The organism is Roseateles sp. GW821-FHT02E12, assembly GCF_059421665.1.
The window spans coordinates 278,294-335,964 of the sequence record NZ_JBWKVK010000004.1 but is presented as its reverse complement, the minus strand read 5'-3'; the positions used below and the strand labels follow the sequence as shown (position 1 = coordinate 335,964).

The 57,671-nt window shown below is 68.2% G+C and carries 42 protein-coding genes (2 of these 42 running past the window's edge); 24 read left to right on the top strand and 18 right to left on the bottom strand.

Going from position 1 to position 57,671, the window contains the following annotated elements:
• Positions 1-881 carry the 5' portion of a pullulanase-type alpha-1,6-glucosidase gene (pulA, locus tag AC07V5_RS24335; protein WP_495118307.1) on the bottom strand. Its footprint begins 1,825 nt before the window's first position, so only the first 881 of its 2,706 coding nucleotides appear in the window; the start codon lies at positions 879-881; its stop codon lies beyond the left edge, outside the window.
• Positions 882-997: 116 nt separating this feature from the next.
• Between pulA and AC07V5_RS24330 the strand changes: the two genes are divergently transcribed.
• From AC07V5_RS24330 to AC07V5_RS24315, 4 genes are read left to right on the top strand one after another with little or no spacing between them, the layout of a single operon-like run.
• Complete coding sequence (locus AC07V5_RS24330) at positions 998-2,665, top strand: alpha-amylase family glycosyl hydrolase (RefSeq protein ID WP_495118306.1); 1,668 nt, start codon at positions 998-1,000, stop codon at positions 2,663-2,665.
• The gene (locus AC07V5_RS24325; protein WP_495118305.1) at positions 2,662-4,296 is read left to right on the top strand and encodes an alpha-amylase family glycosyl hydrolase; all 1,635 of its coding nucleotides are present in this window, start codon (positions 2,662-2,664) and stop codon (positions 4,294-4,296) included. The genes AC07V5_RS24330 and AC07V5_RS24325 overlap by 4 nt, the downstream gene beginning before the upstream one ends.
• Positions 4,293-6,170 carry a glycoside hydrolase family 13 protein gene (locus AC07V5_RS24320; protein ID WP_495118304.1) on the top strand — a complete coding sequence of 626 codons (1,878 nt, stop codon included), beginning with the start codon at positions 4,293-4,295 and terminating at the stop codon, positions 6,168-6,170. Before AC07V5_RS24325 ends, AC07V5_RS24320 begins: the two co-directional genes overlap by 4 nt.
• Before the next feature lie 42 nt (positions 6,171-6,212).
• Positions 6,213-8,045: a glycoside hydrolase family 13 protein gene (locus AC07V5_RS24315; protein WP_495118303.1), complete on the top strand. Its 1,833-nt coding sequence runs from the start codon at positions 6,213-6,215 to the stop codon at positions 8,043-8,045.
• 46 nt (positions 8,046-8,091) lie between these two features.
• Here AC07V5_RS24315 and AC07V5_RS24310 read toward each other — a convergent pair whose 3' ends face one another.
• The 5 genes from AC07V5_RS24310 to AC07V5_RS24290 all read right to left on the bottom strand — a co-directional run bounded on the left by AC07V5_RS24310 (position 8,092) and on the right by AC07V5_RS24290 (position 17,301).
• Positions 8,092-8,772 carry a PEP-CTERM sorting domain-containing protein gene (locus AC07V5_RS24310; protein ID WP_495118302.1) on the bottom strand — a complete coding sequence of 227 codons (681 nt, stop codon included), beginning with the start codon at positions 8,770-8,772 and terminating at the stop codon, positions 8,092-8,094.
• A gap of 167 nt (positions 8,773-8,939) precedes the next feature.
• A complete protein-coding gene (malQ, locus tag AC07V5_RS24305; RefSeq protein WP_495118301.1) occupies positions 8,940-10,451 on the bottom strand; it encodes a 4-alpha-glucanotransferase in 1,512 nt (503 codons plus the stop codon).
• Complete coding sequence (glgX, locus tag AC07V5_RS24300; protein ID WP_495118300.1) at positions 10,448-12,526, bottom strand: glycogen debranching protein GlgX; 2,079 nt, start codon at positions 12,524-12,526, stop codon at positions 10,448-10,450. The genes malQ and glgX overlap by 4 nt, the downstream gene beginning before the upstream one ends.
• A gap of 43 nt (positions 12,527-12,569) precedes the next feature.
• Positions 12,570-14,762 carry a 1,4-alpha-glucan branching protein GlgB gene (gene glgB, locus AC07V5_RS24295; protein WP_495118299.1) on the bottom strand — a complete coding sequence of 731 codons (2,193 nt, stop codon included), beginning with the start codon at positions 14,760-14,762 and terminating at the stop codon, positions 12,570-12,572.
• Between the two features lie 4 nt (positions 14,763-14,766).
• Entirely contained in the window at positions 14,767-17,301 is a 2,535-nt protein-coding gene (locus AC07V5_RS24290) for a glycogen/starch/alpha-glucan phosphorylase (RefSeq protein WP_495118298.1), read from the bottom strand.
• A gap of 291 nt (positions 17,302-17,592) precedes the next feature.
• Between AC07V5_RS24290 and AC07V5_RS24285 the strand changes: the two genes are divergently transcribed.
• The 10 genes from AC07V5_RS24285 to AC07V5_RS24240 all read left to right on the top strand — a co-directional run bounded on the left by AC07V5_RS24285 (position 17,593) and on the right by AC07V5_RS24240 (position 30,182).
• Entirely contained in the window at positions 17,593-18,720 is a 1,128-nt protein-coding gene (locus AC07V5_RS24285; RefSeq protein ID WP_495118297.1) for an ABC transporter ATP-binding protein, read from the top strand.
• Positions 18,717-19,886, top strand: a complete 1,170-nt coding sequence (gene malE / locus AC07V5_RS24280; RefSeq protein ID WP_495118296.1) for a maltose/maltodextrin ABC transporter substrate-binding protein MalE — start codon at positions 18,717-18,719, stop codon at positions 19,884-19,886. Before AC07V5_RS24285 ends, malE begins: the two co-directional genes overlap by 4 nt.
• Complete coding sequence (malF, locus tag AC07V5_RS24275; RefSeq protein ID WP_495118295.1) at positions 19,883-21,478, top strand: maltose ABC transporter permease MalF; 1,596 nt, start codon at positions 19,883-19,885, stop codon at positions 21,476-21,478. The genes malE and malF overlap by 4 nt, the downstream gene beginning before the upstream one ends.
• Before the next feature lie 2 nt (positions 21,479-21,480).
• Entirely contained in the window at positions 21,481-22,371 is an 891-nt protein-coding gene (malG, locus tag AC07V5_RS24270) for a maltose ABC transporter permease MalG (RefSeq protein WP_495118294.1), read from the top strand.
• Positions 22,368-23,933, top strand: coding sequence for an alpha-amylase family glycosyl hydrolase (locus AC07V5_RS24265; RefSeq protein ID WP_495118293.1), 1,566 nt, complete (start codon positions 22,368-22,370; stop codon positions 23,931-23,933). The genes malG and AC07V5_RS24265 overlap by 4 nt, the downstream gene beginning before the upstream one ends.
• Before the next feature lie 26 nt (positions 23,934-23,959).
• Positions 23,960-26,350 carry an alpha-amylase family glycosyl hydrolase gene (locus tag AC07V5_RS24260; protein ID WP_495118292.1) on the top strand — a complete coding sequence of 797 codons (2,391 nt, stop codon included), beginning with the start codon at positions 23,960-23,962 and terminating at the stop codon, positions 26,348-26,350.
• Entirely contained in the window at positions 26,347-27,225 is an 879-nt protein-coding gene (locus tag AC07V5_RS24255; protein ID WP_495118291.1) for an aldo/keto reductase, read from the top strand. The genes AC07V5_RS24260 and AC07V5_RS24255 overlap by 4 nt, the downstream gene beginning before the upstream one ends.
• Positions 27,207-28,289 (top strand): hypothetical protein, encoded by a 1,083-nt coding sequence (locus AC07V5_RS24250; protein ID WP_495118290.1) that lies wholly within the window; start codon positions 27,207-27,209, stop codon positions 28,287-28,289. Before AC07V5_RS24255 ends, AC07V5_RS24250 begins: the two co-directional genes overlap by 19 nt.
• Before the next feature lie 64 nt (positions 28,290-28,353).
• A complete protein-coding gene (locus AC07V5_RS24245) occupies positions 28,354-29,244 on the top strand; it encodes a hypothetical protein (protein WP_495118289.1) in 891 nt (296 codons plus the stop codon).
• A 62-nt stretch (positions 29,245-29,306) separates the two neighbouring features.
• Entirely contained in the window at positions 29,307-30,182 is an 876-nt protein-coding gene (locus tag AC07V5_RS24240; RefSeq protein ID WP_495118288.1) for a hypothetical protein, read from the top strand.
• Here AC07V5_RS24240 and AC07V5_RS24235 read toward each other — a convergent pair.
• The 10 genes from AC07V5_RS24235 to glk form a co-directional block, all read right to left on the bottom strand.
• The gene (locus AC07V5_RS24235) at positions 30,179-31,018 is read right to left on the bottom strand and encodes a PA4780 family RIO1-like protein kinase (protein WP_495118287.1); all 840 of its coding nucleotides are present in this window, start codon (positions 31,016-31,018) and stop codon (positions 30,179-30,181) included. The genes AC07V5_RS24240 and AC07V5_RS24235 overlap by 4 nt on opposite strands.
• Complete coding sequence (locus tag AC07V5_RS24230) at positions 30,984-31,415, bottom strand: Rid family hydrolase (protein WP_495118286.1); 432 nt, start codon at positions 31,413-31,415, stop codon at positions 30,984-30,986. The genes AC07V5_RS24235 and AC07V5_RS24230 overlap by 35 nt, the downstream gene beginning before the upstream one ends.
• Positions 31,408-32,154: a sugar nucleotide-binding protein gene (locus tag AC07V5_RS24225; RefSeq protein ID WP_495118285.1), complete on the bottom strand. Its 747-nt coding sequence runs from the start codon at positions 32,152-32,154 to the stop codon at positions 31,408-31,410. Before AC07V5_RS24225 ends, AC07V5_RS24230 begins: the two co-directional genes overlap by 8 nt.
• The gene (locus AC07V5_RS24220; RefSeq protein ID WP_495118284.1) at positions 32,151-33,539 is read right to left on the bottom strand and encodes a glycoside hydrolase family 32 protein; all 1,389 of its coding nucleotides are present in this window, start codon (positions 33,537-33,539) and stop codon (positions 32,151-32,153) included. Before AC07V5_RS24220 ends, AC07V5_RS24225 begins: the two co-directional genes overlap by 4 nt.
• Positions 33,536-34,837 (bottom strand): alpha-amylase family glycosyl hydrolase, encoded by a 1,302-nt coding sequence (locus AC07V5_RS24215; RefSeq protein WP_495118283.1) that lies wholly within the window; start codon positions 34,835-34,837, stop codon positions 33,536-33,538. The genes AC07V5_RS24220 and AC07V5_RS24215 overlap by 4 nt, the downstream gene beginning before the upstream one ends.
• 15 nt (positions 34,838-34,852) lie before the next feature.
• Positions 34,853-36,358 carry a tryptophan halogenase family protein gene (locus AC07V5_RS24210; protein WP_495118282.1) on the bottom strand — a complete coding sequence of 502 codons (1,506 nt, stop codon included), beginning with the start codon at positions 36,356-36,358 and terminating at the stop codon, positions 34,853-34,855.
• Positions 36,359-36,373: 15 nt separating this feature from the next.
• A complete protein-coding gene (locus AC07V5_RS24205) occupies positions 36,374-37,894 on the bottom strand; it encodes a tryptophan halogenase family protein (protein WP_495118281.1) in 1,521 nt (506 codons plus the stop codon).
• A 16-nt stretch (positions 37,895-37,910) separates the two neighbouring features.
• Positions 37,911-39,428, bottom strand: a complete 1,518-nt coding sequence (locus AC07V5_RS24200) for a tryptophan halogenase family protein (RefSeq protein WP_495118280.1) — start codon at positions 39,426-39,428, stop codon at positions 37,911-37,913.
• Positions 39,429-39,509: 81 nt separating this feature from the next.
• On the bottom strand, positions 39,510-42,248 hold the full coding sequence (locus AC07V5_RS24195; RefSeq protein WP_495118279.1) for a TonB-dependent receptor: 2,739 nt from the start codon (positions 42,246-42,248) through the stop codon (positions 39,510-39,512).
• A gap of 450 nt (positions 42,249-42,698) precedes the next feature.
• On the bottom strand, positions 42,699-43,691 hold the full coding sequence (gene glk / locus AC07V5_RS24190) for a glucokinase (RefSeq protein WP_495118278.1): 993 nt from the start codon (positions 43,689-43,691) through the stop codon (positions 42,699-42,701).
• Between the two features lie 350 nt (positions 43,692-44,041).
• On the opposite strand from glk, the gene AC07V5_RS24185 reads away from it, so the two are divergent.
• The 6 genes from AC07V5_RS24185 to AC07V5_RS24160 all read left to right on the top strand — a co-directional run bounded on the left by AC07V5_RS24185 (position 44,042) and on the right by AC07V5_RS24160 (position 51,846).
• The gene (locus tag AC07V5_RS24185) at positions 44,042-45,949 is read left to right on the top strand and encodes a glucokinase (protein WP_495118277.1); all 1,908 of its coding nucleotides are present in this window, start codon (positions 44,042-44,044) and stop codon (positions 45,947-45,949) included.
• Positions 45,950-46,164: 215 nt separating this feature from the next.
• Positions 46,165-47,316, top strand: coding sequence for an efflux RND transporter periplasmic adaptor subunit (locus AC07V5_RS24180; RefSeq protein WP_495118276.1), 1,152 nt, complete (start codon positions 46,165-46,167; stop codon positions 47,314-47,316).
• Position 47,317: 1 nt separating this feature from the next.
• Positions 47,318-49,333 (top strand): ATP-binding cassette domain-containing protein, encoded by a 2,016-nt coding sequence (locus tag AC07V5_RS24175; protein ID WP_495118275.1) that lies wholly within the window; start codon positions 47,318-47,320, stop codon positions 49,331-49,333.
• Positions 49,334-49,338: 5 nt separating this feature from the next.
• Complete coding sequence (locus AC07V5_RS24170) at positions 49,339-50,721, top strand: TolC family protein (protein WP_495118274.1); 1,383 nt, start codon at positions 49,339-49,341, stop codon at positions 50,719-50,721.
• Complete coding sequence (locus AC07V5_RS24165) at positions 50,718-51,059, top strand: low molecular weight protein tyrosine phosphatase family protein (protein ID WP_495118273.1); 342 nt, start codon at positions 50,718-50,720, stop codon at positions 51,057-51,059. The genes AC07V5_RS24170 and AC07V5_RS24165 overlap by 4 nt, the downstream gene beginning before the upstream one ends.
• Positions 51,060-51,063: 4 nt before the next feature.
• A complete protein-coding gene (locus AC07V5_RS24160; RefSeq protein ID WP_495118272.1) occupies positions 51,064-51,846 on the top strand; it encodes a glutaminyl-peptide cyclotransferase in 783 nt (260 codons plus the stop codon).
• A gap of 9 nt (positions 51,847-51,855) precedes the next feature.
• Here the strand turns inward: AC07V5_RS24160 and AC07V5_RS24155 are convergent, their stop codons facing one another.
• Together AC07V5_RS24155 and AC07V5_RS24150 are read right to left on the bottom strand one after the other, a co-directional pair.
• Positions 51,856-52,317, bottom strand: coding sequence for a YybH family protein (locus tag AC07V5_RS24155; RefSeq protein ID WP_495118271.1), 462 nt, complete (start codon positions 52,315-52,317; stop codon positions 51,856-51,858).
• A 63-nt stretch (positions 52,318-52,380) separates the two neighbouring features.
• On the bottom strand, positions 52,381-53,559 hold the full coding sequence (locus AC07V5_RS24150; protein WP_495118270.1) for an acyl-CoA dehydrogenase: 1,179 nt from the start codon (positions 53,557-53,559) through the stop codon (positions 52,381-52,383).
• Between the two features lie 145 nt (positions 53,560-53,704).
• Here AC07V5_RS24150 and AC07V5_RS24145 point away from each other — a divergent pair, with 145 nt between their 5' ends.
• The 4 genes from AC07V5_RS24145 to AC07V5_RS24130 form a co-directional block, all read left to right on the top strand.
• Positions 53,705-54,580: a LysR family transcriptional regulator gene (locus AC07V5_RS24145; RefSeq protein WP_495118792.1), complete on the top strand. Its 876-nt coding sequence runs from the start codon at positions 53,705-53,707 to the stop codon at positions 54,578-54,580.
• A gap of 117 nt (positions 54,581-54,697) precedes the next feature.
• Positions 54,698-56,332, top strand: a complete 1,635-nt coding sequence (locus AC07V5_RS24140) for an alpha/beta hydrolase family protein (protein ID WP_495118269.1) — start codon at positions 54,698-54,700, stop codon at positions 56,330-56,332.
• Between the two features lie 193 nt (positions 56,333-56,525).
• Positions 56,526-57,302 carry a GH12 family glycosyl hydrolase domain-containing protein gene (locus tag AC07V5_RS24135; RefSeq protein ID WP_495118268.1) on the top strand — a complete coding sequence of 259 codons (777 nt, stop codon included), beginning with the start codon at positions 56,526-56,528 and terminating at the stop codon, positions 57,300-57,302.
• 166 nt (positions 57,303-57,468) lie between these two features.
• A protein-coding gene (locus AC07V5_RS24130) for a hypothetical protein (RefSeq protein ID WP_495118267.1) crosses the window boundary here: on the top strand, positions 57,469-57,671 show its beginning. 1,048 nt of this gene lie beyond the right edge of the window; only the first 203 of its 1,251 coding nucleotides appear in the window; the start codon lies at positions 57,469-57,471; its stop codon lies beyond the right edge, outside the window.

Sequence of the window (57,671 nt, the reverse complement as noted above, 5' to 3'; positions counted from 1 at the left end):
TGCAGCTCGTAGATGACCTGGTCGGTCGCGGACTTGACACGGTTCGGTCTCGGCGAGGCGTCCCAGCCTTTGGGCTTGAGGGCGGCCGACGCGAGGTCGGCCACGACGCTGCGCTGCGAGTCGGCCGTCAGCGCAACCGAGTAGGGATCGGTGACGAGGTTGCGCACGCGGCCATGCGTGGGCGTGACGACGTCCACGAGGTAGCGGTAGGCCTGGCCGCTCAAGCTCCCGGGCAGCTCGGCGCGCCAGACACCGGTGGCGGCGTCCAGGCGCATCGCGTCCACAGCGATGGCGGGCGACTCCGGGCCGCCGTAGCGGCACAGCAGCAGGCGCTGGGCGGTGGGTGCCCAGACGGCAAAGCGGGTCTGCGCGCGGGAGGGATGCGCACCCAGATCAGAGACCTTTTCGGCCGCGGCGTAGAGCTCGTCCAGCGCGCCGGGCAACTGCAGCCCGGTCGACGCGATGACGCGACCGTCCGCCGCCTCGTGCACCAGCAGCAGTTGCTCGCGCAGCAGCGCGGCCACGTCAACGCCCGCAACGGTAAAGCGCGGCCCGTCGGCGATGAAGCGGAATCGCGCCGGCAGCGCCGCCGCGCTGGGCTGCAGATCGATGGCGCCATCGGCACCCGTCACCGCCTCGCCAGCCACGGCACGCCCACCGGCCGCCTTCGCGTGATGCAGGCGCACCCGCTCGCCCGATTGCAGCTTCAACCCGGGCCATTGCAGCGTGCGCGCGTCCAGCCAGTACGCCTCGGCCAAGGGCCGTGCGGCGGGTGCAGGCACCGGCACATCGGCATTGCAGTCGTCGAGGTCAGCGGCCTGCGCGGCGGTGGCGGCCAGCGCCAATCCCAGCAGCGCGGACAGCAGGGAAGTCTTGGGCATCCTTGTCTCCTTCGTTATTTCCAAATAGTAGCAAAACTACATCAATAGAAATCCCTCTGGTGCGTAGCGGGGTGAACTCGCTATGCTCGGCGCGAACTGATACGTAGTTTGATTACATGATTCGTTTCATAGACCGAACTTCGCTGGCCGCCGTCACCCTGTCTGTGCTGGCCCTGGCTGCATGCGGCGGTGGCGGCGCGGGCAGCCCGGCACCCTCCCCCGCGCCTGCTCCAACGCCCGCTCCGGCCCCGGCGCCCGCTCCGCCGCCTGCACCCGATGTCAGCGCCGTTGCCGCAGCCGACCCCGGCAGCGCCCTGCCCGAGGGCTGGCAACGCGGCGCCTTCATGCAGATCTTCGTGCGCAGCTACCAGGACAGCGACGGCGACGGCATCGGCGACCTGCGCGGCCTCATCAGCCGGCTGGACTACCTGAAGGATCTCGGCGTCAGCGGCCTGTGGCTGATGCCCATCACCAAGAGCCAAGACGGCGACCACGGCTATGCCGTGACCGACTACCGCGACATCGAGCCCGCCTACGGCAAGCTGGCCGACCTGGACGAACTGCTCAAGCAAGCCCACGCGCGCGGCATCGGCGTCATCCTCGACCACGTCATCAACCACAGCGCCGCCCAGCACCCGCTGTTCGTCAATGCCAAGGACTCGGCCACCAACCCCTGGCGCGACTGGTACGTCTGGCAGAACCCGGCGCCCACGGGCTGGAGCATCTACGGCGGCAACCCCTGGCGCAGCACGGCCAACGGCGCCTACTTCGCGCCGTTCTGGGATCAGATGCCCGACTTCAACCTGCTGAAAACCGAGGTTGTCGACTTCCACAAGAACGCGCTGCGCTTCTGGCTGAACCGGGGCGTGGATGGCTTCCGCTTCGACGCCGTGGGCAACCTCGTCGAGAACGGCCCCGCCGCCTGGGAGAACCAGCCGCGCAACTACACGCTGATGAACGAGGTGCGCGTGCTGCTCAACGGCTACGCGCGCCGCACCATGGTCTGCGAAGGCCCGGCGGACCCTCAAGGCTTCGGTGCCAGCACGGCCTGCGGCGGCGCCTTCGCCTTCGACCTGCGCACCGCCTTGCTGGACGCCGCACGCGGCCAGGCCGCCTCGGTGACGGCGGTGGCCAACTACTTCAAGACCGCCCCGGCCGGCATGGCGCCCATGCTGTCCAACCACGACGGCTTTGCCGGCCAGCGCCCGGCCGATCAGTTCAACGCCAACCTCGCCCAGCTCAAGCTCGCGGCCAGCGCCTACCTGCTGCTGCCGGGCACGCCCTTCATCTACTACGGCGAAGAGGTCGGCCTGCGCGGCGCCGCCTCGCTGAGCGGCGACGCGGCCTTGCGCACGCCCATGGCCTGGAGCACCGGGGCGACCGCCGGCTTCACCACCGGCACGCCTTACCGCGCGCTGGCCGCCAACGCGGCAACCCACCACGTTGCCGCCCAACTGGCCGACACCGACTCCCTGCTCAACCACTACCGCGCGCTGCTGGCCCTGCGCAAGGGCACGCCGGCGCTGCACGACGGCGACTACGCGAACGCAGGCGCCAGCGGTGCGCTGCTGAGCTACCAGCGCCGCACGGCCACACAAACGGCAGTCGTCGTCATCAACTTCGGCAGCACGGCGCTCGAGGCCAGCTTGACGAGCCTGCCGGCGAACGCGACGCTGCAAGCTGCCTACCCCGCCGGCGGCGCCAACGCATCCAGCGACGCAGCCGGCCAGGCCCGCCTGAACATTCCCGCGCAATCGCTGCGCGTCTACACCACGACACGATGAACGCCTGCCCCAAGCGACTGCTGCTCACCCTGGCGCTGGCCAGCGCCACCACCGCAGCCCAAGCCCAGATCGACACCCGCCCCGTGCCCGCTGAAGCGCGCGCCAGCGCCCTGCCGGCGAACTGGCAGCACGGCGTCTTCATGGAAGTCTTCGTACGCGGCTACCAGGACAGCGACGGCGACGGCATCGGCGACCTGCGCGGCCTGACCCGCCGGCTGGACTACCTGAAGAAGCTCGGTGTCAGCGGCCTGTGGCTGATGCCCATCACCGCCAGCTCCGACCACGACCACGGCTACGCCACGACCGACTTCCGCGCAATTGAGCCGCAGTACGGCACGCTGGCCGACTTCGACGAGCTGATCCGCGAGGCGCACAAGCGCGGCATCGGCATCGTCATGGACTACGTCATCAACCACGCGTCCTGGCAGTTCCCGCCCTTCCAGCAAGCCGCGGCCGACCGCAACAGCCCGTGGCGCAGCTGGTTCGTCTGGAACCCCAACCCCGGCCCGGGCTGGGACATCTGGGGCAAATATCCCTGGTACGACGCCGCGGCCAAACCCTGGACCTGGACCGGTGAATGGAAGGACCTGCCGCCCATCCAGCCCGGCTCGCCCGACATCTTCTTCGGCACCTTCGGGCCGCACATGCCCGACTTCAACATGCGCAACCCCGCCGTGGTGCAGTACCACGAGGACTCGATGCGCTTCTGGCTCAACCGTGGCCTGGACGGCTACCGGCTGGACGCCGTGCCCCACCTGATCGAGAACAACGCCAAGGACTGGAACGACCAGCCCGAAAGCCGTGTGCTGACCAAGCAGTTCCAGGACCTCATCAAGAGCTATCCCGGCCGCTACGTCGTCTGCGAGGCCACGGCCGAGCCCATCGCCTACGGCGACCCCAAGCTCTGCGGCGGCGCCTTCGCGTTCAACCAGAACTACGAGATCGTCAAGGCTGCCAAGGGCGACGCCCAAGCCCTGCAGAAGATGGCCGACTACTACCGGAGCATGTCGCCCACGATGGCGACCTTCCTGCACAACCACGACATCTTTACCGGCCGCCGCCTGTGGGACCAGCTGCATGGCGACGAAGCCCGCTACCGGCTGGCGGCCGCGAGCTACCTGCTGCTGCCCGGCACGCCTTTCGTGTACTACGGCGAGGAGATCGGCCAGGCTGGCATCGATAGCAAGGACGCCCAGGACGACGCCCCGCTGCGCGCGCCGATGAGCTGGACGCCCGCCGGTGGCTTCTCCACCAGCGCCCAGCCCTTCCGCCCCTTGTCGCTGAACCGCAGCCGCAACAACGCCGAGACTCAAGCGCGCGAGGCCGGGTCGCTGTTCAACTTCTACCGCGAGCTGATCGCGCTGCGCCGCGCCTCCCCCGCGCTGACGCTGGGCCGCTACGAGGCCGACAAGGTCGAAGGCGCCGTGTGGACCTTCCAGCGCGTGCATGGCAAGGAGCGCAGCCTCGTCGCCATCAACTACGGCGACCAGCCCGCCACCGTCGCCGTGGCCGGCACGCGCGCCAAGGCTGCGTATCCGCGCAAAGCCGAAGCCTTGAAGGCTGATTCCAACGGCCAACTCCGCATCACGCTGCCGCCGCTGTCTGTGCGCGTCTACACGCTCAACTCATGACCCGATTCCTGACCCGTAGCCTGCTGGCTGCCCTGCTGATTGCGTCCGCCCCGGCGTGGAGCCAGGCCACACCCATCGAGCGCATTGAACCGCCGCACTGGTGGGTGGGCATGCGCAACACCCAGCTCGAACTGATGGTGCACGCGCCCGGCATCGCCAAGGCCCGCGCCCGGCTGCGCACCACGCCAGCCGGCGTGCGCCTCAAGGGCAGCAGCCGCCTGGACAGCGACAACTACCTCTTCATCGCCCTCGACATCGGCGCCTCTGCCAAGCCCGGCACGCTCAACATCGACTTCGTCGGCACCGACGGCAAGACCATCGCCAGCCAGGCCTACGCGCTGCGCGCCCGCACACCCGGCTCGGCCCAGCGCCAGGGCTTCGACGGCCGCGACGCGATCTACCTCGTCGTGCCCGATCGCTTTGCCAACGGCGACGCCAGCAACGACAACGCCGGCAGCCTGGGCGACCCGGTCAACCGCGCCAATGCCGACGGCCGCCATGGCGGCGACATCAAGGGCATTGCCGACCGGCTCGACTACATCGCCGGCATGGGCTTCACGCAGCTCTGGCCCACGCCCCTCGTCGAGAACCGCCAGCCGACGTACTCGTACCACGGCTACTCGCCCACCGACCTCTACAAGATCGACCCCCGCTTCGGCAGCAACGACGACTACCGCGCGCTGGTGGCCCAGGCTCGCGCCAAGGGCCTGGGTGTCATCCACGACATCGTGCCCAACCACATCGGCTCGGGCCACTGGTGGATGGCCGACCTGCCCTCGCGAGACTGGGTCAACCAGCACGGCACGTACACGGAAACGAACCACCGCCACGTCACCCAGCTCGACCCCTACACGGCGCCCAGCGACCGCGAACGCTTTGCCGGCGGGTGGTTCGTGCCGACCATGCCCGACCTCAACGGCCGCCAGCCCAAGATGGAGCGCTACCTGATCCAGAACGCGATCTGGTGGGTGGAGGACGCCGGCCTCAGCGGCCTGCGCGTGGACACCTATCCGTACTCGGACAAGACCTTCCTCGCGCACTGGTCCGGCGCCGTCATGCGCGAGTACCCCAGGCTGACGCTGGTGGGCGAAGAGATGACCACCAACCCGCTGCAGGTGAACTACTGGCTGGCGGGCAAACCCAAGCACGACGGCTATGTGTCGCACATGCCCAGCATGATGGACTTTCCGCTGCACTACTGGCTGCGTGAGGCCCTGGTCGAGCCCGACAACAAGGGCTACGGCACGGGTTGGGGCAAGCTGTATGAGGCGATGGTCAACGACGCCCTCTACCCCGAGCCGACGCGCATGGTGCTGTTCGAGGGCAACCACGACACCAACCGCATCTTCTCGGCGCTGGGCGAAGACCTCGGCCTGAACCGCATCGCCGCCACCTTCATCGCCACGACGGCGCGCACGCCGCAGTTCTTCTACGGCAGCGAGATCCTGATGACGAGCCCCGTCGAGCGTGCGGACGGCCCGACGCGAGCCGACTTTCCCGGCGGCTGGGCTGGCGACGCGGTTGACGCCGTCTCGGGCCGCGGCCTGAGCGACGCCCAGCGCGATGCCCAGGCCTATCTGCGCAAGCTGCTGACCTGGCGCAAGACCGCGCCGGCCATCCACCACGGCCGGCTGATGCACTTCGAACCGCTGGAAGGCGTGTACGTCTATTTCCGCTACACGGCGCAGCAGAAGGTCATGGTGGTGCTGAACAAGAACAAGGCGGCGACCGAGCTGGACACGCGCCGCTTCGCCGACATGCTGACGCCGCGCTCGGTTGGCAATGACGTCATCACTGGCCAGCGTCACGACCTCGGTCGCGCGCTCAGCCTGCCCCCACGCTCCGCCCTGGTGCTCGAGGTCATCGAGCGCTGACCAGCACTGAGCGCCCGCCGAATGCCGCCAAGGAGGCGCCGCATGAAAGTCCTGATCACCCTAGCTACTGCCCTGCTGATGAGTCTGCCCACGCTGGCCGCCGAGCCTTCCCATCGCGTCGAACCGCCCAACTGGTGGGTCGGCATGCGCGACACCTCCCTGCAGCTGATGCTGCACGGCACCGGCATTGCCGACGCGACGCCCACGCTCGCGCCCCACCCCGGCGTGACGCTGAAAGCCAGCCACCGTGCGACCAGCCCCAACTACCTGTTCGTCGACCTCGACATCGCGCCCGGCACCCAACCCGGAGAGCTGGTGCTGACGGTGGCCGGTCGCACGCTGCGCTATCCGCTGCTCGCCCGCGCACCCGGCTCGGCCGAGCGCCAGGGCTTCGGCCCCAAGGACGCGATCTACCTCGTGGTGCCTGACCGCTTCGCCAAGGGCGGCAGCGGCGCGCAGGGCGGCATGAAGGAAGGCGTCCATCGCGCCGAGCCCGGCGGCCGCCACGGTGGCGACCTGGCCGGCATGCGCCAGCACCTCGGCTACATCGCGGGCCTCGGGTTCACGCAGGTCTGGCCGACGCCGCTGGTGGAGAACAACAGCGCCAAGTACAGCTATCACGGCTACGCGGCGACGGACTTCTACAAGATCGATCCGCGCTTCGGTACGAACGACGACTTCCGCGCCTTGGCGGCCGAAGCGCGCGCCAAGGGCGTCGGCATCATCCAGGACGTCGTGCTCAACCACATCGGCGGCGGCCACTGGTGGATGGCCGACCTGCCCGCACCGGACTGGGTCAACGCCTGGCCGCAGTACACGGAGACGCATCACGCGCGCATGACGCTGCAAGACCCCTACGCCTCGCCGAGCGACCGCAAGCGCTTCACCGACGGCTGGTTCGTGCCCGGCATGCCCGACCTGAACCAACGTCGGCCCGAGCTGGCCACCTATCTGACGCAGATGACGCTGTGGTGGGTCGAGAGCTATAGCCTCTCGGGCCTGCGCACCGACACCTACTCCTACTCCGACCGCGAGTTCCTTTCGCGCTGGTCGGCCCGCGTCATGCAGGAGTACCCGCGCCTGAACATCGTTGGCGAGGAATGGAGCCCGCATCCGGCCGTCGTCGCCTACTGGCAGCGCGGCAAGAAGAACCACGACGGCTACGTGTCCTACGCACCCAGCCTGATGGACTTCCCGCTGCAAACCAACCTGCTCGCCGCGCTGACCGAGGACGACGGCCCCCATACCGGCCTGACCAAGCTCTACGAGGGCCTGGCCCACGACTTCGTCTACCCCGACCCGGCCAACCTCGTTCTCTTCGACGGCAACCACGACACGCCAAGGCTGTACTCCGTGCTCAAGCGCGACGCGGGCCTGACCAAGGTTGCCCTGGCCTACCTGGCGACGACGCGGCGCATCCCCCAACTCTTCTACGGCAGCGAGTTGCTGATGCAGAGCCCCGTCGAACGCGACGACGGGCTGGTGCGCGCCGACATGCCAGGCGGCTGGGCGGGCGACACGGTCAATGCCTTCACGGGCGCCGGCCTGAGCGCCGAGCAGCGTGACATGCAGGACTGGGTGCGCCGCCTCTTCACCTGGCGCAAGGGCGCCACCGTCGTTCACGACGGTGCACTGATGCAGTACGCACCGCTGGAAGGCTGCTATGTCTTCTTCCGCTACGACGCGGGGCGCACCGTCATGGTCGTCATGAACAAGAACGCCAAGCCGGTTGAGCTGGCGCTGGCGCGCTTCAGCGAGCGCCTGGCCACCGGCGACCGTGCCCGCGACGTGCTGAGCGGGCAGGAGTTCAAGCTGGGCGCAACGCTCACCGTTGCGGCGCGCAGCCCGCTGATTCTTGAAATCTCCCGCCCATGAAAAAGGCCCCTCGCGGGGCCTTTTGCGTACAAACGGCTAGTGCCGATCAGCGCGACTGGCGGCGGCGGGCAACCAGGCCGACGATGCCCAGGCCGGCAAGCAGCAAGGCATAGGTCTCGGGCTCGGGCACGGCATTGGCCGTGAATTCGAACTTCAGCTTGTTCTGCGTCTGGGCGCCGATGGCGGCAAAGCTGCCACCCGCAGCATTCAGCGTGATCGAAGCGCCGGTCACCGCAAAACTGTTGAAACCACCGAGCGGGACGGTGGTGGAGCCCGAGAAAAAGCCGAGGGACGGCGAACTCGGGGTCTGCGTCAGGGCACCAGCGGGCAGCACAACGACCGGGCCGCCATCAATCGACATATTGCCAGCCGCCGTGATCGACGTCGTCGCGCCGGCACCGCTCTGGAAGTAGACGATGTTGCCCAGGCTGGACGTGAGCGCGCCGCTCAGCGAGTAGCCCGGGTTCACCCAGATCGTGAAGTCGGGAATGGCGAAGGTGGCCGAAACGGCTGCGCCGCCCACGCTGGTGACGTTCACCGACGGGTCGACCGACCATTCGAAGCCAGTCGCACCGCCGGGACCGGAAAACCAGCTGGTGATCCAGCCGAAGCCGGGGGTGGTTTCGTCATAGATGACCGAAAAGGCACCGGCGTTGAACGTCGTGGTGGCACTCGCCAGGCCCGAAACAAGCAGGGCTGCTGCGGCGGCGATGGTCTTGATTTGCATGATTGGACTTCCCTCAATACGACCGAGGCGAATGCCCCGTGAAAACCCGGCAATGCTATCGAAGACAGCTTTGTGAAGGGCAGCCGGTTCGGCCAAAACAGCGGTGTTAGGGGGGCGAAAGCACCCCCTGATTCGTGGGGGAACCGGCCGTTGCAAGGTGGCGAGCGTCAGGCCGGCAGCTTCAACAACTCGAAAGGCCCGCGACCGGCAGCCGCGGTGATCAACCCGAGCACGCGCGAGGGCTCGCTGCCCAGCATGCCCCAGTGGAAGCGCCAGCCCCAGTTGCCGCCCAGCACGCCGGGCACGTTCATGCGGTGGGCGCTGCCCAGGCCCAGCACGTCCTGCAGCGGGTAGACGGCCATGTTGGCCACCGAGTTGGCGCAGGCGCGGATCATGGCCCAGTGAATGTCGTGCTCACCGCAGGCGAGATAGGAGCCAGCGAAGGCGCGCTCGCGGGGCTTGGCCTGATCCCACCAGCCGCGCACGGTGTCGTTGTCATGCGTGCCGGTGTAGGCCACCGAGGTGGTGGGCCACATGTGCGGCAGGAACTCGTGGTCGCCCTCGGCACCGAAGGCGAACTGCAGGATCTTCATGCCGGGGAAGCCGCAGCCGTCGCGCAGGGCGTGCACGTCGTCGGTGATGAAGCCCAGGTCTTCGGCCACGATGGGCAGCGGGCCCAGCGCCTTCTTGATGGCGTCGAACAGCGCCATGCCGGGGCCGGTCAGCCATTGGCCCTGCTTGGCGTCGGGGCTGCTCGCCGGGATCTCGTAGTAGCCGGCGAAGCCGCGGAAGTGGTCGATGCGGAACACGTCGGCCTGGGTCAGCGCACGCTGGATGCGGGCCGTCCACCAGGCGTAGTCCTCGTCGGCCATCTTGTCCCAGCGGTACAGCGGGTTGCCCCAGCGCTGGCCCAGCGGCCCCAGGTCATCGGGCGGCACGCCGGCCACGACGGTGGTCTGGAAGTCGTCGTCGAGGTAGTAGAGGTCGGGGCGCGACCAGCAGTCGGCGCTGTCATGCGCGACGAAGATGGGCAGGTCGCCCATGATGTGCACGCCACGCTCGTTGGCATAGCTCTTGAGCGCACCGATCTGCACGTCGAACTGCCACTGCACGAACTGCCAGAAGGCGATCTCGTCGGCGTAGCTCTTGCGCGCTTCGGCCAGGGCCGCGGGCTCGCGCTTCTTCAGGCCTTCGCTCCATTCCCACCAGGGCTGGCCGTTCAGCGGCGAACGGATGGCCATGAAGAGGACGTAGTCGTCCAGCCAGCTCTGCGCCTCCAGGCACCACTTGGCGAAAGCGATGCGGTCGGCATCCGCCGCGTTGGCGAAGAAGCCCTTGGCGGCCGCGCGCAGCTGCTGCTCGCGCCAGGGCGTGACCGACCCGTAGTTGATCAGTTCGCCGCTGAAGGCCGGCACTGCCGGCTTGGCCAGCCAGCCTTTGGCCACCAGCGGTTCCAGCGCCACCATCCACTGGCTGCCGGCAAAGGCCGACACCCCCTGGTAGGGGCTGTCGCCGGGGCCGATGGGCGTGGTGGGCAGCAGCTGCCAGACGGACTGACCGGCGGACTCCAGCCAGTCGACGAAGCGGTAGGCGTCGGGGCCGAAGTCGCCCATGCCGTGCGGGCCGGGCAGCGAGGTGATGTGCAGCAGCACACCGGAGGAGCGTTGATTCAGGTTCATACGTGGCGCAGAACGATGAGGGAACGGGCCGGCACATTCAGTGGTGCGCCGGCTGGGATGAGGGGAGCAGCGGACTCGCCGCTGCTGTCGAGCAGGAGCTGCCAGGGGCCGTTGCACAGCAGGAAGGGCAGCGGCGCCGGGTCGGGGTTGAAGACGATCATCAGCCGCGGCGCGCTCGCACCGGCCGCGCGCAGCTGGGCGCCGAAGGCCCGCTGGCCGGCGTCGTGCCAGTCGTGCGGGCTCATCTCGTGGCCGCTGGGGGCGTACCAGGCGATGCTGGCTTCGCCTGGGCCGCTGGCAAACCAGCGCGGGTGGCGCAGCAGCGGCTCGGCGGCGCGCAGGGCCAGCAGTTCGGCGACCAACTCGGTCATGCGGCCATCGGCCTGCTCCCAGTTCAGCCAGGTCGTGGCGTTGTCCTGGCAGTAGGCGTTGTTGTTGCCGCCCTGGCTGTTGGCAATCTCGTCACCGCCGCAGAGCATCGGCGTGCCCTGGGCCAGCAGGGTTGTTGCCAGCAGCGCGCGGCGCACGCGCTCGCGGGTGGCGTTGATGTCGGAGTCCGTCGTCGGCCCCTCGGCGCCGAAGCTGGCGCACAGCTCGCCGTCGCGGCCGTCGCGGTTTTCTTCACCGTTGGCCTGGTTGTGCTTGGTGCTGTAGCTCGTCAGGTCGGCCAGCGTGAAGCCGTCGTGAACCGCGACGAAGTTGACCGACGCGGTCGGCAAGCGCTGGCCGTGGTGGAAGACGTCGCTGGACGCCATGAAGCGCCGCGCGAACTCGCCGCGGCCAACGCCCTGCCCCGCCTTCAACCAGTAGCCCCGCACCGCGTCGCGGAACTTGTCGTTCCACTCCAGGAAACGGCCGGGGAAGCGCCCGACCTGGTAGCCGTCGTAGGCCGCGTCCCAGGGCTCGGCGATGAGGTGCACGCCGGCCAGCACCGGGTCTTGGCGCAGCGCGGTGAAGAAGGCGGCGTTGGCGTCATAGCCGTGGTTGGTGCGGCCCAGCACGGGGGCCAGATCGAAGCGGAAGCCGTCGACGCCCATCTCGCCCACCCAGTAGCGCAGCGAATCCAGCACGAACTGCGTCACGCGCGGGTGGGCGCAGTTGACGGTGTTGCCACAGCCGGTCAGGTTTTCGTTGCGGCTCTTGTCGTCGGCTGAAAGCCGGTACCAGGTCTTGTTGTCCAGGCCGCGGAAAGACAGCGTGGGCCCGAACTCGTTGCCCTCGGGCGTGTGGTTGTAGACGACGTCCAGCACGACCTCCAGGCCAGCCGCGTGCAGCGCGTCGACCATCTGGCGGAACTCGGCCGTCACGGCCGTCGGGTCCTGCCGGTGAGCCACGTTGGCCCAGCGCGGGTCGGGGCAGAAGAAGCCCAGCGTGTTGTAGCCCCAGTAGTTGTGCAGGCCGCGCTCGGCGAGGTGGGGTTCGTCGATGCAGTACTGCACCGGCAGCAGCGACAGCGTCGTCACGCCCAGGCGCTTGAAGTGGGCGACAGCCGCTGGGTGGGCCAGCCCGGCATAGGTGCCGCGCAAGGCCTCGGGCACGCCGGGCAGCAGCTTGGAGAAGCCCTTGACGTGCACTTCGTACAGCACGACGTCGGCCGGCGCGCGGCGCGGGTGGTGGGCGCGCACGTGAGCAACCGGCGGCGGGGCCACGCGGGCCTTCAGCGCCTGCGTCGCGTTGTCGCGCACATCCAGCGAGCGCGGGCCGTCCGGGTGGCCCAGCTCGTAGCCATGGTGCTCGGCGCGCCAGCCGAAGTGGCCGACGATCTCGCGGGCATGCGGGTCCAGCAGCAGCTTGTGCGGGTTGAAACGGTGGCCCAGCTCGGGCGCGTAGGGGCCGTGGGCGCGCAGGCCGTAGACGAGGCCAGGGCCGACGCCGGGCAGGAAGCCGTGGAAGACACCGTCATGCGGGCCGTCCAGCGTGTAGCGACGCAGCTCGCGCTGGCCTTCGCCGTCGAAGACGCAGAGCTCGATTCGCGTCGCGTTCTCGCTCATGACGGCGAAGTTCACACCGCCGTCGCGGGCAAGGGAACCCAGCGGCTCGTGCCAGCCGGGTTGGAGATCAGGTAGGTGGGCCATCAGAGACGGACTAGCAAGTGCGATGCCCGGGGAACATGGCAGATCAGATAGGAACGAAGAACAGCGTGGCCAGCGGCGGCAGATTGATCGTGATGGACAGGCGCTTGCCATGTGCCGGCTGGGCCTGCACCGGCAGTCCGGCCGCGGCAACGCCATTGCCCATGTTGCTGCCGCCGTAGTAGGCCGAGTCGGTGTTCAGCGCCTCGCGCCAGGCGGTCACGCCGTCAGGCACGCCCAGCGAGTAGCCCTCGCGCGGCACTGGTGTCATGTTGCAGACCACGATGACCATGCGGCCCGTGCCGTCGCGGCGCACCCAGGCGTAGATGGAGTGCTCGGCGTCGTGCGCGCTGATCCACTCGAAGCCGCCGGCCTCGCAGTCCAGGCGGTGCAGGGCCGTGTGGTCGCGGTAGAGCTTGTTCAGGTCGCGCACCAGGCGCTGCACGCCGGCATGGCGGTCGTCTTCCAGCAGCGCCCAGGGCAGCGGCTCGGCGTGCGTCCATTCGTTGCGCTGGGCGAACTCCTGCCCCATGAACAGCAGCTTCTTGCCCGGGTGGCCCCACATGAAGCCGTAGTAGGCGCGCAGGTTGGCGAACTTCTGCCAGTCGTCGCCCGGCATCTTGCTGAGCATGGAGCCCTTGCCGTGCACGACCTCGTCATGCGAGATGGGCAGCATGAAGTTCTCGCTGAACGCGTAGATCAGGCCGAAGGTCATCTTGTCGTGATGCCAGCGGCGGTTGATCGGGTCCTCGGCCATGTAGCGCAAGGTGTCGTTCATCCAGCCCATGTTCCACTTGTAGTGAAAGCCCAGGCCGCCCGCGTAGGTGGGTGCTGAGACGCCGGGGAAGCTGGTGCTTTCCTCGGCCACGCTGATGGCGCCTTCAACCTCGCCGACATGCTCGTTCATCTCGCGCAGCAGCGAGATGGCTTCGAGGTTCTCGCGGCCGCCGCGGATGTTCGGCAGCCACTCGCCCGCCGGGCGTGAGTAGTCGCGGTAGAGCATGCTGGCCACGGCGTCCACGCGCAGGCCGTCCACGCCCCAGCGCTCGATCCAGTACAGCGCGCTGCCGATCAGGAACTGGCGCACCTCGGTGCGACCGAAGTTGTAGATCAGCGTGTTCCAGTCGCGGTGGAAGCCTTCCTTGGGGTCGGCGTACTCATACAGCCGCGTGCCGTCGAACTCGGCCAGCCCGTGCGGGTCGGTCGGGAAATGGGCCGGCACCCAGTCCAGCAGCAGGCCGAGGCCCTGGTCGTGGCAGGCCTTGACGAAGCGGCCAAAGCTTTCGGGTGGCCCGAAGCGCGCGCTGGGCGCGTACATGCCCAAGGTCTGATAGCCCCAGGAGCCGTCGAACGGGTACTCGGTGATGGGCATCAGCTGCAGATGCGTGAAGCCCATGTCGGCCGCGTAAGCAGGCAGGTGCTCGGCCAGATCGTCCCAGGTCGGGAACTCACCGGCACCGCGACGCCAGGACGCGGCATGCACCTCGTAGACGCTGATCGCCGACTCGCGCCGGTTGGCGCGCTCGCGCTGGCGCGGCAGGGCTGTCGGCGCGGGCAGCGCCGCCACGATGCTGGCCGTGTCGGGCCGCAGTTGAGCTCGGCGGGCGTACGGGTCGGCCTTCAGCGGCAGCAGCGTGCCGCCGCCGGAGACGATCTCGAACTTGTACAGGTCGCCCTCGCCCGCATGCGGCACGAAGATCTCCCACACGCCGGCGGTGTGCCGCAGGCGCATGGGGTGGCGGCGCCCGTCCCAGTTGTTGAAGTTGCCGACGACGCTGACGCGCCTGGCGTTGGGCGCCCAGACGGCGAAGCGCACGCCGCTGACGTCGCCGTACTGCACCAGGTGCGCGCCCAGGCTCAGGTAGGGGCGCATGTTGCTGCCCTCGCTCAGCGCCTTCAGCTCCTCGTCACCGAGCTGCGGGTAGAAGCTGTAGGGGTCGGCATACACGCCCTCGGCACTCTCGGCACTCTCGGCGCCGCCCACCCAGCGAACGGCCAGGCGGTAGTCGAAGCGATGCTTGCGGCGCGGCACCTGCGCCTCGAAGAAGCCGGGGCGGCGCTGCTCCAGCTCGACGATGCGCTTCTTGCTGCCGGCGTCCAGCAGCGTGACCTCGGCCGCGCCGGGCAGCAGCACGCGCACCCAGAGCCGACCGTTGTCATCCGCGTGCAGGCCAAGCCGGCCGAAGGGATCGGCGTGGCGGCCCGCCAGCAGGGAGTCAACGTCGGCGTCGTTCAGCATCAGTTCAACTATTCAGACTCTTCACGGACCAGACCCGGTCCACGTACTCGGCGATCGTGCGATCGGACGAGAACGGGCCCATGCCGGCAATGTTTCGCAAGGCGCGTTCCGCCCAGGCGGCGCGGTCGGCAAACAGCGCGTCGACCTTGGCTTGCGTCGCAACGTAATCGGCGAAATCGGCCATCAGCAGGTAGACGTCGCGGTGCAAAAGGCTGTCGACCAGGGGGCGATAGCGCTCGGTGTCACCATTGCTGAAGACGCCGGCCGAGATGGCGTCGATGACGCGCTTGAGCTGGCGATTCTCTTCGACATACAGGCGCGGGTCGTAGCCCAGTTGCTTGATCTTGGCGACCGCGTCGGCGCGCAGGCCGAACACGAACATGTACTCCACGCCCATGGCCTCGGCCATCTCGATGTTGGCGCCGTCCCAGGTGCCGATGGTGACCGCGCCGTTCATGCCGAACTTCATGTTGCCGGTGCCCGAGGCCTCGGTGCCGGCCGTCGAGATCTGCTCGGACAGATCGGCCGCCGGGATGATGCTTTCGGCCAGCGTGACGCTGTAGTTAGGCAGGAAGACGAGCTTGAGCTTGTCGCCCACGCGCGGGTCGCTGTTGATGACGCGGGCCACGTCATGCGCCAGGCGCACGATGCTCTTGGCCGTCTGGTAGGCCGAGGCGGCCTTGCCGGCGATGACCACCGTGCGGGGCACCCAATCTGCATTGGGGTTGTCGCGGATCGCCTGGTAGCGGCTGATGACGTGCAGCAGGTTCAGCAGCTGGCGCTTGTATTCGTGGATGCGCTTGATCTGGATGTCGAACAGGCTGTCCACGTTGACCGCGATGCCCAGCTCCCGGCGAATGACGGCTGCCAGGCGCTCCTTGTTCGCGCGCTTCACGACGAGGAATTCCTCGCCAAGCTCGCGGTCGCCAGCCAGGGCCTTCAGCTCAGCCAGCTCGGCCAGGTCCTTGCGCCAGCCCTCACCGATGCGGCCATCCAGCAACGTGGACAGCAGCGGGTTGGCCTGCTCCAGCCAGCGGCGCGGCGTGACGCCGTTGGTGACGTTGTGGAAGCGATCCGGCCAGATGCGGGCGTAGTCGGCAAAGATGGTCTGCACCATCAGCTCCGAGTGCAGCGCAGCCACGCCGTTGACGCGGTGCGACGCCACCAGCGCGAGGGCCGCCATGCGCACGCGGCGCTCGCCGCCGTGGCTGCCTTCATCGATGAGGGACACGCGCGACGCGAACGCGTGGTCGCCAGGGAAGCGCGCCTGCAGCTCTTCCAGGAAGCGGTGGTTGATCTCGTAAATGATCTCGAGATGACGCGGCAGCAGGTTCTCGAACATGCGCACCGGCCAGGTTTCCAGCGCCTCGGGCATCAGCGTGTGGTTGGTGTAGGCCACGGCCTGGCGGGTGATCTTCCAGGCCTCGTCCCAGCCCAGGCCATGCTCGTCCAGCAGCAGGCGCATCAGCTCGGCCGGGGCCAGCGCCGGGTGGGTGTCGTTGAGGTGGATGGCGTTGGTCTTGCCAAGGTTGTGCAGCGAACCGAACTCGCGCAGATGGCGGGCGATCAGGTCCTGCAGCGAGGCGCTGACGAGGAAGGCCTCTTGCTTCAGGCGCAGCTCGCGGCCGGCTTCAGTGGAGTCGTCCGGGTAGAGCACCCAGTTCAGCGCGTCGGCCAGCACCTGGTGGCGGGCGGCGCGGGCGTAGTCGCCCTCGCAGAAAGGCTTGAAGGCGATGGGCGCGGCCGTGGCCTGCCACTGGCGCAGCGTGGAGACGCGCTCGCTGTGGTGGGCGGGCACGATGAAGTCGAAGGCCTGGGCCTCGATGCTGTCGGCCGGCTGCCAGCGGCGCACGCCGGAGGCATCGACCTCGATGCGGCCACCAAAGCCGACCTGGTAGCGCAGGTCCTGGCGCGGCAGCTCCCAGGCGGGCGAGTCGCGCGTCCAGTCGTCGGGCTGCTCCAGCTGGCGGCCCTGGCTGATGATCTGCGCGAAGGTGCCGTAGCGGTAGCGCAGGCCGTAGCCGAAGGACGGCAGTTCCAGCTCGGCGAACGAGTCCAGGAAGCAGGCGGCCAGGCGGCCGAGGCCGCCGTTGCCGAGGGCCGCGTCGGGCTCGCGCTCCAGCACGTCGCCCAGCGCCAGGCCTTGCTCGGCCAGCTTGGCCTCCAGCGGATCGGTCAGCTTCAGGGCCGCGAGCGCGTTGGACAGCGCGCGGCCCATCAGGAATTCCATCGACAGATAGTGCACGCGGCGCACGGGCGCCTTGTCGCCACGCTGTGCGTCGGCGGCTTGCGTGGTGGCCCAGCGGCGGGCCAGCGTCTCGCGGCAGGCGATGGCTGCAGCATGCAGCGCGGCTTGCGGCGTGGGGCCGTGGCTGGACTGGGACAGCTCGCGCTCGTAGGCAGTCTCGAACGCAGCGCGCAGAGCCTGGGTTTCAGCGGAGACGGCGGGGGAGGCGGACGGCTTCATCGCGGTGGTGGCCTTGGCCTTGGGCTTGCGTTGAACGGTCAGCGCGGAGCTGAGGCGGGTTGGGGTGTTCATCAGTGCCGGCCCCCAGCGACGAGGGCAAGAATGCTACCCGAGCGGCAGCGCTGGGCGAAGTATCGGGCAGCTCCGACCGGTTGTGTAGTTTGACTACATCGGGAAAACCCGGGCAGATTCGCAAATCGTTGATTTGCAAGGGTTTCGTGAAGATTCAAACGGGAAATCGCTGTTGTTCTTGGCGGAGTCGACCTGTATATTGTCTACAAAGACGGCCAAACATGAGAATTTTGCGCCGTTCAACACGATGAGACAAGCCGCTGCACTGCACCGGCGACAGAAAGGCTAGAAGTGGCAGACGTTCGACTGACCGGCGTGGAAAAAGCCTATGGCGACATCCGCATCCTTCACGGCATTGACCTGGAGATCCGCGACGGTGAGTTCATGGTCTTCGTCGGCCCCTCAGGCTGCGGCAAGTCCACGCTGCTGCGCTCCATCGCCGGCCTGGAAGAGATCACCGGCGGTGAGCTGACCATCGGCGGGCGTGTCGTCAACGACGTGCCGCCCAGCGAGCGCGGCATCGCCATGGTGTTCCAGTCGTATGCGCTGTACCCGCATATGAATCTGTTCGACAACATGGCCTTCGGCTTGAAGCTGGCCAAGGTCCCCAAGGCAGAGATCGAAACGGCCGTGCGCAACGCGGCCAAGATCCTGCACATCGAGCACCTGCTGGACCGCAAGCCCAAGGATCTGTCCGGTGGGCAGCGCCAGCGCGTCGCCATCGGCCGCGCCATCGTGCGCAAGCCCGAGGTCTTCCTGTTCGACGAGCCGCTGTCCAACCTCGACGCGGCCTTGCGCGTGCGCATGCGCTACGAGTTCGCCAAGCTGCACGAAGACCTGAAGACCACCATGATCTACGTGACCCATGACCAGGTGGAGGCCATGACGCTGGCCGACCGCATCGTCGTGCTGTCGGCCGGCAAGGTCGAGCAGGTCGGCTCACCGCTGGAGCTGTACGAGCATCCGCGCAATCTCTTCGTGGCCGGTTTCATCGGCAGCCCGAAGATGAACTTCATCGACGCGGAGGTCGCCGCAATCGACGCTGGCCATGTCGACGTGAAGCTGACCGGCAGCAAGGTTGTTCTGCGTGCGCGGGTGGACGGCAGCGCAGCCAAGGTGGGCGACAAGGTGACTCTCGGCGTTCGGCCGGAGCACATCCGCCGCGGCGACCATGGCCAGGGCAATCTGCTGCAAAGCAACGTGGCCTTCGTTGAGTCGCTGGGCGGCATCACCTTCGCCTACTGCCCCTACCCCGGCGTCGAGGAAGCGCTGACCTGCCAATTCGAAGGCCGCAACGGCGTCGACCGCCTGCGCAGCGGCCAGGACCTGGATCTGCACCTGCCGGCCGAAGCGCTCTATGTGTTCGACGCCAATGGCCTCGCGCTGCGTCGCCTGGCTGCGCCGGAGCTGGCGGCATGAAGTGGCTGCCCTTGGTGGCTGCGCTGGTGGCCGCACCGGCGTTGGCAGAGGCGCCCAAGCTCCTCGTCTGGATCAATGGCGACAAGGCTTATGGCGGCCTGCAGACGGTGGGTGATGCCTTCGAGAAGGCCTCGGGCGTCAAGGTCGTCGTCGAGCATCCGGTCGACCCGACCGACAAGTTCCAGCAGGCTGCCGGCGCCGGCAAAGGCCCAGACATCTTCTGCTGGCCGCACGACCGCGTGGGCGAGTGGGCCAAGGCCGGTCTGCTGACGCCGCTGCGCCCTTCGGCCAAGCTGAAGGCCGAGTCCGAGGAGCAGGCCTGGAACGCGCTGAGCTACCGCGGCCGCATCTGGGGCTACCCCATCGCCATCGAGACGACGGGCCTCATCTACAACAAGGCCCTGGTGCCCACGCCGCCCGCGACCTGGGACGAACTGATCGCCCTGGACAAGAAGCTCCAGGCCAGCGGCAAGCACGCCGTGCTGTGGGACTACAACAAGAGCTTCTTCAGCTGGCCCATGATTGCCGGCGCCGGTGGCGTCATCTTCGGCCGCGATGCCCAGGGTGATTTCGATCCGAAGCAGGTCGACGTCAACAACGCTGGCGCACTCGCCGGCGCGCAGATGATCGAACGCCTCATCAAGGATGGCCACATGCCCAAGGGCGCGCGCTACTCCGAGATGGAGGCCTCCTTCGCGCGCGGTGAGGTGGCCATGATGATCTCCGGCCCCTGGGCCTGGGACAACGCCAAGCGCGCCAAGATCGACATCGGCGTGGCGCCCATTCCCGCCGTCATCGCCGGCAAGCCGAGCAAGAGCTTTGTCGGCGTGCTGGGCTGCATGATTTCCGCGCCCAGCAAGAACAAGGACATCGCCAAGGAGTTCATCGAGAACCACCTGATGCGCCCCGAGGCCTTGAAGATCCTGGACGCCAACGTGCCCATCGGCGTGCCGGCCAACAAGGCCTTCTATGCCGAGCTGTCGGTCAACCCGCTGATCGCCGCCAGCATGACCAACGCCCGCAACGGTGCGCCCATCCCCAACATCCCCGAGGTGGGCCGCTTCTGGACCGCGATGGACGCGGCGCTGGAAGCCATCACCAACGGCCTGCAAAGCCCCAAGGACGCGCTCGACGGCGCCGCCGCACGGATGCTGCTGAACAAATGAACGCTGCGACCTCCACCCTTGGACAAGGCAGCTACACGACGCTGCCGCCCACGCTGACTGAGAAGCTTGGCCGTTGGCTGCACTGGCCGTTGGCCGTGGCCGCCATCGTGGCTGCGCTGTATCTCGTCTTCGTCGTCTACACGACCGGCCAGGCCGCGTGGGCCGCGGGCCTGCTGGTGCTGTTCACGGCCGGCTTCTACGTCTACTTGAGCCGCGGCGGGTTTGCCTGGCGCTACCTGTTCCCCGGCGTGGCCGGCATGCTGGTTTTCATCGCCTTCCCGCTGGTCTACACGGCGCAGATCGGGCTGACGAACTATTCAAGCATCCACCTGCTCAGCGAGAGCCGTGTGCGCGAGTACCTGCTGGAGCAGCACGACGCGGTGGAAGACCAGGTGCTGGCCTACACGCTGCACGCCGACGGCGCCGAGTTCCGCCTTGTGCTGCAACCCGAGGGCGGCGCCGCGCCGCGCTGGGTGTCGCCGCCGCTGGCGCTGCGCAGCGTCAGCCGCCCGGTGCGCGTGGACCTGGCCGTAGCCGACGGCGAGCACCTGCCGCTGACCGCGCCGCTGCAAGCCGCCCTGCCCTTGCCCGAGCTGATCAAGCACCGCGACGCCCTCGCCAAGATCACCCTCGCGCTGCCCGACAAGACCGAACTGCACTACCTCGGCCTGCGTGAGTTCGGCCCCGTCAAGCCGCAGTGGCGGTCAGAAGCCGACGGCAGCCTGACCCGCGCGCTGGACGGCGCCGTGTTCAAGGCCAACCGCGACACCGGCTTCTTCCAGACAGCAGCCGGCGAAACGCTGCAGCCCGGCTTCAAGGCCTTCATCGGCATGGCGAACTACGCGCGCATGCTGTTCGACGCCGAGTTCCGCGGCCCCTTCCTGTCCATCTTCAGCTGGACGGTCATCTTCTCGGCGCTGACCGTCGCCTTCTCCACCGCCATCGGCATGCTCTTCGCCGTGCTGCTGAACTGGGAGGGCATGAAGTACCGCACCACCTACCGCACGCTGCTCTTCCTGCCGTATGCGGTGCCGGGCTTCATCTCCATCCTCGTCTTCAAGGGCCTGTTCAACCAGAACTTCGGCGAGATCAACGCCATCCTGAACGCGCTGTTCGGCGTCAAGCCGGCCTGGTTTGCCGACCCGCTGCTGGCCAAGACGATGCTGCTCATCGTCAACGTGTGGCTGGGTTATCCGTACATCATGATCCTGTGCTCGGGGCTGCTGAAGGCGATCCCGGCAGACCTGTACGAAGCCTCGGCCCTGGCCGGCGCCAGCCCCGCGACCAACTTCCTCAAGATCACGGCGCCGCTGATCATCAAGCCGCTGGCGCCGCTGCTGGTCAGCGCCTTCGCGTTCAACTTCAACAACTTCGTGCTGATCGCGCTGCTGACCGATGGCCGGCCGGACTTCCTGTCCACCAAGCTGCCGGCGGGCCAGACCGACATCCTCGTCAGCTACACCTACCGCATCGCGTTCAAGGACTCGGGCTCCGACTTCGGCCTCGCCGCGGCGATCTCGACGCTGATCTTCTTCCTGGTCGCGGCGCTGTCGCTCATCAACCTGCGCATGAGCGCCAAGGCACAGAAATAACCATGGCCATCGTCCTCGGCAAACAAGCCCGCTGGCGCACCTTCGCCGGCCACGCGGTGATGTGGCTCTTCATCGCCATCACCATCTTCCCGCTGCTGGCGGTCGTGTCCATCTCGCTGCGGCCCGGCAACTTCGCCACCGGCAGCTTGATCCCGACGGAGATCAGCCTGGAGCACTGGAAGCTGGCGTTAGGCATTCCGTATCAAGCCGCCGACGGCAGCCTGGTGCAGCCGCCCTTCCCAGTGCTGACCTGGCTGTGGAACTCCATCAAGATCGCGACGATCTCGGCCTTCCTCATCGTCGCCATCTCGACGACCGCCGCCTACGCCTTCGCGCGCATGAAGTTCCGCTTTGACCGCCCGGTGCTGAACGGCATGCTGCTGCTGCAGATGTTCCCGCCGGTGCTGGCGCTGGTGGCCATCTACGCCATCTTCGAGACCATCGGCACCTATGTGCCGGCCCTGGGCATCGAGACGCATGCTGGCCTGGTGCTGGCGTATCTCGGCGGCATCGCCACGCATGTCTGGACCATCAAGGGCTACTTCGAGACCATTCCCGTGGAGATCGAGGAGAACGCCAAGGTCGACGGCGCCACGCACTGGCAGGCCTTCTCACGCGTGCTGCTGCCCATGGCCATTCCCATCCTGATGGTGGTCTTCGTGCTGGCCTTCATCGGCACCATCATCGAGTACCCGGTGGCCTCCATCCTGCTGCGTGAAGAGGGCAACCTCACGCTCGCCGTCGGCTCCAAATACTTCCTGCACGACCAGCGCTTCCTGTGGGGCGACTTCGCCGCTGCGGCCGTGCTGTCGGGCCTGCCGATCACATTGGTGTTCCTGCTCGCCCAGCGCTGGATCGTCTCTGGCCTGACGGCCGGTGGGGTCAAGGGATGAAGCGCCATCTCGCCGTGGCAGGCCTGGCCCTGCTCGGCGCCTTGGCGGCACAGGCCGGCCCTTACGAAGACCGGGAACGCGACTGGCGCAATGGCGCGGTCGTCTACCAGATCATCGTGGACCGCTTCGCGCCCTCGCGGGATCTGGCCGCCAAGCGCGAGCTCTACCCTGCGCCGAAGCGTCTGCGCAGCTGGAGCGAGGCGCCGACGCCCGGCCCCTACCTCGAGGCCGAAAAGCTGGCGGCCCACGAGCTGGACTTCTGGGGCGGCGACCTCGCCAGCGCTACGGCCAAGCTGGACCATGTCCAGCAGCTGGGCGCGGATGTGCTCTACATCAACCCCATCCACCACGCCTACACCAACCACAAGTACGACGCCCTCGACTTCAAGGCCATCTCGCCCGAGTACGGCAGCCGCGAGGACTTCAAGCGCCTGGCGGCCGAGGCGCACCGCCGCGGCCTCAAGGTGGTGCTTGATGGTGTCTTCAACCACATGGGCCGCAACTCCCCGGCATTTCGCGCGGCCATGGCCGACCCCAAGAGCCCCTGGCGCGAGTGGTTCGCCATCGGGCCGCAGTACGCGGGTGGCGCGCGTGCCTGGGCGGGCTTTCAGAACCTGCCGGAACTCAATCTCGAGTCGCCCGTCGTTCGGCGCTACCTCTACGAAGCGCCTGATTCCGTCGTGCGCAGCTATCTGCGCGACGGCGCCGATGGCTGGCGTCTGGACACGGCCTTCGAACTCGGCCCCACGTATCTCGCGGCGCTGACCAAGTCGGCCCACACGCAGAAGCCCGGCTCGCTGGTTGTCGGCGAGATCGTCAACTACCCCGGCCGCTGGCTGCAGTCGATTGACGCGGTCATGAACTTCACGCTGCGCCAGATCATCAACAGCACCGCCGGCGGCGAGCTCGAGGGGCCGGCGGCAGGCCGCATGATCGACCGCATGGTGCGCGACGCCGGCATCGAGCCCATGCTGAAGTCCTGGGTCGTCATCGACAACCACGACATCCCCCGCATCGCCAGCCAGTGGCCCGACGTGGCCCAGCGCCGCTTCGTGCAGGCCCTGCAGTTCACCCTGCCCGGCGCGCCCAACCTCTACTACGGTGTGGAGGTTGGCATGGACGGCGGCGCCGACCCCGCCAACCGCGGCCCCATGCGCTGGGATCTCGTCAGCGATGCCAACCCCGAGACGGTCTGGGTGCGCAAGCTCGTCGACATGCACAAGGCCCACCGAGCGCTGCGCGTGGGCGAATTCCGCCTCGTCGAATCGGCCAAGCTGCTCGCCTTCGAACGGCACACCGACCGGGCGCTGGACACCGTCATCGTGGTGGCCAACCCCACCGACAAGCCCGTGCGCGACCGCCTGATGGTGGCGAACTGGGCCTTGATGGACGACACGCCCCTGATCGACGTGCTGGGCCTGGTGCCCACCGTGCCGGGCGCTTCGCCGCCAAGCATCGGCTCGGGCTTTGTCACGGTCGACGTGCCAGCCCACGGCGTGCTCGTGCTTCGCCCGGTGCCCCGAGAACTGGGCGGCTACAGCCGCTACAAGCGCGTCCACTGACAACCCCATCTTGCCGCAGCCGCGGCATGACTGACAGCCGCCTCATGCTCAAGTTCATCACGCTTTGCGCTGCGCTGCTGCTCGCACCAGCCCTCCACGCCGCCCCTGCCTGCAAACCCGCGCCGCTCGGCGACGCCACGCTCTATCTGCGCGGCGGCCTGAACAACTGGGCGGCCCAGGACGAGCAGGCCTTCGAGTACCGCTGCGACGGCTACTACCTGAACCTCAAGGCCAAGGGCTCGCAGGAGTTCAAGCTCGCCGACGAGGACTGGACGGCTGCCCTCACCTTCGGCGGCGATGCCAACGGCCAGCCCGCGCGTGGCGCGCCCGGCAACCTGAAGCGCGACTTCAGCGGCGAGCACACGCTGCGCCTGAGCTTTGCCGCGGATGGGCGGCCGACGCTGGATGTGGGCCCCAAGCGCTTCAATCCCACGCCGCCCCAGCCCCTTACCGACAAAGCCGCGCTGACGACCCATTTCGACTCCCGCAGTGCCGGGTTCAAGGCGCCCTTCGGCGCCCAGCCGGCCGGCAGCGAAGTCCGCTTCAGCATCGGCAACGACGTGCCCGGCCTGAAGCAGGCCACCCTCGTCATCGAGCGCCGGCAGATGACTGGCAACCAGGAGCAGCTCTCCTACCAGCCGCTCGCCCGCATCCCGATGACGCCGCAATCGCGCGGCCTCGGCACCGGCTTCACGGCCAGCTACCGTTTTGACGCGACCGGCATCTACGGCTACTGGTTCGAGATCGAGACGAGCCAGGGCCGCTACGCGCTGCAGAACAACAAGGACCCCATCTACTGGACACGCGAGACGGGCTCGATGGGCGTCGCCGCCGTCGAACGCCTGCCGTCCAACCTGAACCGCGTGCGCCGCTACCGCCAGACGATCCACGCGCCGGGCTTCCAGGTGCCAGCCTGGGCCCAGGACATCGTCTACTACTACGTCTTCCCTGAGCGCTTCCGCAACGGCGACAAGGCCAACGACCCGCGCCCCGGCGGCGGCCGGCCGCAGGACCGCTTCCACGAACACGACATCGAGAAGCACGCGAAGTGGAATGAGAAGCCGTTCAAGCCGAACACCGGCGACGGCTCCGATGCGCAATACAACAACGACTTCTTCGGCGGCGACCTGGCCGGCGTCATCGAAAAGCTCGACTACATCAAGAGCCTGGGCGCCAACGCGATCTACCTGACGCCCGTCTTCCGCGCGGCCAGCAACCACAAGTACGACACGGCAGACTACAAGACCATCGACCCGGCCTTCGGCACCAACGACGACTTCGTGCGCCTGTGCGCCGAGGCCGCCAAGCGCGGCATCCGCGTCATCCCGGACACGTCGCTGAACCATGTAGGCAACGACTCGCCCTACTTCAACCGCTTCGGCAACTACCCCGCCGGCGGTGCCTTCGACAACGGCCGCATCAACCCCAACTCGGCCTATGCCGGTTGGTTCAAGTTCAAGCCCAACGAGACCGACCCCAACCGCCAATACCAGGGCTGGGGCGGCGAGTACACGCTGCCGGAGATCGACAAGAGCAACCCCGCCTTCCGCGCCTACGCCTACGGGGACAAGGACTCGGTCACCAACCTCTGGCTGGACCGCGGCGCGGCCGGCTGGCGCATGGACGTGGCACCCTGGGTGCCCGACGACTTCTGGCGCGAGTGGCGCCAGGCCGTGAAGGCCAAGAACCCCGACGCGCTGACTGTGGCCGAGACCTGGTTCGATGCCTCGAAGTATTTCCTTGGAGATACGTTCGACAGCACCATGAACTACATCTTCCGCAATGCCGTGCTGGACTACGCCGCCGGCAAGTCCGGCCGGCGCATGGCCGCCAACCTGGAGCTGATGCGCGAAGCCTATCCGTCCCAGGCTTTCTCGGCGCTGATGAACCTGCTGTCCACGCACGACCAGCCGCGCGCGCTGCACCATTTCGGCGAAGACAGCGACCTCGCACTGGCCAAGCGCCGGCTGCGCCTGGCCGTGTTCTTCCAGATGACCTACCCCGGCTCGCCCACCATTTACTACGGCGACGAGGTGGGCCTGGGCGGCGGTGCCGACCCCTACAACCGCGCGCCCTACCCTTGGGCCGACGAAGGCGGGCAGCCCGACAACGCACTGCTGGCCGACTTCAAGCGCCTCACCCAGCTGCGCCACGACCTGCCCGTGCTGCGCCACGGCACGCTGTCCGCCCCGTTGCATGTCGACGAGCATGTCGTCGTGCTGGCCCGCCAGGACGGCAACGCCTGGGCCGTCACCGCCACCAACAACAGCGACAAGCCCCGCACCGTCAGCGTCGGCCTGCCCTTCCCGGCCAGCCAGCTGCGCGACGCACTGGGTGGCCCGCCCGTGGCCGTGAAGAGCGGCTGGATCCAACTCACCGTGCCGCCCTTGTTCGGACGGGTCCTCCTCACGAAATGATCCTGAATCCCCTCGGCCACACCGGCCTCAAGGTCTCCGCGCTGGGCTTCGGCGCGATGCACATCAACGACGAACGCACTTCGGAGGCCGAAGCCGGCGCCCTGCTCAACCATGTGCTGGACGTTGGCATCAACCTCGTCGACACCGCGCGTGGCTACGGCCTCAGCGAGGAGCGCATCGGCCGCCACATCGCCCATCGCCGCGCGGAGTTCGTGCTGTCCACCAAGGTCGGCTACGGCGTCGAAGGCGTGGCCGACTGGACCTACGACTGCATCGTGGCTGGCGTCGAGCGCGCGCTCACGCTGATGAAGACCGACTGGCTCGACATCGTGCACCTGCACTCCTGCCCCCTGCACGTGCTGCAGCAGGGTGACGTGGCGCGGGCGTTGAACGACTGCCGCGCCGCCGGCAAGCTGCGCGTGGCGGCCTACTCGGGTGACAACGCGGAGGTCGATTTCGCCATTGAAAGCGGCGCCTTCGGGAGCCTGCAGACCTCGGTCAGCCTTTGCGACCAGGCTCATCTGCAACACCGTGCCGCGCGGGCCGACCATGCCGGCATCGGTGTCATCGCCAAGCGCCCGCTGGCCGGCGCGGTCTGGCGGTTTGCCCAGCGGCCGACCGACTTCGCCGAAGGCCACTACTGGGATCGCTTCCAGGCCATGGGCTTGCAGGCGCAGGAGGACTGGGCCGACGTGGCCTTGCGATTCGTCGCCTTCCACACCGGCGTGGCCAGCGCCATCGTCGGCACGGCCAAGCCGGCCAACCTGCGCCGCAACCTCGCCGCCATCGAGCGCGGCCCGCTGCCACCGGCACTGGCCGCAGACCTGCGCGACGCCTTCACCCGCCAGCACGCTGAATGGCCGGGCCTGATCTGACGCTGGACGAGGCCCGCCAGCAGGCCAACCTGGCCTTCATTGCCAGCGGCGCAGAGTTCGCTTTTGGCGACCCGGCCGCCCTGCCCTTGGCCGTGGCCCAGCTGAAGGCCCTGCACGCCAACAGCCCCGGTGTCGAAGCCCTGCACGACGGCGGCCTGACCGCCGAAGTGCTGTGCCTGAACCACGCGGGCCGCCGCTGGGCCATCAAGCGCGCCCGCGCCGAATGCCGGGTGCGCAACCCCGATGGCCAGACCTCCTTCCTGAACGAGCTGCAGCGCCACGCCGAACTGGCAGCGCTGGCACTGCCCGGCGTCGTGTCGCCCGTCTACGGCTCGCTGCGCGACGGCCTTGTCGTGTCGCACTGGATTGCCGGCCGCCACCCCGGCGTGCTGGACGAGCGCCAGGCCCGCACGCTGCTGGAAGCCGGCTGCGCACTGATCGAGCACGGTTTTTTCGAGTGGGACTACAGCGCCGGCAACCTGCTGGACGACGGCGAACGTGTCTGGCTCTACGACTTCGGCTACTGCTACCGCTTCGACCCGCTGACCCAGTTCAACAGCGCCGGCCATGGCCGCAGCTGCCCGCAACACCACCTGGCCGAGCGCATCGAGGGCCGCCACCTGTTCGGCGCCCTGCTGGACGCCGGCAGTGATGCCGACGCCTTGCCGCATTTCCTGCGCTTCAAGCGGCTGGCCATGCGGGCCTACGAAAGCCTCGCCGGGCGGCTCGCCACACGAGGTGCGACGCCGGAGGTGCTGAACCACTACCTCGGCCTGGCCAGCCGCTGGCGCCACGCGCTGACCCACGAACCGGGCCGCCTCTATCTGGCCGATGCCTGGCAGGCCCACAGCAGCGACCTCGACGACGACCTGCGCGGCCGCTCCTGCACGCCCCGCACCCTCAGGCGCGCCCACTGGCTCCAGCAGGCGCTGCGCGAGCAAGGCCCTGCCCTGCGCCAGAGCGGCGCGCTGGCGCCCGCAGACGCTGCACTCGACGACGCGACCCTGCTGCTGCGCCTGCGCGAACACGAGCGCCAGGCGCAGAGCTACCAGCTGCGAGGCTAACCCCGAGTCGACTGGGGTTGTCGCCAAAGCTCCGGTCTTGCCGGCTGCCGCATGATGCGGGTTGATGCCCATCGCCGCCCGCTTCCCACGCCGCCGTACGCTGCTGGCACTGCCACTCGTGCTGGCCGGCCGGCCCTTGGCCGCCCAGCCCAGCGACGCCGTGCGCTTGCCGCGCCACATCAGCATGCCCGACCCGCAGCTGGCCTATGTGCGCCGCATCGTCGAGCTGGCCCTGAACCGCGCCGGCAACCGGCTGCACATCCAGTCGGTCGACCTGGACATGACCCAGGGCCGCACCCTCGTCGAGCTGGCCGCCGGGCACGCGCCCATCGACCTGATGTGGACGATGACCGACATCCAGCGCGAATCCAGTGGCCTGCTGCCGGTGCGTATCCCCATCGACCGCGGCCTGCTGGGCTGGCGACTGCTGCTGGTGCGCCGCAGCGAGTTGGCGCAATGGCGGCAGGTGCGCAGCCTGAACGACCTGCGCCAGCGCATGGCCGGCCAGGGCCATGACTGGCCCGACACCACCATCCTGCGGGCCAACGGCCTGCAGGTGGGCACCAGCAGCGGCTACGACGCCCTGTTTCGCATGCTGGCGGCCGGCCGCATCGACTACTTCCCGCGCTCCATCCTGGAGATCGACGCCGAGATGGCTGGCGGCCGCTACCCGGAGCTAGCCATCGCGCCCGACCTGATGCTGCACTACCCGGCCGCGGCCTACCTGTTCGTCAGCCCCAGCCGGCCCGAGCTGGCCGCCGAGCTGAAGGCGGGATTGGAGGCTGCGGTGGCCGACGGCAGCTTCCAGCGCCTGCACCGCGAACAGTACGGCGCCGTGATCAAGGCTCACCCGGTTTCGCCCGAGCGCGTGCTGAAGCTGAGCAACCCGCTGCTGCCGCCCGAGACGCCCACGCGGCGACGGGAGTTGTGGCTCCAGCCAGGAGAAGCGGCTTAGGCGAGGCAGCAAGGGAAAACTCATTGGCTCGCCCATTTATGAGGCTGGCATGATGGGCCGCCATGACTCTTCCCTCGGCAGACCTGCCCAGGCGTGCCCTGCTCCTCGGGGCGCTTGCTGCGCCGTTGGCACACGCCGAGTCCGTACGGGTGTGGCTGCCGCGGCACATGAGTGCCGCCGACCCACAACTGCCTTATGTCCGCGCCCTCGTGCTGCTGGCGCTGGAGCGGGCTGGCGTCAACGGTGACGTGCAGCTGGTGAACCTGGAGATGTACCAGGGCCGCAGCCTGGTGGAGCTGGCGCGCGGCAACAGCCCTATCGACGTGATGTGGACGATGACCGACCGCGAACGGGAGTCCTCCGGCGTTCTGCCGATTCGCATCCCCATCGACCGCGGCCTGATGGGCTGGCGCGTGCTGCTGGTGCGCCGGAACGACCTGGCTCGCTGGGCCCGGCTGCGCAGCCTGGAGGAGCTGAAGCAGCGCATCGCCGGACAGGGCCACGACTGGCCCGACACCGCCATCCTGCGCGCCAACGGCCTGCAGGTCAGCACCAGCAGCGGTTATGAAGCGCTGTTCCGCATGCTGGCCTCGGGGCGCTTCGACTACTTTCCGCGCGCGGTGTTCGAGGTGGACGCCGAGCTGGCCAACAACCGCCACCCCGAACTGACGGTGGTGCCCAACCTGATGCTGCACTACCCGGCCGCGGCTTATCTCTTCGTGTCCCCGCGCCGGCCGGACCTGGCCGAACTGCTGCGCAGCGGGCTGGAGAAGGCGGTGGCTGAAGGAGCGATGCAGCAGTTGCACCACACCCATTTCGGTGCCGTGTTGAAGGCTCACCCCGTCAGCCGCGACCGCGTGCTGAGGCTGCAAAACCCGCTGTTGCCGCCGGAGACGCCGCTGCAGCGCCGCGAGCTCTGGTTGCAACCAGGCGACTAGCTCATCCGCAGCACACGCTCGGCCTCTTCCAGCCGCGCGTCCTCGATCTCGCGCAGCACGCTGGACAAGTCCACCTCGCCCGCCTTGCGCTCGTAGCGGCCAGTCAATGGCATGCCCGGCACCAGTTGCCCGGCGGCGTACAGCGCCCAGATCTCGGGGCCGAACTGCGTGGCCAGCAGGGCCGGCGCGTGCTGGCCGAAGAAGTTGCGCAGGTTGTTCACGTCGCGAATCAGCATGCGCGGCGCGTGGTTGTTGCCGGCGGCGTCCACGGCCTGCGGCAGGTCGATGATGACCGGCCCGTCGGCGGCCAGCAGCACGTTGAACTCGGACAGGTCGCCATGGATGACGCCGGCGCAGAGCATGCGCACCACCTCGTCGATCAGCGTGGCGTGGTGCTTGTGCGCGTCGGCATCGCTGAAGGTCAGGTCGTTCAGGCGAGGTGCGGCGTCGCCGTCCTCGTCGGCCACCAGCTCCATCAGCAGCACGCCGTCGTGGAAGTTGCCCGGCTGGGGCACGCGCACGCCGGCTGCGGCCAGGCGGTACAGCGCATCAACCTCGGCGCTTTGCCACGCGGCCTCCTGCTGCTCGCGGCCGTAGGCGGTGCGCTTGGTCATCGCACGGGCCTGGCGGCTGTTGCGCACCTTGCGGTTCTCGGTGTAGTCCACCGCCTGGCGAAAGCCGCGCTTGTTGGCCTCCTTGTAGACCTTGGCGGCGCAGGTGTCGTCGCCGCAACGCACCACGTAGACGTCGGCTTCCTTGCCACTTTTCAGCTGCCGCACGACGCTGTCGATCAGGCCTTCTTCAATCAATGCCTGCAGGCGCGGGGGTGCTTTCATAGCTCGATTCTCGGGCCTCGGCTCGCAGGCCCAATCTCTGCCCTGCGGAAACAGGTGCTGCGACAACCACCAGTTCGACCTGCAATCCCGGCGCCAGCCCCGACTGGAAGCACGCCCGCTGCGGCCAGTGCTCGGCGTTGGGGCCGATCCACGCTTGCCACTGCTCGTCGAAGGCGCTGCGGTTGGCGATGTCGGTGAGGATCACCTGCAGCGACAGCAGATGTGTGCGCGCCGAGCCCGCCTCCTGCAAATGCGCTTCGAGCATCTGCAGGCTCTGGCCGACCTGAACGTCAAAAGCGGCCGCGGGGTCTGTCGCGTTCGCCACGGTCCAGACGAGACCGCCGTAAGCAACCGTGCGGCTGCGCCCTTTGCCATTGATGGGCCAACGTTCAACCACGGGCAAGCCCCGGCAAGCGCGTCGACAGCGGCGGCAGCCGGCTCGGGCCACCGACGAGGCGCTGGTCGTGGCGATAGTCCTCGTTTGCCTCGACGCGCCAGTCGCGCCCGAACTGCTGCGCGAGCGCGCGGGCCACCTCGTCAAAGCGCCAGGCTTCCTCGGAGTTGCTGTCCAGATGGTGCACGCCGGGCAGCGGGCGCTCGATCAAGGTCAGCAGCGCGGAGGCCGTGTCGGCCATGAAGGAGCAGGCCGGCGTCCAGGCGCTGCTCGCCGCCACGCGGCCATCGCGCTTTTGCCACTCGTCCAGCGTCAGCAGCATGTTGTTGCCAGGCCGGGTCTCGTCGATCTGCCAGCCGATGCGGGCGATGACGGGCCGATCGTTGGCCAGCAGCACGGCGTCCTCGCACTCGGCCTTGTAGCGGCCGTAGTCGTCCTTGGCGTTGCGCGCATCGGTCACGTCGTGCGGGCCGTCGGGTTCGTGATCGAACACCATGACGGTGCTCGTGAACAGGAAGTTCGGGCAGCGCGACGCCAGCCAGCCGGCGAAGCGCGCCGAGGCCATGCCGAGGTGGGCAATGGCGTCCACCGACTGCGCGGACAGCCACGCGGCCGACAGCTTCTCGTCGTCGGGGTTGACCGCGTTGCGGTCCCAGCCGATGACCTCGTGCCCTGCCGCGCGTGCGGCTTCGGCCAGGCGTGGCGCCAAGGTGCCGTTCAGTCCGGTAATGAGAATCTTCATGCGTTCAAAGGCCAGCAAGTAAGGACAGAGCGCGTCCAGGCGCCGCTCTGGGCCAGCGCGGCAACGTCCACGCTGGTGTCGGAAGGAAAGATGATTTCGGTCAGCGCGACCAGGCCGTCGCCCGAGAAGACCTCCACCGAGCAGCGGTCCACCAAGACTCGCAGCACCAGCGGCGCGCGCGCGTGGCTCCAGGCCTGCTCACGGCGGCCGGCCCAGTGCGCGGCGTCGACGACGGTGCCGCTGCGGCCACGATCGACCCAGAGGCTGCCGCGACGGTGGTCGATGCCGATCTCCGTGTACTCGCCGCATGGGCCGCAACGCACGCTCAGCGTCGAGGTTTCAGCGTCGCCGGGGTCCAGCTCCCAGCGCAGTTCGCAACTCGCACCCGCATCGGCGATCACGCCCGCGCCGACGAGATACCGGGGCTGGCCGCGCAGGGCTTCGGTTGCGACCGGCGCCTGGGCCAGCCGCCAGCCCGCGGGCGCTTGCACGAGGGACAGCTCACGCGGCAGCGTCATCGCGCCGCGCCAGGGCGAGGTGGGCGTGTGCTTGGCATAGGCGTGCTGGTTCATCCAGGCCAGCCAGACGGGCGGCCGCCCTGCGGGCAGGCCAGCGAAGGACAGCGCGGCGTAGAAGTCGCTGCCATGGTCGGCCCAAAAGAGTTCGCTCTCGGCCGTGAAGCGCTCGCCGTCGAAGCGGCCGACCCAGCACTGCGCACCGCTGCCCGCCGGGTGGCCTTCGAAGGTGTCGACCTTGAGCAGCCAGCGGTCCTGGGCCGTGAAATGAATGAGGTCCGGGCACTCCCAGATCGCCCGCGTCACGCCGGCCGGGCCGAAGTGGCTGAGCAGCGTCCAGTCGCGCAGATTGGCGCTGCCGTAGAAGGCGACGCGATGCTCGTCGGGCAGCACGACGGCCATGGCCCAGCGGCCGGTCGGCTCATGCCAGAACACCTTGGGGTCGCGGAACTCGCGCAGGCCCAGATCCAGCACGGGGTTAGCGGCGTACTTCGCCCACGTCAACCCACGGTCCAGGCTGTAGGCCAGTTCCTGGGCCTGCCCACCCTCGGGGCGGCGCAGGCAGCCGGTGTAGCAGGCCACCCAGGCACCGGCGCCGAAGCCGGCGGTGTCCGCGTGGTCGATGACGACGCTGCCGGAGAAGATGGACGCGCGCTCGTCCTCGGGGATGGCCAGCGGCAGTTCGGTCCAGCGCAGCAGGTCGGGGCTGGTGGCATGGCCCCAGCTCATGTGGCCCCACTCGTTGCCGAACGGGTTGTGCTGGAAGAACAGGTGGTAGAGCCCGGTAGCCGCGTCGAAGACGAGGCCGTTGGGGTCGTTGATCCAGTTGCGCTGCGGCGCGAAGTGGTAGCGCGGCCTGTAATCGTTCACGACAGCTGCCACCCCCAGGGCCGCAGCTTGTGGCCCTGCCAGACCTGCTCGGTCTTGGACAGGTTGACCGCCACGCGCACCAGGTCCTGCTCCAGTCGGCGCTCGAAGGCGACGATGTCGGGCGGGCTGTCCAGCAGCTTGACCGGCGCGCCGTACTGGCCGGCGGCCAGGGCCGGGTGCTGGTGCTTGAGGGCGACGAGGCCGGCGTAGAAGTCGCTCAGCTCATAACGCTTCCAGTCGATGGAATCCTTCTCGAAGAACTCCAGCTTCTTGGTGAGCCGCGACTCCTGGCCGTTGTAGATCAGCGGCATGCCAGGCAGCATGAACGTCAGCACCGCGAGGGCCGGGTAGGCGTCGCCGTACAGGTCGGCGTCGGTGCCGTGCCAGGAATTGAAGTCGTGGTTGCTCGTGAAGCGCATGCGGTAGGCGTGGGCCGGATAGCCCGCTGGCTGCTTGGCCAGCCACTCCTTCAGCAGTGGTGCGCCGGCCTCGCCCTTGCCGATCTTCTTGAACACCTGGTCGGCCAGGTCCCAGGAATAGGTCATGTCGAAGGCGCCGCTGGTGTGCAGGTCGATGGCATCGGACTCGGCCAGCATGAACATTGGCTTCACGGCACTCAGCGCCTTGCGCGTGCGCACCCAGAAGTCGGTCGGCACGAGGCTGGCCACGTCGCAGCGGAAGCCGTCCAGCCCGGTCTCGCGCACCCAGAACTTCATCGCGTCGATCATGGCGGCGCGCAGGCCCTCGCTCTTGTAGTTCAGCGCGATGACGTCGTCCCAATGCTCCTCGCTGGGCTGGCCCTCGTTGAAGGTGACGGCATAGACCTCGCCCTTCGCGTTGAGCTTGTACCAATCCTTGTGGGCCGTGGCCCAGGGGTGGTCCCAGGCCGTGTGGTTGGCCACCCAGTCGAGGATGACCTTGAAGCCCAGCTTGTGCGCTGCGGCGACGAAGGCCTTGGCGTCGGCCAGCGTGCCGAACTCGGGGTTCACGGCCGTGTAGTCGCTGATGGAGTAGTAGCTGCCCAGCGTGCCCTTGCGATTGAGCTTGCCGATGGGCTGCAGGGGCATCAGCCACAGGATGTCCACGCCCAGGCGCTTGAGTCGCTGCAGGTCGGACTGCACCGCCTTGAGCGTGCCCTCGGGCGAGAACTGGCGAACGTTGATCTGGTAGATGACGGCCTGGCGAGACCAGGGCAGATGCGGCATGTCAGCGGAGGTGGTGGCGGGAGCGCTCATGGCGGGCAGTGCAAGAGATGAAGCGGCGGTCAGCACGGTGCGGCGACGCAGGGGAAAGGTCATGGTGGGGGCCTCGGTTCAGGACGGCGCCGCGCAATGGCGAGCGATGTAGTCGGCATGGTCGGGCATCAATGCCACGCTGTTGACGACGGCGCGATGCACGGCTTCGAGGTAGTCGTGCACTTTGTCCTCGGCCTGCAGCGCAGCCAAGGGGTGGCAGCTTGCGGGCTGCAGGTTCTGGCCGGCCATGACCTGCAGCCAGGCGGTCTCGGTGAAGAGCTCATTGTTGAATCTGAACACGCGGCCGTGGCTCTTGTAGAGATTGATCTTCTCGCGCAGCGAGTCGGGTACGGCCATGTGGGCGCAGTCGCGCCAGAAGACGGAGTCGTCGCGCTGGTTGGCGTGGTAATGCAGCACGATGAAATCGCGGATGCGCTCCCAGTGGAAGCGGCTCTGTGCGTTGAACTCGGCGATGTCGGCCGGGCTGAAGCCGCGATCGGGAAAGAAGTCGATCAGCAGCTGGATGGCTTGCTGGATCAGGTGGATGCTGGTGGACTCCAGCGGCTCCAGGAAGCCACCCGACAGGCCGATGGCGACGACGTTGCGGTTCCAGGCCTGGCGGCGCACACCGGCCTTGAAGCGCAGCGGACGCGGGTCGGCCAGGGGCTTGCCGTCGAGGTGGGCCAGCAGCGTCGCGGCGGCTTCGTCGTCGCTGACGTGGCTGCTGCAGTAGACATGGCCATTGCCGATGCGGTGCTGCAGCGGGATGCGCCACTGCCAGCCGGCGCGGTGGGCCGTGGAGCGGGTGTAGGGCGTCAACACCGGCGCACTCTCGCAAGGCACGGCCAGGGCCCTGTCGCAGGGCAGCCAGTGGCTCCAGTCGTCGAAGCCGGTCTTCAGCGTCTCCTCGATGAGCAGCGCGCGAAAGCCCGAGCAGTCGATGAAGAACTCACCGGCCACGCGCTCGCCGCTTTCCAGCACGACGGCGTCGACATCGCCGGACGGCGCCTGCGTGGCATGCGTGATGCGCCCCTCCGTGCGCCGCACGCCACGCGCCTCGGCCAGGCGGCGCAGATAGCGTGCGTAGCGGCCGGCGTCGAAGTGGTAGGCGTAGGCGATGTCGGCCAGCGGGGAGTTGGCCGGCTCAGGCCGTGCCGGCATGAAGCGGTGGGCACGCGCGGCCATCTGCGTGATGGCGTAGTCGCCCAGCGGCCGTGCACGGCCTGCCAGGCGCATGCGCTGCCAGTACTGCTCGAAGCCCACCGTCCACAGGTCCTGCCCGATGCGACCGAAGCCGTGCATATAGCGGTCGCCCGCGCGGCCCCAGTTGACGAACTCGATGCCCAGCTTGAAGGTGCCCCCGGTTTCGCGCAGGAAGTCGCTCTCGGCGATGCCGACGATGCGGTTGAAGCGCTGGATCAGCGGGATCGTCGCCTCGCCCACGCCGACGATGCCGATGTCGTCGGACTCGACGAGGCGGACGCGGTAGCGGTCGCCCACGACGGTCGCCAAACCCAACGCCGTCATCCAGCCGGCGGTGCCGCCGCCCACGATGACGATGTCCTGGATCAGAGGCGCCGGCATGAAGGGCTCACACGCTCACACGGGCTTGGCCGCGCAGTGCTGGGCGATGTAGGCGGCGTGGTCGGGCATGACGTCCACGCACTTGACGATCACCTGGCGAACGCTCTCCAGGTAGTCGTGCGTGTCCTGCGCATCCTGCAACTCGGCCAGCGGATGGGGGCGCTGCGGCACCAGGTTCTGGCCCTCCATGACCTGCACCCAACCCACCTCGGCAAAGAGTTCGTTATCGCGGCGGATCACGCGGCCGTGGCTGCGGAACAGCGACAGCTTCTCCGTCAGTGTTTCGGGTATGGCCATGTGGGCACAGTCTTTCCAGAACGCCGAGTCGTCGCGCTGGTTCAGGTGGTAGTGCAGGATGACGAAGTCGCGGATGCGCTCGTAGTGGAAGCGACTCTGGCGATTGAACTCCGCCACATCGGCCGCATTGAAGCCGCGGTCCGGGAAGAAGTCGATGAGCTGCTGGATGGCCGACTGGATCAGGTGGATGCTGGTGGACTCCAGCGGCTCCAGGAAGCCGCTCGACAGGCCGATGGCGACGACGTTCTCGTTCCACGCCAGGCGGCGCATGCCGGTCTTGAAGCGGATGGGGCGCGGGTCGGCCAGCGGCTTGCCGTCGAGGTTGGCCAGCAAGGTCGCGGCGGCTTCGTCGTCGCTGATGTGCTGGCTGCAGTAGACATGGCCATTGCCGATGCGGTGCTGCAGCGGAATGCGCCATTGCCAGCCGGCGCGGTGGGCCGTGGCGCGGGTGTAGGGCGTCAGCGGCGCCACCGATTCGCACGGCACGGCCAGCGCGCGGTCGCAGGGCAGCCAGTGCGTCCAGTCCTCGAAGCCGGTCTGCAGCGTCTGCTCGATCAGCAGGCCGCGAAAGCCCGAGCAGTCGATGAACAGGTCGCCCTCGATGCGTTCGCCGCTTTCCAGCACCACGGCGTCCACATGCCCGGCGTTGGCACCTTCGCTGCGCCGCGTGGCGTGCGTGATCTTGCCCTCGGTGCGTTGCACGCCGCGCTGCTCGCTCAAGCGGCGCAGGTAGCGGGCGTAGAGGCTGGCGTCGAAGTGGTAGGCGTAGGCAATATCGGCCAGCGGTGAGTTGCCGAGGTCGGCGCGCGGCGGCATGAACTTGTTGGCTTTGGACGCCATGCGCGTGATGGAGTAGTTCTCCAGCGGCAAGGCCCGCCCGATTGCACGCATGCGGTGCCAGTACTGCTCGAAGGGCACGGTCCACAGGTCTTGCCCGATGCGGCCGAAGCCATGCATGTAGCGCTCGCCCAGCCGCCCCCAGTTCACGAACTCGATACCCAGCTTGAAGCTGCCCTGGGTCTCGCGCATGAACTCGTTTTCGTCGATGCCGATGACGCGGTTGAAGCGCTGGATCATCGGGATCGTCGCCTCGCCCACGCCCACGATGCCGATCTCGTCGGACTCGACGACGCGGATGCGGTAGCGGCCGCGCAGCACGGTGGACAAGGCGGTGGCGGTCATCCAGCCGGCGGTGCCGCCGCCGACGATGACGATGTCTTGGATCAGGGACTCGGACATGGGCTAGGGCTGGGGCTCAGAGCTTGGGCGCCGCGCAATGCTCGCGGATGAAGTCTTGGTGCAGCGGCAGGCTGGCCACCTGGCGGTGCACCGCGTCGCGCACGCCGGCGACGAAATGCGCGCCCTCTTCGGGCTTCAGCAGGTCGGCCAGCGGATGGTAGGCCTGGGGCAGCAGGCGCTGGCCCTCCATGACCTGCAGCCAGCTGACCTCGGTGAAGATGTCCAGGTGCGAGCGCAGGATGCGGCCGGTGTGGCGGAACAGGTCGAGCTTGTGCTGCAGCGTCTCGGGCACGGCCATGTCGCGGCAGTAGCGCCACAGCGGGCTGTCGTCGCGCTCCGTGGCCTTGTAGTGCAGGATGATGAAGTCGCGCACGCGCTCGAATTCCTCGTCCGCCAGGCGGTTGTGGGCGTCGATGTCGGCCTGCGAGAAGCCGGCATGCGGGAAGAACTGGATCAGCCGCGAGATGCTGGACTGCACGAGGTAGAGGCTGGTGGATTCCAGCGGCTCCAGGAAGCCGCTGGCCAGGCCCATCGCAACGACGTTGCGGTTCCACAGCTTGCGGCGCTTGCCGGTCGTGAAGCGCAACGGCCGCGGGTCGGCCAACTGGCGGCCTTCGAGGTTGCCGAGCAGCAGCGCCGTCGCCTCGTCGTCTGACGTGAAACGGCTGCAGTACACATGCCCGTTGCCCACCCGGTGCTGCAGCGGGATGCGCCACTGCCAGCCGGCGCCATGCGCCGTTGCCCGCGTGTAGGGCGGCGGTGGGCCGGCGGATTCGCAAGGCACGGCAACGGCCCGGTCCATCGGCAGCCATTCCGACCAGTCGATATAGCCCGTCTTCAGCACCTCCTCGATGAGCAGGCCGCGAAAGCCCGAGCAGTCGATGAAGAGATCGCCCGCGACGACTTCACCGGAAGCGAGCTGCAGCGACTCGATGAAGCCATCGTGTGCGCGCTGGCGCACGTCGACGACCTTGCCCTCGTGGCGCACCACACCCGCAGCCTCGCTCAGCTTGCGCAGATAGCGGGCATAGAGGCCGGCGTCGAAGTGGTAGGCGAAATGCACCGGCATGGGCGGCAGCCCTGGCGCACGGGCCTCGGGCGCGAAACGGCCAGCGCGTGCGGCCACGGTGTTGATCGCGTAGTCGGACAGCTCGGCCGCCCGCCCCTCGCGCCGCGCCTTCAGCCAGTAATGGTGAAAGGCCACCATGCCCAGGTCTTGCCCGACCTGGCCGAAGCTGTGGATGTAGCGGTCGCCCAGCCGCGCCCAGTTGACGAACTCGATGCCGAGCTTGAAGGTGGCCTGCGTCTCGCGCACGAACTCGGCCTCGTCGAGCTCCAGGCCGGCATTGAACTGGCGCATCTGCGGGATGGTGGCCTCGCCGACACCCACCGTGCCGATCTCCTCAGACTCCACCAGGTGCAGCTCCACCTGCCCCATCAACACCTTGGACAGCGCCGCAGCGGCCATCCAGCCCGCACTGCCTCCGCCGAGGATGACGACGCGCCTCACCGGCGCCTGCGAAAACTCGCTCATGTCAGGTTTGCCCCTCCGGGAACAAAAAACCCTTGCCGGATTGCTCCGGCAAGGGTCGTCACGCTAGCACTTGCCGGTGGATCAGAACTTGTAGTTCACACCGAACAGGTAGGTCTTGCCGTACTTGGTGTACTGCTTGGTCTGCGTCAGGTCGTTGTTGTAGTACTCGACGTAGGGCTCGTTGTTCAGGTTGTTGATCTGGAACACCAGCGACAGACCCTTGGCAACGCCGTTCTGGAACTCGTAGCCGAGCTGCAGGTCGGTGACCTTTTCCTTCTTGACGTACTCGAACGTGCGGTCGGCGCCGAAGCCCGTCACCTCGCCAACGAAGCCGTCACGGATGCGCGTGCTGATACGCGCCGAGAAGCCGTACTTCTCGTAGTAGGCCGTCAGGTTGTAGGTGTTGGGCGACAGGCCAGGCAGCGGGCGGGTGTCGCCAGGGCCGAACGGCGAGACCTTGCTCTCCGTGTGGCCCCAGGCAAGCTGCACGCCGAAGCCGTCCAGGTACGGGGTGACGATCTGCAGCGGCAGCGACACGGCCAGCTCAGCACCGGACAGCGAACCGCCCTGGCCATTGGCCTGCGTCTCGAACTCGCCGATGTCCGACGTCGGCGTGACGGCGCCCGGGGGCGTCAGGGTGCCGAAGCGGTCGCGGAAGTTGATGTTCAGCTTCTGCTTGTAGATGTAGGTCTTCAGGTCCTTGTAGAAGGCCGCGACCGACACATAGCCCTTGTTGCCGAAGTAGTACTCGTACGACAGGTCGACTGCGTCGGCCTTCCAGGGCTTCAGCTCGGGGTTGCCGCCGTCACCGGTCCAGATGCGGCGCGTGTTGTCGACGCCGTAGGACTGCGTGGCGCGCAGGTCATCCATGCGCGGACGGGTGATCTGGCGGGCCACACCGAAGCGCAGGTTCTGGTCGCTGGCAACTTGCCAGGTCAGGTTCAGGCTGGGCAGCCAGTCGGTGTAGGTCGTGCCGCGCGAGGTCGGGTTGGTGGTGCCGCCCTGGATGCTGAACGCGTTGGAGCGCTGGTCGGCATGGATGGCTTGCACGCCGAAGTTGCCACGCAGCGGCTTGCCCAGCAGTTCGGTGTCCACCTCGGCCTTGACGAAGGCGGTCGTGATGTCTTCCTTGACCGTCCAGTCCTTGTTGATGATGTCGTGGTTGCCGAGGTTGGCGCGCAGGTTGTAGAACTGCGCCGCGGCAGCGCGGGCGTCGTAGGAGATGAAGTCACCCAGGCCCGCGTAGCCCATGTTGTTCGGGGCGAACAGCATGCTGGCGGGGATCGTCGTGGGCGATGCCTTCAGGTCCATGAACCACTCGGGCACGTCACGCGACTTCTGGCGTTGCGTGAAGTTCAGGCCGCCTTCGACGCCGCTGAAGAACAGCAGGTCTTCGGTGTACTTGGCAGTCACCTTGGCGGACTTGATCTCGTCCTTCACCTCGGGCTTCTTCAGGTAACCCGCCTGGCCCCAGCCACCGGAGTCAACCAGCTTGATCAGCGACGGGTCGGCATAGTTCAGGCCGGCCGTGATGCTGGGCAGGCCGCCGCCCACGGGCAGCACCACCTTGAAGGTGTCGGTGGCGCCTTGGCTGCCCTGGCCGGTGCCGGCGTACATCTCCATGATGGACTCTTGGCGCTTGGCCTTGGACCAGCTCAGGTCGCCAGCCAGCGTCAGTGCCGGGCTCAGCACCAGCTTGCTGTTCCAGCCCACGGCGGAGATGGTGTCTTCACGGTCGTTGACGTCGTGGCGCAGCACCGGCTTGACGCCGACGTAGTCACCCTTGGTCAGCACGCCACCGGTGAAGGTGTTGGGGCCGGCCGCCGTTGCGCCTTCCACGACCGGGTTGGTCAGCTGAGCGCCGGACCAGGCCAGGCCAGCCTCGAAGCCGCGCTGCAGGGCGATGCGTTCGTAGGTCGAGTGATAGACGTCGACGACGCTTTCGAATTCCTTGGACGGCTTCCACTGCAGCACGCCCATCAGGCCGTTGCGCTTCTGCGAAGCCGACTCGTTGCGCAGTTGCACGCCACCGGGCACGCGCACGTCGTTGTACGTGTTGGCGCCGATCGTGCCGCTGCCGGTGGGGTAGCCCCAGTTGCGGAAGTAGTTGTTCTGGTTCGGCGAGTCCAGGCGCGCATAACCCAGGGCCACGCCCACGGTGCGGTCGGCGAACTGGTCGATGTACGAGAAGCTGAAGCGGCTGCCCTTGTCGCTGGCGGCACCCGGGTTCAGGCGGCCCAGCGAGTTCTTCTCGCCGCGCAGGTTGACGGCCATCGTGCGGCCGGCGAAGGCCAGCGGGCGCACGGTCTGCAGGTCGATCGTGCCGGACAGGCCTTGGCCCACCAGGCCGGCGTCCGGCGTCTTGTAGATCAGCACGCCGCTGAGCAGCTCGGACGGGTACTGGTCGAACTCGGCGGAACGGTTGTCGCCGGTGCTGACCTGCTCACGGCCGTTCAGCAGCGTGGTGGCGAACTGGCCGGCCAGGCCGCGGATCTGCACTTCCTGTGCGCGGCCGTTGACGCGCTGCGCGGTCAGGCCGGGCAGGCGTGCGATGGATTCGGCAATGGACGAGTCGGGCAGCTTGCCGATGTCTTCGGCCGAGATGGCCTCGACGATGGAGTCGCTGTTGCGCTTGACCGAGATGGCAGCTTCGATGCCCTTGCGGATGCCCGTGACGGTCACCGTTTCGAGCTGCTGGGTCTGCTGGGCCTGCGCTGACGCGCCTGCGGCGGCGATCAGCAGCGTGCAGCCGACGGCCACCGGGCTGATGCGGAAGGACATGACGGCGTTTGTGCCGCGCTTGTCTTTACTCATGGTCATGAATGTCTCCTCTGGTTCGTGGAAAGCGGCTTGGCCCTCGTCGCGGCGCCGGGCTGCGGCGCACAACTTCGGGGCGAGAACCCAACGTCTCGACCTGGTTTGTATCAAAACTAGATTTTTTTCCGCACCTACGTAAACCCTAGACGTTGCGCAGACGCGACCAGATTTCGGCCTTAATCCAAGGGTAAACCAGCATTTAATCGACTCTTCCAGCCAAAGCGACTGATTCTCAACCACCGAAGAAGTCAAAACTTGTAGCTCAACTACAGCATCAACTTGGGGTTAACAACAAGTGCGGCATGCATCACGGCGGCGCGCGGCGCGCAGTCGTTCGCACCCCGCCGCACGGGCGGCGGGACGTATGGGCGAACCCAGGCTGGCGCCCACCGCGATTGCAGCGGGGCGCGTCTCGAACAAGAAAACCAGCGCGCAGGCCTGCGCGCGGTTGCGTCAGGCGTCGGCCTGCTCCAGCGCCAGCGAGGCGCCGGACAGCGCGGCGAGCGTGTCGGTGATGAGGGCCGTGGGGATGCCCGCCAGCAGGGGCTGGAAGCGGCCCTTGGCCTCGAAGCGGTTGCGGAACTCGGACCGGAAGAAGCGCTCGCCCAGCCGCGGCACGATGCCGCCGCCGATGAACACGCCGCCGCGCGAACCCAGCGTCAGCGCAACGCTGCCGGCAAAGCCGCCGAGCATGGCGCAGAAGACATCCAGCGTGCGCGAGCAGGCCGGCGACTCGCCCGACAGCCCGCGCGCGACGATCTGTTCGGTCGGCAGCGCGCTGACATCTTCACCCTCACCCAGTACTGCAGCAACCGAGCGGCACAGCACCGGCAGGCCGATACCCGACAGGAAGCGCTCGGCCGACACGTGCGGGAACTCGCGGCGCGCCTGGCTCAGCACGGCGCTCTCGAAATCGTCGGCAGGGGCCAGCGTGGCATGGCCGCCCTCGCCCGGCAGCGCCAGCCAGCGGCCCGGTGCGCGCACCACGCCACCCACGCCCAGCCCAGTGCCCGGGCCGATGACGGCCATGACGGTACCAACAGCCACGTCACCGGTCGCCGGCGGCGGCGCACCCCAGGCGCGCAGCTGATGCTCACGCAGCCGTGGCAGCGACAAAGCCTGGGCCTCGAAGTCATTCAGGCAGAGCAGCGTCTGCAAGCCCAGTTCCGCCTGCGTGCCCGCACGCGAGAAGCTCCAGGCGCCATTGGTCAGCTCGATGCGGTCGCCGTCCAGCGCGGTGGCCAGCGCGAAGGCCGCGCTTTGCGGCTTGGCCTTGCCTGCGGGCTGCCCCTCCAGATAGGCGCGCACCGCGGCAGCCGGCCCGGCATGGCCGGCAACGGGCAGAACACGCACATCCTCAACCGGCGCGCCCGGCCCGGCAACAGTGCCGAAGCGGGCATTCGTGCCACCCACATCGGCCACCAGCCAAGGGTATGCGGCGCTCACGCCAGAACTCCCGAATTGATGGATGAAGACGAGCTGCGGATATTCAGGAGGCGGACGATGGCAAACACAGGTGCTGAAAGGATGAAATTGCGGTCGCGGCGGACGGTAGCAAAACTACATCCAATCGACAATACAAGCTCACCCTGGGTTTCCATTTTCAGACACGAAAACGCTTTCAGGCCCCAACAACCCATCCATCGCCCTGGGGAAACTCGATTGCGAAGGGGCTGTAGTGAAGCTACAACCCCTTCAGCGCCCAGGCCCAGAAACCCCGCCATGGCGGGGCAAGGCGGGCTGCCGGCGCGCCTGCTGATAATCGCTCGTCTTCCCTCAGGTTTCTGCCAGCGTCCATGCCCCGTTTCGACAGCCCCCGTCTGCTTGCCGATATTGGCGGCACCTATGCCCGTTTTGCGCTGGAATTCGGCCCGGGTGAATTCACGCAGATGGCCTCGCTGCGCTGCGCCGACCACGCCGATTTCCACGCCGCGGTGCGCGCGTATCTGCAGTCGTTGAGCTGGCAGGAGGGTGGCCCGCAGCAGATTGCCCATGCGGCCATCGCCATCGCCAACCCGGTCGAGGGCGACCAGGTGCGCATGACGAACTACCACTGGCAGTTCTCCATCGACGAGATGCGCCAGCGCCTCGGGCTGGACACGCTGGTGGTCGTCAACGACTTCACCGCGCTGGCCATGGCCCTGCCCCGCCTGGCCGAGGTCGACGTACGCCAGGTCGGGGGCGGCCAGGCACGCCGGCCCAGCGTCATCGGCCTGCTGGGTGCGGGCACGGGCCTGGGTGTGTCGGGGTTGATCCCGGCTGGCGAAGGCTGGATCGCGCTGGGCACCGAGGGCGGCCACGTCAACTTCGGCCCGCGCGACCAGCGCGAGATGGAGATCCTGCAGTTCGCCTGGAAGACGCTGGATCACGTGTCCTACGAACGCCTGATCTCCGGCCCCGGCCTCGAGCTGATCTACCGCGCGCTGGCCGACCGCAACGGCGTGACCGCCGAGCCGCTGCAGGCGCCGGCCATCACGCAGCGCGCGCTGGAAGACGCCGACGCGCTGTGCCTGGAAACGCTGGAGGTCTTCTGCGGCCTGCTCGGCACGGCGGCCGCTAACCTGGCCGTCACGCTCGGTTCGCTGGGCGGCATCTACATCGGCGGCGGCATCGTGCCGCGGCTGGGCGAGTACTTCGACCGCAGCCCATTCCGTGAGCGCTTCGAGGACAAGGGGCGCTTTCGCGACTACGTTGCCGCCATCCCCACCTTCGTCATCACCGCCGAGAACGCCACTTTCAAGGGCGCGTCAGCCATTCTTGAAAACCAGCTGCGCAACCTGCAGGCCTCGCCCGGCTCGGCCATCCTTGGCCAGATCCGCCGCGCCCGCAGCGAGCTGTCGCCCGCCGAGCTGCGCGTGGCCGACCTCGTGCTGGCCCAGCCCCGCTCGGTGCTGAACGACCCCATCGCCGAGATCGCCCGCGCCGCCGGCGTCAGCCAGCCCACCGTCATCCGCTTCTGCCGGTCGCTGGGCTGCGAGGGCCTGTCGGACTTCAAGCTGCGCTTGGCCTCGGGCCTGACCGGCACGGTGCCCGTCACCCACACGCAGGTCAACACCAACGACTCCATGCTGGAGCTGGGCGCCAAGGTGCTGGGCAACACGGCCAGCGCCATCCTGCAGGTGCGCAGCCACCTGAACCGCGACACCATCGACCGCGCCATCGACATGCTGCTGGCGGCCCACCGCATCGAGTTCTTCGCGCTCGGCCATTACGGTGTCGTCGCGCAGGACGCGCAGTTCAAGTTCCTGCGCTTCGGCATGCCCTGCGGCGCCTACACCGACCCGCGCCTGCAACTGCTCGCCGCCGACGTGCTGCGCGAGGGCGACGTGGCCGTCGTCATCAGCAGCGGCGGGCGGCTGCCGGAGCTGCTGTCCGTCGTCGAGAAGGCCCAGGAGCGCGGCGCCAAGGTGGTGGCCATCACCGCCAGCCAGAGCCCGCTGGCCAAGAAGGCTGACGCGACACTGATCGTCGACCACATCGAAGACATCGCGACCCATCTGCCGATGGTCAGCCGCATCCTTCACCTGCTCGTCATCGACATCCTGGCCGTGGGCGTGGCGATGCGCCGCAACCCGGACAGCATCGCCGCGCTGACGGCCGGCGCCGAGGACGACGACGGCAAGCCCACGCGCGGCGCCAGCACGGCCGCGCCCGGCGTCAGCATGGCTTCGCCGCTGGCACGACTCACGTCGCACAGCCGCTGAGCCCCTAGGGGGATTGAAGGACGCAAGTCGTCCTTGGCCAACTTTTGCGCCTGGCGGCGCAAGTCCTGACCCCACATGACTTTTGCCAACCGGCACTTCACTCACGACGATGAGTGAAGTGGGGCCGCCCGGCTCCGCTCGACTGCTACGCTAACCGACCCATCACGCCGACGCCGGCCAGAAGGGGCGCAGACCCCGAAGGTCCTGGGAGGGACATGAAAGCTTCATTTCTGAAACGCTGGCGCACGCGCCTGATCGTCATTGCCGTGCTCGCCGCGGCCGGCACGGCCTGGTGGTTCACCCACCGCCCGCCGCCGCCGCCTCCCCCACCCAGCGGCGTCGTGGCTCTGGCCGACGTGACCCAGACCGTGCAAGCCGCCGGCGTGCTGCAGGCCAAGACCCGCGTCGACGTCGGCGCGCAGGTCAGCGGCCAGATCCAGACGCTGCATGTGGAGCTGGGCAAGCAGGTCAAGAAGGGTGAGCTGCTCGTCAGCCTGGACCCGGAACTGGCCCGCAGCGACGTGGCCCAGGCCGAGGCCGCCGTGGCCCAGGCCATCGCCGCGCTGGACAGCCGCCGCATCGACGCCGAATCCGCCCGCCGCGAACTCAAGCGCCAGCAGCGCCTGCTGGCCGGCCAGGCCACCGCGGCCAACGAGGCCGAGAAGGCCGAGACCGACCTGGCCAAGATCGAAGCCGACCTGCGCGGCCAGGCCGCCAACCTCGTGCGGCTGCAAGCCGACCTGGACAAGCGCAAGGTCAACCTCTCGTACACCCGCATCACGGCGCCGATGGACGGCACCGTCGTCAACCTGCCGGTGCAGGTGGGCCAGACGGTCATCTCCGTGCAGATCACGCCCGTCATCCTGACGCTGGCCGACCTTGACACCATCACCGTGCGCACCAAGGTGCCCGAGGCCGACATCCAGGCCATCAAGGTGGGCCAGGTGGCGCGCTTCTCGACGCTGTCGGGCGAAGGCAAGCGCTACGAGGGCAAGGTGCGCGTCATCCAGCCGGTGCCGGAGCGCGCCGGCAATGCGGTGTTCTACAACGTGCTGTTCGAGGTGGACAACCGCGACCGCTCGCTGTTCAGTGACATGACGGTGCAGGTGGACATCGAGACCGGCTCCGTCAAGCAGGTGCTGACGATGCCCATCGTCGCGCTGGGCGAGCGCGGCAAGGACGGGCGCTTCACGGTGCAGGTGCTGGATGCCGAGAACAAGCAGACGCCACGGCAGGTGAAGGCCGGCTTGCAGGACGGCGCCAAGGTGCAGGTGCTGGATGGCCTGAAGGCCGGCGAGAAGGTGCTGCTGGCACCGCCAAGCGCGGCGGATGCTGCCGCGTCATCGGCCAGCGCAGCTTCAAACTGACATGGCTCTCATCGAGCTGAAAGACGTCGCCCGGCACTACCAACTGGGCGAGATCGACGTGCCCGCGCTGGACGGCGTGAGCCTGTCCATCGAGGCCGGCGAGTTCGTCGCGATCATGGGCCAGTCGGGCTCCGGCAAGAGCACGTTGATGAACGTGCTCGGCTGCCTGGACAACCCGACGCGCGGCAGCTTCCACATCGACGGCAAGGACGCCGGCACCCTCGGCCCGGACGAACTTGCCGGGCTGCGCCGCGAGCGCTTCGGCTTCATCTTCCAGCGCTACCACCTGCTGCCGCACCTGGACGCACGCGCCAACGCCGCCCTGCCCGCCGTGTATGCCGGCGTCGGCTCCGGCCCGCGGGGCGAGCGGGCGCGTGCGCTGCTGGAGCGCTTGGGCCTGGGCGACCGCCTGCACCACCGCCCTAACGAGCTGTCCGGCGGCCAGCAGCAGCGCGTGTCCATCGCGCGGGCGCTGATGAACGGTGGCCAGATCATCCTGGCCGACGAGCCCACCGGCGCGCTCGACTCGGCTTCCGGCGCCGAGATGCTGCGCCTGCTGGAGGAGCTGAACCAGCGCGGCCACACCATCATCCTCGTCACCCACGATGCCGCCGTGGCCGCCCACGCGCGCCGTGTCATCGAGCTGAAGGACGGCAAGGTCGTCGCCGACAACGGCACGCCAGCCGGCCATGTTGCGCCCACCGAACTGCCCAGCGATGCGCCGCCCGTCAAGGAAGGCGGCCGCCTGCGCCGCATCCAGGTGCAGTGGCGCGAGGCCGTCGCCACCGCCTTGCTGGCGCTCAAGGGCAACCGGCTGCGCACGGCGTTGTCCATGCTGGGCATCAGCATCGGCATCGCCTCGGTCGTCAGCATCGTGGCGCTCACCACCGCGGCGCGCTCGTCCATCGAGACCGATCTCAGCAGCCTCATCTCCGGCCGCATCCCCGTCTGGCGCGGCAACCCCGGCCTGCCACCGGGCGCCGTGCCCCAGCCATTCCGGCCGCACGAGATCGACTCGCTGCGCGCACTCACCGGCGTCAAGAGCATCACGCTGAACCGCCAGATGCAACTCACCGCCCGCCACCAGTCGCGCGACGCGATGCTGGAAGCCATCGGCGGCGACGCGGCCACGCTGAAGGCGCGCAAGCTCAAGCTCGTGCAGGGCCGCTACCTCAGCGCGATGGACTTCGAGACACGCAGCCAGGTCGTCGTGCTGGACGAGAAGTCGCGCGACGCGCTGTTCAAGAAGGGCGAGTCGCCGCTGGGCCAGCTCGTCTTCATCAATCCCGGCATGGCGCCTGACGCCCAGCAGGCCGCCCTGCCCGGCGCGCCACCACCGCCCACGGCCGCCCTGCCCTTCACGGTCGTCGGCGTCGTCGCGCCCGAGGGCGGCGCCTTCAGCTTCGGCAGTTGGCTGGGCCAGCTCTACATCCCGCACACCACCTTCTCGCGCAAGCTGGATGCACGCGCCGATGTCGACAACTTCGACGTGCTGCTGGACCTGACCGTGCCGCCCCAGCAGGTGCGTGAGCAGATCATCCACCGCCTCAAGGCCCTGCACGGCCGCGAGGACTTCGGCACCTGGAATGGCGAAGAGGAGTTCCGCAAGTTCCAGAGCGTGACGAGCGCGATGGCGGCGCTGTTCGCCGGCGTGGCGGCCATCTCGCTACTGGTGGGCGGTGTGGGCGTCATGAACATCATGCTGGTGTCGGTGTCCGAACGCACCCGCGAGATCGGCATCCGCATGGCCGTCGGCGCGCGCCAGGGGGATGTGAGGCTGCAATTCCTCATCGAGGCCGTCGTGCTCTGCATCCTCGGCGGCCTGGTCGGCGTGCTGCTCAGCTGGCTGGCGGCGCAAGCCGTCAATGCGGCCCAGCAGCATCTGCAGGTTGTCATCAGCTGGGCGGCGCTGGGCGTGGCCTTTGCGGTGTCCAGCGGCGTGGGGCTGGTGTTTGGCACGTTGCCCGCGCGGCGCGCGGCCGCGTTGAGCCCGGTGGATGCGCTGGCACGGGAGTGAAGAACATGAAACTGAACTTGATCGCCCTGGCCACCGCCCTGCTGCTCGCCGGCTGTGCCCACGGCCCCGCCGCGAAGGCGCCGGAAGTCGCCGCGCCCATGGCCTGGAGCCTCAGCGGTGGCGACGCCGCGCCCGACTGGGCCGGCCTGCTCGACCCCACGCTCGCCGCGCTGCAGGCCCGCGCGCTGGACGCCAACCGCGACATCGCGCTGGCCGCCCAGCGCTGGAAGCAGGCGCAGCTACTGGCCGACCAGAGCGCCCTGCGCTGGACGCCCAGCGCCAGCGTCTCCGCCAATGCCAGCCGCCCGCTGGAGACGCAGAGCAGCACGCGCAACGTCGACATCGGCGGCGTGGCCGTGCCGGTGACGACCTCCACCGGCTGGAGCCGCAGCTACGGCGCGTCGCTGGGTGTGGGCTACGAGCTGGACCTGTGGGACCGCCTGGCGCAAACCACCGCCGCCCAGCGCGCCCAGGCCGAGGCCGCGCGCACCGACATCGCCGCCGCCCGTCTGTCCATCCGCAGCCAGGTGGCCGAGGCCTACTGGACGCTCGCCGCCATCCGCGCCCAGCGGCCGCTGGCGCAAGACCAGCTCGCGCTTACCCGCGAGACGCTGGAGCTGACGCGGCAGCGCGTGCGCGAAGGCAAGCTGCTGCCCATCGAGCTCGACAAGATCGCCGTCAACCTGCAGGCCGCCGAGTCCCGCCTGGCCGACCTTGCCGCGGACGCGCAGTTGCAGCGCCAGATCCTGGCACTGCTGCTGGACGAACCTCTGCCCGGCCCGTCACCGGACGCCGCGCTGCCGCCGGGCGAGCCCCCGCGCTGGCGCCTGGCCGAGCCCGCCGACGTGCTCGCCCGCCGCCCCGACGTGCAGAAGGCCCGCCTCGGGGTGGACGCCTCGCTGGCCCGGCTGCGCGTCAGCGAGGCCGACCGCTACCCGCGCCTGTCTTTCTCCGCGGGCATCAGTACCGGCGGCTCACGCACAGCCGACTGGCTGTCGCAGCCGCTCGCGTCGCTGGGCGCCAACCTCGTCGTGCCCATGATCGACTGGCAGCGCCTGGCCCTGCAGCGCGACGGCGCCCGCACCGAGCTCGACACCTCGGCGCTGACGCTGCGCGACACGCTGCAGAAGGCCCTGGCCGACATCGAGACCCAGCGCATCGAGGCCGAGCGCTCCGCGCAGCAGTTCGCCGCCAACACCGGCCGGCTGCGCGAGGCCACCGAAAACGAACGCCTGGCCGCGCTGCGCTACGAGGTCGGCACCATTGCCCGCGCCGACTGGCTGCAAACCAAAAGCGCCGTACTGGACGCCGAGCAGACCCGCATCCGGCTGCGGCTGACGCAGTGGCTGCGGCAGGCGGCACTGTTCAAGTCGTTGGGTGGTGCGTGAACCTGGGCAAGCTCAAGGTTCTGTTCATCTGCAGCCGCAACCAGTGGCGCAGCCCGACGGCGGAGCAGGTGTTCCGCCGCCACCCCGCCCTGGCCGTGCGCTCGGCTGGCACCAGCGCCAGCGCGCGCAAGCAGGTGAGCCATGTTGACCTGACCTGGGCCGACGTCATCATCGTCATGGAAAGCAAGCACAAGGCGCGGTTGATGCAGGACCACGCCGAACTGCTGGCGGGCAAGCCGCTGCACGTGCTCGACATCCCCGACGACTACCGCTTCATGGACCCGGAGCTTGTCGGACTGCTGGAAGAAACCGTCCCGCCGTTGCTTGATTTACGCTGACGGCATGAATTCGAATTTCGATCCACAGCGGCGTGTCCTGCTGGCTGCGCTTGCCGGCGCCATGGCCGCACCCCTGGCCACGGCCGCCACGCCCGTCCAGGGCTTCAAGGTCGTCAAGAGCTATCCGCACGACCCCAACGCCTTCACGCAAGGCCTGTTCTTCCACGACGGTTTTTTGTTCGAAGGCACCGGCCTGCGCGGCCGCTCCAGCATCCGCAAGGTGGAGATCGAGACCGGCAAGGTGCTGCAGCAGGTCGACCTGCCGCCCGAAGTCTTCGGCGAAGGCATCTCGCAATGGGGTGACCGCCTCATCGCCATCACCTGGCAGGAGCAGACGGCCTATGTGCTCGACCTCAAGACCTTCAAGCTCTGGCGCAAGTTCAGCTACCCCGGCGAAGGCTGGGGCCTGACGCACAGCGACAAGGAACTGGTCATGAGCGACGGCAGCCCCGAGCTGCGCTTCCTGGACCCGCTGACCTTCAAGGAACTACGCCGCGTACGCGTGACGGCCGACGGCCGGCCGGTGGATCAGCTCAACGAGCTGGAGTGGGTGAACGGCGAGGTCCTCGCCAACATCTGGCAGACCGACCGAATCGCCCGCATCGACCCCAAGACCGGCCGCGTGCTCGGCTGGATCGACCTCACCGGCCTGCTGCCCGCCAACCAGCGCACGGGCCAAGACGACGTGCTGAACGGCATCGCGTACGACGCGGCGAAGAAGCGCCTGTTCGTCACCGGCAAGCTCTGGCCGCGGTTGTTCGAGATTCAGCTGACGACGCCGCGCTGATCGATCGGATCAGCGACAGACTTCGGTGCCGAAGTCGAACACGATCTCCCAGCCGCCGGCGGGCTTGCGGCGCCACACCGACTGGAAGCGCGCCGTCACCTTGCCGTCCGGGTCCAGCACCGGGCCGGTGGTGCGGGCCAGGTCGCCGCTGGGCAGCACCAGCACCAAGTCGGGCGACCAGCTGAACGGCGGCTTGGGCGAGGTGAGCATGCCGTTCCAGGCCGACATGACCGCATCGGGGCCGTTCAGCGGTGCCTTGCCCATCCAAATCGTGTCGGGTGCCAGCAAGCGCCGAAACCCGGCCACGTCGCGCGCCGCGAAGGCCGCGGCAAAGGCGGTCTCGGCGGCGCGGGCCTCTTCCACGCGCTTCGCGATCTCGTCGGCGCCGGGCCAACCGGCTTGAGCGGTGGCCGTGCCAGCCGCAGCGGGCAGCGTGGCGGCGGCGAGCAAGGCGTGGCGGCGGGTCGTCATCGGCGGTCTCCTTGTTTGGAAGATCGCGAGCATGCCTCGCGCCGCCGCCCCTGTCTCAAGTCATCAGAAGGCGGCGATGCCGGTAATTGCCCGGCCCAGGATCAGCGCATGGATGTCGTGCGTGCCCTCGTAGGTGTTCACCACTTCCAGGTTCACCAGATGGCGGGCGATGCCGAACTCGTCGGAGATGCCGTTGCCGCCGAGCATGTCGCGCGCCATGCGGGCGATGTCCAGGCTCTTGCCGCAGCTGTTGCGCTTCATGATGGACGTGATCTCCACGGCCGCCGTGCCCTCGTCCTTCATGCGGCCCAGGCGCAGGCAGCCTTGCAGGCCCAGCGTGATCTCGGTCTGCATGTCGGCCAGCTTCTTCTGCACCAGTTGGTTGGCCGCCAGCGGCTTGCCGAACTGCTTGCGGTCCATCGTGTACTGGCGGGCGGTGTGCCAGCAGTCCTCGGCCGCACCGAGCGCACCCCAGGCAATGCCGTAGCGCGCACTGTTCAGGCAGGTGAACGGGCCCTTCAGGCCGCGCACGTCGGGGAAGGCGTTCTCTTCAGGGCAGAACACGGCGTCCATGACGATCTCGCCGGTGATGGACGCCCGCAGGCCCACCTTGCCGTGGATGGCCGGGGCGCTCAGGCCCTTGGCGCCCTTCTCCAGCACGAAGCCACGGATCTGGCCGCCGTCGTCCTTGGCCCACACGACGAACACGTCGGCGATGGGGCTGTTGGTGATCCACATCTTGCTGCCGGTCAGCTCGTAGCCGCCGTCCACCTTGCGGGCGCGCGTGACCATGGAGCCGGGGTCGGAGCCGTGGTTGGGTTCGGTCAGGCCGAAGCAGCCGATCCACTCGCCGCTGGCCAGCTTGGGAAGGTACTTCTTCTTCGTCGCCTCGTTGCCGAACTCGTTGATCGGCACCATCACCAGGGACGACTGCACGCTCATCATCGAGCGGTAGCCCGAGTCCACGCGCTCCACCTCGCGGGCGATCAGGCCGTAGCTGACGTAGTTCAGGCCGGCGCCGCCGTACTCGGCGGGAATGGTCGGGCCCAGCAGGCCCAGTTCGCCCATCTCGCGAAAGATGCTGGCGTCGGTCTTCTCGTTGCGGAAGGCCTCCAGCACGCGCGGACGCAGGCGGTCCTGGCAGTAGGCTGCCGCCGCGTCGCGCACCATGCGCTCGTCATCGGAAAGCTGCTCGTTCAGCAGCAGCGGGTCGTCCCAGTGAAAGCTTGCCTTGGTGACCATGGTGGTGTCCTCGAGTGTTGGGTTCGGCCGGGCGACAACCCGCGCGCGTATGGCCCTCAGTATTCCTCTGGCCGCGATTCGTGTCCAATTCAAGAAACGACTTCGACGATTCGCAATGCCTATCGACACCACCGCCATTCGCTCGCTGGAGTTTCGCCACCTGCGCTACTTCCTCGCGCTGGCCGAGGAGCTGCACTTCGGCCGCGCCGCCCAGCGCCTGGCCATCTCGCAGCCGCCGCTGTCGGTGGCCATCCAGCAGCTGGAGGCCAGCGTCGGCGCACGGCTGTTCGACCGCGACAGCAAGGGCGTGCGCCTCACGCCCGCGGGCCAGGCCTTCCGCGCCAGCGCACAGGCCCTGCTCGACCGCGCCGAAGACGCCTGCGCCCAGGCCCGCGAGGTGCAGGCCGGCGAGGTGGGGCGGCTGCGGTTGGGCTTTGTCGGCTCCACGCTGTTCAACGGGCTGTCGGCCTGGCTGCAGGCCTTCCAGGCCAGCCACCCCAAGGTGGAGGTCGTCGTGGTGGAGCTGAACTCGCAGGACCAGATCGACGCGCTGCTGGGCGAGGAACTGGACCTCGGCCTCGTCCACACAGACCGCCTGCCGCCCGCGCTGGCCTCCCAGCCGCTCTACAGCGAACCCTTCCTCGCCTGCCTGCCCGCCGGCCACCCCAGCGCCGGCCTGGCCGAGATTCCGCTCGCGGCCCTGAGCGACCAGCCCTTCATCCTCTTCTCCCGCAAAGGCTCGCCGGACTATCACGCCCGCATCGTCGAGATCTGCCGCCAGCACGGCTTCTACCCGCGGCTGCAACACGAGGGCCGGCACTGGCTGTCGGTCGTGTCGCTGGTGTCCCAGGGGCTGGGCGTGAGCATCGTGCCGGCGGCCTTCCAGCGCGCGGGGGTGCAGGGGGCGGTGTTCAGGCCGCTGGCCGAAGCCATCGAGACCTCGGCGGTGTTTGCGGCTTGGCGCAAGGATTCCGTGGCGGTGCTGCGCGAAAGCTTCCTGGCCGCACGGCCGTTGAGCTGACTTGCGTCGGCGCCGCCTTTCGTCGTTGCCATCCAGCAATCTGTCGCAACGCAGCAGCGCCGCCGGGGCGAGGTGCAGAAGATGCTGGCTTCGTTAGATTCCTCCGACCCGTTCTTCATGACTCCCTCCCGACGCCGCGCCGCCCTGCTCTCCTTCCTGCTCTCCTTCCTGCTTGCCCCGCTGCTTGTCGCGCACGCGGCGGCGAGTGAACCCACCGGCGGCGAATGGGCCGGCCTGATCGAGGTCGGCGGCCGGCCGACCTTCTGGCGCCTGCGCGCCGAGCTCGTCGACAACCAGCCGCGCCTGGCCTACGCCATGCCCGGCGGTGGCGTGAATGCCGGTGGCGAATGGCAGCCGCTGCCCGGCGCCACGATGGGCGACGGCCGCATCGGCTTCGCGCTGCCGGCCGCCATGGGCGGCGGCCCGTGCGCCGCCCGGCGTGAAGGCGAAGCGCTGCTGTCCGCCGCGGCCGACCACTGCCGCCTGTCCATGGTGCGGGTCGTGTCCGCGCCGCAGCCCGCTGTCACCCCAGGCCTGTATCGGCTGCGCGATGGCCGGCTCGTGTCGGTCGGCTCGTTCACCGATTTCCCGCAGCCCACCGTCATCGAGTTCGGCTCGGGCCGCTGGTCCTTCCTGTTCGAACGCGGCGACGGCGTGGCCACCGCCGGCTCGTCGCTTCAATCGCCCTGGCCGGTGCGCCTGACACTGAAGCAACTGCCCACGCAAGGCCAGCGCGAGCGACTGCTGTGGACCGAAGCCGGCGTCAGGCCGCAGGTGGGCGTGCGCGTGAACATCATCGAGCGCCCGCTGCGCTGGACCAACGGCGCGCTGAGCCTGGCCGGCACCTTGATGCTGCCCGCCACCCCAGGCCCGCATGGCGCCGTCGTGCTCGCGCCGATGTCCACCGATGCACCGCGCGAGGCCTATCGCCAGCAAGCCGAGTTCTTCGTCAGCCAAGGGCTCGCCGCACTCATCTACGACAAGCGCGGCGTGGGCGAGTCCAAGGGCGACGTGCGTGAGACCGGCCTCAACGACCTGGCCGACGACGCTGCCGCAGCGGTCCGGCTGCTCAAGCAGGCCCCGGGCATCGACCCGCGGCGCATCGGCGTCTGGGGCCATTCCCAAGGCGGCTGGGTCGCCCCGATCGCGGCGGCGCGCAGCAGCGACGTCGCCTTCGTCATCGCGCAGTCCGGGCCGTCGGTCACGGCGGCCGAGCAGGAGATCTATCGCGTCGAGACCAGCGCGCGCAACGAAGGCCTGAGCGCCGCGGACGTGGCCGAGGCGGCCGACTACGAGCGCCGCCTGATGCATTGGGTGAAGACCGGCGATGGCCGCGAGTGGCTGGAAGCAGCGGCCCGCACCAAGACCGACACGCGCTGGGCCCACCTGGTGGAGTTCCACGAAAAGCTGCCCGACCTGCCGAGCCGGCGCGCCCAGACCTTCTGGTACTTCGACCCCCTGCCCTCCTACGCCCAGGTCAAAGTGCCCATGCTCGCAGTCTTCGGCGACCGCGACGCCTTCGTGCCGGTGGAGCGCAGCGTGACGCTGCTGCGCCAGGCCTTGGCCCAGGCCGGCAACCGCGACCACCAGATCACCATCCTCGACCACGCCGCCCACGGCCTGTGGGCGACCGATCTCGACAGCGGGCACAAGGCAGCCACCACAACCGGCTTCCACGCCGACTACTTTCCGACGCTGGTGCGCTGGCTGAAGACGCATGGCCTGACCGGGCAAGGTGCCGGCAAGCGCTGAGCGCTTGGTTGCGCAAAACCGCACGCTCTCATACGACGACGAAGCGAAGCCGGCCTGACCGCTTGTTTCAAACGGGCGGGTAAGCCCGATGGTCGAACTAATTGTTCGGGGCTCGAATTAATTCGCCCATGACAACGCTGCCACAACGGTCGCGGTCGTGGGCGACGACCCCTTTCAACCAAAACGGAGACATATGAAATCACTTCATCGCGCGTTGGGCGCTGCCGCCTTTGTCGCCATGGCCCTCGCCTCCCCGGGCGCGCAGGCCGCCACCTGGGCCGCCTCCTCGCCAGCCACGGCATCCTGCTCGGCCACCAACCTGTTCGCCACCTGGACCTACGGCAAGTACGGCTTCAACAACGACGTCTGGTCGCCTTGCGGCGGCGTGGCCGCCGGTGCGCAGACGATCTGGGCCAACACGAATGCCGACTGGGGCGTCTGGTCCGATCAGCCCAACACCGGCGGGATCAAGTCGTACCCCCACATCACCTACACCGTCAACCGCACCATCAGCTCGCTGTCGCAGCTAACGTCGACCGTCTCAGCCACCACGCCCACCGGCGGCGCCTGGGAATCCACCTTCGACGTCTGGGTGGGCAACAACGCCCACGAGATCATGCTGTGGCTCAACTACACCGGCACGGCCGGTGGCTGCGGCAACGTCAAGCCCATCTCCTACAACTGGACTGCGCAAGGCTGCGCGATTCCTGTCTACACCAACGTGAACGTGGGCGGCGCCACCTGGAACGTCTACCGCGGCAACAACGGCGGCAACATGGTCTATTCCTTCCTGCGCACCACGAAGACGAACAACACGACGATCGACGTGCTGGCCATCCTCAACTACCTGAGGAACCTCGGCTGGATGGCCGACCTGGTGGTGGGTGACGTCCAGTACGGCTTCGAAATCACGTCCTCATCGGGCGGCATGAACTTCGGGTCGAAGAACTTCTCCGTCACCGCGAAGTAGGCGCAGCAGCCCGCGGCGTCGGTGTGCACGTTGTGCCCGGCGCCGCAGGCAAGCGCGGCCAGCACGGCGGCGCTTACATCCCCGTACACCTGGGCGTGCTCGCTGCGACGCACTTGTTTCAACATGGCCGCTGGCACTTGGCTTGCGCCATGTTGAAGAAGAACAAATGCGAAGCGACCCGATCAAGCAGAACATCGGCAGCCTGGTCCTCCTGGCCACGACCGTCGGCCTGACGGCCTGCGGTGGCGGTGGCGGTGGCGGCAGCCCGTCCACTCCCGCGCCGCCCCAGCCGGCACCAGCGCCGTCACCCGCTCCCGCGCCCACTCCTGCGCCGGCTCCGTCGCCCACGCCTTCTCCCGCACCCGGCGC

What these genes read in the sequence shown, in the direction of transcription:
- malE (WP_495118296.1), top strand. Translation starts at nt 18,717, where the DNA reads ATGAAGTGGCTGCCCTTGGTGGCTGCGCTGGTGGCCGCACCGGCGTTG.
- AC07V5_RS24155 (WP_495118271.1), bottom strand. Translation starts at nt 52,317, where the DNA reads ATGACGACCCGCCGCCACGCCTTGCTCGCCGCCGCCACGCTGCCCGCT.
- AC07V5_RS24180 (WP_495118276.1), top strand. Translation starts at nt 46,165, where the DNA reads ATGAAAGCTTCATTTCTGAAACGCTGGCGCACGCGCCTGATCGTCATT.
- AC07V5_RS24265 (WP_495118293.1), top strand. Translation starts at nt 22,368, where the DNA reads ATGAAGCGCCATCTCGCCGTGGCAGGCCTGGCCCTGCTCGGCGCCTTG.
- AC07V5_RS24160 (WP_495118272.1), top strand. Translation starts at nt 51,064, where the DNA reads ATGAATTCGAATTTCGATCCACAGCGGCGTGTCCTGCTGGCTGCGCTT.
- AC07V5_RS24205 (WP_495118281.1), bottom strand. Translation starts at nt 37,894, where the DNA reads ATGTCCGAGTCCCTGATCCAAGACATCGTCATCGTCGGCGGCGGCACC.
- AC07V5_RS24245 (WP_495118289.1), top strand. Translation starts at nt 28,354, where the DNA reads ATGCCCATCGCCGCCCGCTTCCCACGCCGCCGTACGCTGCTGGCACTG.
- AC07V5_RS24150 (WP_495118270.1), bottom strand. Translation starts at nt 53,559, where the DNA reads ATGGTCACCAAGGCAAGCTTTCACTGGGACGACCCGCTGCTGCTGAAC.
- AC07V5_RS24325 (WP_495118305.1), top strand. Translation starts at nt 2,662, where the DNA reads ATGAACGCCTGCCCCAAGCGACTGCTGCTCACCCTGGCGCTGGCCAGC.
- AC07V5_RS24185 (WP_495118277.1), top strand. Translation starts at nt 44,042, where the DNA reads ATGCCCCGTTTCGACAGCCCCCGTCTGCTTGCCGATATTGGCGGCACC.
- AC07V5_RS24210 (WP_495118282.1), bottom strand. Translation starts at nt 36,358, where the DNA reads ATGCCGGCGCCTCTGATCCAGGACATCGTCATCGTGGGCGGCGGCACC.
- AC07V5_RS24290 (WP_495118298.1), bottom strand. Translation starts at nt 17,301, where the DNA reads ATGAACACCCCAACCCGCCTCAGCTCCGCGCTGACCGTTCAACGCAAG.
- malQ (WP_495118301.1), bottom strand. Translation starts at nt 10,451, where the DNA reads ATGAACCTGAATCAACGCTCCTCCGGTGTGCTGCTGCACATCACCTCG.
- AC07V5_RS24330 (WP_495118306.1), top strand. Translation starts at nt 998, where the DNA reads ATGATTCGTTTCATAGACCGAACTTCGCTGGCCGCCGTCACCCTGTCT.
- AC07V5_RS24260 (WP_495118292.1), top strand. Translation starts at nt 23,960, where the DNA reads ATGACTGACAGCCGCCTCATGCTCAAGTTCATCACGCTTTGCGCTGCG.
- AC07V5_RS24240 (WP_495118288.1), top strand. Translation starts at nt 29,307, where the DNA reads ATGACTCTTCCCTCGGCAGACCTGCCCAGGCGTGCCCTGCTCCTCGGG.
- AC07V5_RS24315 (WP_495118303.1), top strand. Translation starts at nt 6,213, where the DNA reads ATGAAAGTCCTGATCACCCTAGCTACTGCCCTGCTGATGAGTCTGCCC.
- AC07V5_RS24215 (WP_495118283.1), bottom strand. Translation starts at nt 34,837, where the DNA reads ATGACCTTTCCCCTGCGTCGCCGCACCGTGCTGACCGCCGCTTCATCT.
- AC07V5_RS24320 (WP_495118304.1), top strand. Translation starts at nt 4,293, where the DNA reads ATGACCCGATTCCTGACCCGTAGCCTGCTGGCTGCCCTGCTGATTGCG.
- malF (WP_495118295.1), top strand. Translation starts at nt 19,883, where the DNA reads ATGAACGCTGCGACCTCCACCCTTGGACAAGGCAGCTACACGACGCTG.
- AC07V5_RS24255 (WP_495118291.1), top strand. Translation starts at nt 26,347, where the DNA reads ATGATCCTGAATCCCCTCGGCCACACCGGCCTCAAGGTCTCCGCGCTG.
- AC07V5_RS24135 (WP_495118268.1), top strand. Translation starts at nt 56,526, where the DNA reads ATGAAATCACTTCATCGCGCGTTGGGCGCTGCCGCCTTTGTCGCCATG.
- AC07V5_RS24250 (WP_495118290.1), top strand. Translation starts at nt 27,207, where the DNA reads ATGGCCGGGCCTGATCTGACGCTGGACGAGGCCCGCCAGCAGGCCAAC.
- AC07V5_RS24175 (WP_495118275.1), top strand. Translation starts at nt 47,318, where the DNA reads ATGGCTCTCATCGAGCTGAAAGACGTCGCCCGGCACTACCAACTGGGC.
- AC07V5_RS24170 (WP_495118274.1), top strand. Translation starts at nt 49,339, where the DNA reads ATGAAACTGAACTTGATCGCCCTGGCCACCGCCCTGCTGCTCGCCGGC.
- glgB (WP_495118299.1), bottom strand. Translation starts at nt 14,762, where the DNA reads ATGCTGAACGACGCCGACGTTGACTCCCTGCTGGCGGGCCGCCACGCC.
- glgX (WP_495118300.1), bottom strand. Translation starts at nt 12,526, where the DNA reads ATGGCCCACCTACCTGATCTCCAACCCGGCTGGCACGAGCCGCTGGGT.
- AC07V5_RS24200 (WP_495118280.1), bottom strand. Translation starts at nt 39,428, where the DNA reads ATGAGCGAGTTTTCGCAGGCGCCGGTGAGGCGCGTCGTCATCCTCGGC.
- AC07V5_RS24310 (WP_495118302.1), bottom strand. Translation starts at nt 8,772, where the DNA reads ATGCAAATCAAGACCATCGCCGCCGCAGCAGCCCTGCTTGTTTCGGGC.
- AC07V5_RS24235 (WP_495118287.1), bottom strand. Translation starts at nt 31,018, where the DNA reads ATGAAAGCACCCCCGCGCCTGCAGGCATTGATTGAAGAAGGCCTGATC.
- AC07V5_RS24140 (WP_495118269.1), top strand. Translation starts at nt 54,698, where the DNA reads ATGACTCCCTCCCGACGCCGCGCCGCCCTGCTCTCCTTCCTGCTCTCC.
- AC07V5_RS24225 (WP_495118285.1), bottom strand. Translation starts at nt 32,154, where the DNA reads ATGAAGATTCTCATTACCGGACTGAACGGCACCTTGGCGCCACGCCTG.
- malG (WP_495118294.1), top strand. Translation starts at nt 21,481, where the DNA reads ATGGCCATCGTCCTCGGCAAACAAGCCCGCTGGCGCACCTTCGCCGGC.
- AC07V5_RS24195 (WP_495118279.1), bottom strand. Translation starts at nt 42,248, where the DNA reads ATGACCATGAGTAAAGACAAGCGCGGCACAAACGCCGTCATGTCCTTC.